The sequence below is a fragment of the Streptosporangium sp. OZ121 genome, assembly GCF_051918885.1.
GTDB lineage: Bacteria > Actinomycetota > Actinomycetes > Streptosporangiales > Streptosporangiaceae > Streptosporangium.
On record NZ_JBPXMC010000027.1, the window covers coordinates 55,042 to 111,542 of the forward strand.

Genomic DNA, 56,501 nt, shown 5'->3' on the forward strand with positions numbered 1-56,501 from the left:
ATGGGCATGATGGGGCAGGCACTGGCCCGGCGGCTGCTGGTGCGCGGCTTCCCGGTCACGGTGTGGAACCGCACACCGGGGCGGGCGGAGGAGCTGGTCGGCCTCGGCGCCGTCGAGGCGGCCTCGCCCGCCGAGGCCGTGCGGGGAGCCGAAGGGGTGCTGCTGTCGCTCGCCGACGACCAGGCGGTTCGCGAGGTGATGTCCCAGCTGACCGGGATCGGCGCCGACGGGCCCGTGGTGGCCGACACGAGCACCGTCGCCCCGGGCACGGCCCGCGCGCTGCGGGACATGGCGCCCGGGGGCCGGTTCGTGGCCGCGCCCGTCATCGGCTGGCCGCCGGCCGTCGCCGAGGGGCGGGCCTCGGTCCTGATGGGTGGCGAGCGTGACGTCGCCGACATGCTGAAGCCGGTGTGGTCTGAGGTGTTCGCCTCCTACTCCTACTGCGGCCGGGATCCCGGCGCGGCGCTCGCCTTCAAGCTGCTGAACAACTACCTGCTGATGACCGGGATCGCCGCGCTCTCCGAGGCGGCCGCCACGGGTCTGGCGGCGGATCTCGACGAGACGCTGCTGCACGACTTCCTCCTCACCTGGCCCACCGTCGCGCCGGCCCTGCACAACCGGGTCGACGACATCCTGAGCGGTGACCACCAGGGGTGGTTCACGACCAGGCTCGCCGCCAAGGACGTGCGGCTCGCCATCGACATGGCGGAGTCGGGCGGCCTCGACCTGCCGATCGCCCGGCTGGTCGAGCGGCGCTACGAGGAGGCGGCCGGGCGCGGCTGGGGCGACGCGGACATCGGCGCCGTCGTCGAGTTGCTGCGCGGGAAACCGCGCTAGCGCCGCCCGCCGCCCGTCACCGCGCCTGTCACGCCGCCCGTCAGTGCGCCCGTCAGCGCCCGTCAGCGCCCGTCAGCGCCCGTCAGCGGGTTCTCGCCACCTCGGCGGCCATGGCGCGGAACGCGGTCAGCGCCTCGCGCTGGTCGTTGGCCGACGCGGAGAGGGACGACTTGACGATCACCACCCCCTGCTCGGGGGAGACGTAGATGTACTGCCCGCCGAATCCGGCGGCCATGAAGTCACCCCGGTCGCCGTCACCGAGCCACCAGTGCAGCCCGTAGCCGGGATTGAAGGAGGCGGAGGGCGTGGTCGACGCCTTGACCCAGGAACGCGGCACGACCTGGCGCCCTCCCGCCTTCCCCTCACGGAGGTAGAGCAGGCCGAACCGGGCGAAGTCGCGGTCGGTGGCGTGGTAGCAGCAGTAACCGAGGCTGTCGCCGTTGGAGTCCTTGTCGACGCGCACCGTGGACGCCATGCCGGCGGGCTTCCAGATCTTCTTCTCCACGTACCGGTGGTACGGCATGCCCGTGGCGCGGGTGACGAGCTGGGCGAGCACGAAGGAGTTCATGCTCGTGTACTCGAACCTGCTGCCGGGCTCCCAGCCGCGCACCTGCCGCGCCGCCATTTTCCCGACCGGCTGGCCCCGGTTCGCGGCCATCTGCACCTTCGGTATGTCGGAGCGCTCGTCCCAGGCGATTCCCGACGACATTCGCAACAGGTTCCGGATGGACACCCCGTCGTAGCCCGAGCCGCGTAGTTCGGGCAGGTAGCGGGTCACCGGGTCGTCGATCGAGCGGATGCGGCCCTCGTGCAGGGCTATGCCGATCGCGGTCGACGTGAAGGACTTCGCCATCGACCAGGACTGGAACCGGGTGCCGCGATCGGCCTTGACGTAGCGCTCGGCCACGATGCTCCGGCCGTCCAGGACGACGAGGCCGTTGGTCTTCGTTCGCGCGAGGAAGTCGTCGAACGTGCGCTCGTCTCCCTCGTAGGTGTAGGTCACCGAGAGCCGCCTCGGGGCGCTCCGCAGCTCGACCGGATGCGCCGACGGCCGTACGAGGTCGAAGGAGCCCGCCTCGGTGACGTCCGGTGCGGCCTGGGCGAGGGGGATCGGCGCCGCCAGGGGCAGGGCGCGGGCCGGGACCGCCCAGCCGGCCAGCGTGAGCGTGGCGAGCGTCACGACGACGGGTCCTCGCAGGCGATGGGTGATGTCGATCGTTCTCATGTTCTCCCCGTGGGTTCGGCGGCGGGTGGGCCGCTCGCGTACGGCAGGGAGCATGGCGCACTTTCCTGGCAGATCTCTGGCAGATCCACGACGAGGACCGGGGCCCGGCGGGTGCCCGCTACCGGCGGGGCCCGGCCAGCCAGGACCGGACTCCGGAGGGACGCTCGCCGGGCCGCCCCGGGGAGCGGGCGGGGAAAGGAGGGGACGTGGGCAGCCGCACCTCGACGCGCGTCCCGCGGCCCTGCCCCGCGTCGGCCACCGCGACCGTGCCGCCGTGCAGCGCCGCCTGCTGGCGGATGAGGGTGAGACCGAGGCCGGAGCCGGGGCTGCCGGCCCGGCGGTGGAACCTGGTGAAGACGGAGTCGCGTTCGGCGGGCGGTATCCCCGCTCCCGCGTCCTGGACGGCGAGCACGGCGACCTCACCGTCGACGGACAGCGTCACCGTGATCGTGGCACGCCCCCCGTCGTCCGCGTCGTCCGCGCCGTGGACCGCGGCGTTGTCGAGAAGGTTGTCCATGATCATCCGGAGTCCCTCCGCCCACCCTCGCACCACCGGGCCGGCCGCGGCGGAGAAGGCGATCGCGGCCTTCGGGTGGCGGCGTCGTGCCTCCTCGACCGCGACGGCGGTGATCTCGGCCAGGTCGGTGTCGGCGAAGGACTCGGGCCCGACCAGCTCGCCGCGCGCCAGCCGGCGCAGCATCGTGATCAGTCGCTGTGCCCGGCCGTGCTCGGCGCCCAGGTCGGCCACGATCTCGGCGCGCTCCACCGGATCCAGGCCGGGGTGGCCGAGCAGCTCCAGGTTGGTGCCCATGCTGGTCAGCGGGGTCCGCAGCTCGTGCGCCACGGTGGCGGCGAAGGCGCGAGCCGTCTCCAGCGCTTCGCCGGTGCGCGTCACCGCCGCGTCCCGCCGGTCCAGCAGGTCATTGAGCAGAGCGGCCAGCTCGTCGATCTCAGTGACCCCCGAGGTGGTCGCCAGCCGTGTTCCCCGCGCGGAGGACGCGCCGATTCCCCGTGCCTGGCCGCGGAGCACCGCCAGGGGGCGTACCGCGAACCTGCCGAGGGCGAGACCGGCCACGACGCCCACCCCCGCCGAGACCAGGGTGACCAGCGCCAGCCGGTTGCGGAGCACCCCGAGTTGCCGGTCGAGGTGCTCTTCGGCCTCGAACACCCACAGGCGGCCCGCGCTCCCTCGCAGGCCCAGATCGGATGCCACGAATCTCCATCTCCGCGTGCCGTCGGCGAAGGTGGCCGGTCCGTTTCCGGCCGGGACGGCGGGTGTCGCGGCCGGTACCTCTCCCATGTCGAGCGGTTCGGTCCCCGGTATCTCGACGCGCATCCCACCGGGGCTGCCGGCCCCCGCGACGGCGGCCCCGGCGAGTCTCCGGGTGAGGAAGTCCGGCGGGAAGCCGGGTGTCAGGCGGACGCGCCAGGAGTACGAGGCGGCCAGCGGCGCCAGCGCGCGCGCCCGCGTCTCCAACTGCCCGTCCCGCTCGGCACGCAGGTCGTGGGAGACCAGGTTCAGCACGAGCAGGCCGCCCAGCAGCACCAGCAGCGGGACGAGCGCGGCCAGGCAGGCCGCGAACCGGGTGGACAGCCTCACCGCCGCCCGTCCCGCACCACGAACCCGACCCCGCGCACCGTGTGCACCACGCGCGGCTCGCCCCCGGCCTCCAGCTTGCGCCGCAGGTAGCCCACGAAGGTGTCCACGGCGTTGCCGGTCACCTCGAAGTCGTATCCCCAGACCCTCTCCAGCAGCACCGGCCTGGACAGCACGACACCCGCGTTGCGCGCGAGGACCTCCAGCAGGTCGAACTCGCGCCGGGTCAGCTCGACCTCCCTGCCGCTCACGGTGACCCGGCGGGCGGCCGGGTCGACCGTCAGCGGGCCCACCCGGACCGCGTCGCCGGCCGCCCGGCCGGCCCGGCGCAGCAGGGCACGCAGCCGCAGGACCAGCTCACCCAGGTCGAACGGCTTGACGACGTAGTCATCGGCCCCCGCGGCCAGTCCCGCCACCCGGTCGGCGACCTCGTCCATCGCCGACAGCATCAGCACCGGTACCTCCGTTCCGCGTGCTCGCAGGCGGGAGCACACCTCGATCCCCGACAGCCCGGGCATCGACACGTCGAGGACGATCGCGTCGGGCACGGCGCTGCCGGCCAGTTCCAGCGCTCGCTCGCCGGAGTCCGCGGTCTCCACACCGAAGCCCTCCAGTCGCAGGCCGCGGCGTAACGAGCGCAGGATCGCGGGGTCGTCGTCGACGGCGAGAATCCGGTACCCGGTCATCGGAGGGCTCCCGTGCGTGTCGGTGGTCAGGACGCGGGGTCAGGGTCTGCCTCCCCGGGTCGCGCCGAGACGCGCGGGGAAGCGCCAAGTGATCGCGAGGCGGCGACAGACGGCATCCTGGCAGAAGTCCGGACAGGCGGGCAGCCTCGATCATGTCCCCCGGCCACCACCCGCCCGGCCGTCATCCGCCCGGCCGTCACCCGCCCGGCCGTCACCCGCCCGGCCGTGCGCCGGGCACCGCCCACCTGGCCATGTCCCGCTCACCACCCACGTGGGCAGGGTCTCCGCGGTCATGACCCGTTCGGCAGGCCGGTACGCCCGTACACGACGAGGGCCCAGGTGACGCAGCCGAAGGCGGCCACGCACGCCAGCGTGCGGATGAGGTTCCAGCGGACCCACGCCGCCTCGAACCGCTCGCGCACCGCCGCGAGGTCGGCGACGCGGTCGGGGTCCCCGGCGGCGTCGAGCGCGTTGTTGAGCGGCACGTTGATCCCCATCGTGATGGCGAGCATCACCACGTACAGGACGAGCGCGGCCACGATCCAGGGCAGCACGGGCCGCCCGTCCGTCTGGAGGTGGAGTACCGCGGACAGGACGGTCAGCACCAGCGCGCCGCCGAAGCAGAGGGCGAACCAGCCGTTGAGGATCGCCACGTTGATCCGCTGCATCGTGCTGACGAAGGTCCGGTCGTCCGCCCGGGCCAGACCGGGCATGACGGAGCAGGCGTAGGCGTAGAAGAGACCTGCCACGAGTCCCGTGGTGATGGCCGCCGCGACCAGCGCGGCGCCTCGGAACACCAACATCACATTCTCCTTGGCCGTTGGGGGAATCCTGCCGTCAGCCCCAGAGCGCGCGCGGTGAGCCCCTCCACCGCGCGGCGGCCGGTCCTGCCCGTGCCACCGAGGACCGGCGTCGCGTTCTTCTCATGGGCGTTTTCTGTCACAGGACCAGTGAACTGGCCAGAGGTGAGACGGGCCATGGTCGAGAAGCGCAATTCCATATTTCAGCGTCTAAAGTGAAATTCGTGGACGCACTCACCGACTTCCTGGACGGTCCGAGGGCCAGGGGAGCGTTCCTGCTCCGCTCGATCCTGAACCCGCCCTGGTCCCTGCGGATCCAGGACCGGGCGCCGCTCGCCCTGACGGCCATGGTGCGGGGTGAGGCGTGGGTGGTCCTCGACGACGCCGCCCCGGTGCGCCTGGGGCCGGGGGACGTCGCGATCATCCTCGGTCCCGATCCCTACACGGTCGCCGACGATCCGGCCACACCGCCCGACGTGGTGATCCATCCGGGCCAGCACTGCACCACCCTCGACGGGCGAAGCCTGGCCCAGGAGATGGACCTGGGCGTCCGCACCTGGGGCAACGACCCCGACGGGTCGACGATGCTCCTCACCGGCACCTACCAGATGCGCGGGGAGATCAGCCGCCGTCTGCTGGAGGCGCTGCCGCCGCTGCTGGTCCTTTCTGAGGACGCCTGGAACTGCCCCGTCATCCCGCTGCTCGGCGACGAGATCGTCAAGGACGAGCCGGGCCAGGAGGCCGTGCTCGACCGGCTGCTCGACCTGCTGCTCATCGCCGTCCTGCGGGCCTGGTTCTCCCGCCCGGAGGCCGGCGCCCCCGCCTGGTACCGCGCCCACAGCGACCCCGTGGTGGGCAAGGCCCTGCGCATGCTGCACGGCAACCCGGCGCACCCCTGGACGGTGGCCACGCTGGCCGCGGGCTCCGGTGTCTCCCGCGCCGCCCTGGCCCGCCGCTTCACCGAGCTGGTGGGCGAGCCGCCCATGACGTTCCTCACCGGCTGGCGGCTGGCCATGGCCGCCGACCTGCTGCGCGAGACCGACGCCACCGTCGGCGCGGTGGCCACGCAGGTCGGCTACGGCAGCGCGTTCGCGCTCAGCGCCGCCTTCAAACGCGAACGCGGTGTCAGCCCCCAGGAGCACCGCGCCGGGGTCCGGCGTTCCCAGCGTCCCCGGAGTGACCACGCCGCCGGCACGTCCTCGCCATAGGTCCCGGCGGACGCGCCGGTGCGAGCCCCGGCCCACCGGTCGACGCGCCCGGAGGCCCGCCGAGCCGGCGGCGTTCCCCGGAGCCCTCTGAAAGCCCCCAGGGGCCCGCCGGAGTCCACCGGAGGCGCGGGAGCCGCCGGAGCCGCCGAGCCGCGCTCACGGTACGTCCGCGCCGTGACGGTCAGAACAGCCAGTCGAGCAGGCCGCCCCGGCCGCCGCCCGAGTTGCCGTTGCCCGAGTTGCCGTTCGTCCCGGTGTCCTGCGGCGGCGGCGGTGCCGTCGTCGGCTGCTGGCTCGGTGCGGCGTCCTCCGTGGGGGCCTGGCTCGTCGGCGAGGGCGCGGGCTCGGAGGTGATCCGCGAGCTCGGGGCCGGGTCCTGCCGTGAGGTCTCCTCCTGCTCGGCGTCCTCGGAGGACGTCGTCGGACGGGTCTCCTTCGGCGAGGTGCTGCGGGTCGGCGACGGCCGGGTGGAGGGCTCCTGGGTCCGGGGAGCCCTGGTGGGAGCGGTGGTCGGGGGCTCGTCGGCCGTGGACGGCTCGTCGGACGGCTCCGCCGTCTCCTCCTCGGGCCGGGGCGTCGGCGTCTCCGAAGGCGCCTTCGGCAGGTCGGCCACCGAGCACCGTACGCCGGGCGAGCACGTGGTGCCGGTCTTCCCGTCCAGGGAGGCGGAGAGCAGCCAGCCGCCCGCGACCCCGGCGATCACGACGCCCCCCACGACCGCCAGCAGGATCCTGCTCTTGCTCCTGCCCCTGCGGCGGCGCTCCTCGTAGGGATCGGGGTCCTCGCGCCAGCCCGACCCCAGGAAACCGCGCGACGGCGTCGCCTCGTCCTCCTCGCGGTAGAGGGGGCCGTCGGACGTGATGTCGGTGTCCCCTATCTCGCGACGCTCGTCGAGGTAGACCATCTCCCGGGACCCGTCGGCCCGGACGATCTCCCGGGATCCGTCGACGTGGACGATCACCTGGGACCCGTCGCCCGGCGTGAGCTCCGGAAAGTCGATCTCGTTCCAGCCGTCCGACAACACGTCGCCGGCGGGACGTTCGGGTTCGTACTGCGCCGGTCCGAGGGGACCGGTCTGCTCGCGAGGGTCTTCCTCGTACGGTCCTTGGATATCGTCGCGCCCCACGATGACCCTCTCTGATGTGAACCTTGGTCGGGCATCTTGATAGCAGATCCGACAGCTACTTGTCCGAAAAGTTCACGTACAGCTGGGAATAATGTGACTTATGGGGTCAAGTGGCGGATCGATGATGGACCGCGCCATTCTCCGCTGAGCGGCGGGTATCCGGGACGGGGAGCCGAGAAGGGGAGCCGATTCCCGTACCGACGGCGGACGCGGACGGACAGGCAGGTCAAGGGAGTCCGCCAGCACCGTGGCGGAGTACGGTTTCCTCGTGAGAGGAAGAGAGCACGAAGGCGCGTCTGATCAGCGGAAAGACGTGCCTGACCCCGGTAGCCGGGGTAGGAAGGGCGCCTAACGTTCTTCTCCGTTCGAGGGCATCTCCGTTCGAGGGCGGGGGTCTCCACGCTCAAGGAGAGCCGATGACACCGAATTCGACGGCGGATGCGCTGCCCGGCCCCTCCCCCTTCCCGCCCATCGCCGACTACGGCTTCCTGTCCGACTGCGAGGTCACCGCCCTGGTCGCCCCGAGCGGGAACGTCGAGTGGCTCTGCCTGCCGCGAATGGACTCTCCCAGCGTCTTCGCCGCCATCCTCGACCGGGGCGCGGGGGGCTTCCGGCTCGGTCCCGCCGACCTGAGGGTGCCCGCCGCACGCCGCTACCTGCCCGGCACCATGATCCTTGAGACGAGCTGGGGCACCCCCACCGGCTGGATCATCGTGCGCGACCTGCTGCTCATGGGGCCCTGGCACCACCACGACGAGCTCTCCCACACGCACAGGAGGGCGCCGACCGACTACGACGCCTCCCACGTGCTGCTCCGCACGGTGCGCTGCGTCAGCGGGGAGATGCAGATCACGCTCGACTGCGAGCCGATCTTCGACTACGGCCGGAGGCCCGCGCGCTGGTCGTACACCGACAGGGGCTACCACCAGGGCGCCGCGACGGTCGAGGGGGAGCCCCTGGAGCTGCGGCTCACCACCGACATGCGGCTGGGGTTCGAGGCCGGGCGCGCGACGGCGCGCACCCTCCTCAAGGAGGGCGACACGCGCTTCTGCGCGCTGTCGTGGACCCCGCACGAGCCGCCGTACACCTTCCAGGACGCCTACGAGCGGCTCGTGTGGACCGCCCACCACTGGCAGCACTGGCTCGCCAGGGGCGTCTTCCCCGACCACCCCTGGCGGAGGTATCTGGAGCGCAGCGCGCTCACCCTCAAGGGCCTGACCTTCGCCCCCACGGGTGCCCTCATCGCGGCCTCGACCACCTCACTGCCCGAGACCCCGGGCGGCGACCGCAACTGGGACTACCGCTACGCCTGGATCAGGGACTCGACCTTCGCCCTCTGGGGCCTGTACACGCTGGGCTTCGACTGGGAGGCCGACGACTTCTTCTGGTTCATCGCCGACGTGGCGGAGCGGGACGAGGAACTCCAGGTCATGTACGGCATCGACGGCGAGTGTGAGCTGGACGAGCACATCCTCGACCACCTCCACGGGTACGAGGGCGCCAGGCCCGTCAGGGTCGGCAACGCCGCGTACCGGCACCGCCAGAACGACGTCTGGGGATCCGTCCTCGACTCCTTCTACATCCACACCCGGTCGCGGGACCGCCTGGACGAGCGGATCTGGCCCATCCTGAAGCGGCAGGTCGAGTCCGCCATCAGGCACTGGCGGGAACCTGACCGTGGCATATGGGAGGTACGCGGAGAGCCACAGCACTTCACCTCCTCGAAGGTCATGTGCTGGGTGGCGACCGACAGGGGCGCCAGGCTCGCCCGGCTCAGGGAGGAGCCGGAACTGGCCGCGCGCTGGCAGGCGGTCGCCGACGACATCCACGCCGACGTGTGCGCCCACGGCGTCAGCGAGCACGGGGTCTTCAGGCAGCACTACGGCGCCGACGCCCTCGACGCGTCGCTCCTGCTCATCCCGCTGGTGCGTTTCCTGCCGCCCGACGACCCCAGGGTCCGCGCCACCGTGCTGGCCATCGCCGACGAGCTGACCGCCGACGACCTGGTCCTGCGCTACGAGACGAAGAGCACGGACGACGGCCTGACCGGGGAGGAGGGCACCTTCGCGATCTGCTCGTTCTGGCTCGTCTCGGCACTGACGGAGATAGGGGAGCACACCCGCGCCCGCAGGCTCTGCGAGAGGGTCCTCTCCTTCGCCAGCGCCCTCGGTCTCTACGCCGAGGAGATCGATCCGGTGACCGGACGCCACCTCGGCAACTTCCCCCAGGCCTTCACCCACCTGGCGCTCATCAACGCGGTCATCCACATCATCCGCGCCGAGAGCGTGCAGGTCCCCTCGACGGGCTGGCCGTCGTGATCTCGTACTCCCCTCCGGACCCCGGCGTGATCCCCGCGTGGATCCCCGCGTGCGCCGGCGTGCGAGACCACCCGGATGCCTGGCTAGGCTTTCGGGCATGAACCGTCGGGTGATTGCCATAGTGGTGCTCGTCGGCCTGCTCGCGACGAGCGGTCTGTCCGTGGTGCTGGCCTGGGGGCTGAGCGGCTGAGCGCCGCCGCGTGATGTCGCCGGGGACTCGGCGGCCGGTTCCGGGAGTGCGCCGGGATCTGGAGGGTGGACGACCGGAGAGGTGCGCCGGGATCCGGGAGGGCGACCGATCGGCGAGTGCGTCCGGACTCGTGGGGCGACCGGAGAGAGGTGTCCGGATCGAGAGACCCGAGAAGGCGGACGATCGGAGGATCGGGGAGGTGTCCGGATCCGAGAGGGTGGACGACCGGGGAGGTGTCCGGATCCGTGACAGCGGCTGATCGGCGAATATGACCAGATCAGTCAGAGGGGGCGGCCTGCGAGGTCGCGGTGGCGGCGCGCGGTCGTCGAGGAGCCGAGCCGTCGCGTGCGCCCTTGCGACGCCGCGACCGCTCCCCGAGGGAACGCTAGGCGACGACCATCGAGTTCTGGCCCGCGGGCGCGCTCTGCTGCTGGGGGTGCTGCTGGGGGTGGGTGGGCTGCCGGTGCGAGGTGGGCTGCTCCACGGCGGGCTGGGGCTGCTGCTGCCGCTGGGCGGCCTGCTCCACGGGAGCCTGCTCGGCGGGGCAGGTGCAGTAGCCGTTGGTCACGATCAGGCGGCCTCGCTGCGCCGTGTAGGTGCGAGAGTCGGTGGCGAGGAGAACGCCCGTGCATTTATGGCAGACGACGGACTGGCGATCCATGGCCAGCTTCCTTCCTTGAGGGTAGCCGTCGAACGTCTCTCGGTCCGGCCGGCTGGCTGCTCGTGCCCCGACGGGAAGGCTTGAATCTCCCGGCGAGGTTTCCATCTTACTTCGTAGCACATTGTGATCTTTGAGCCACACGAGGTGACAGGTTGAACCTTGGTGGTGTTGCTTCACAACGGTCTCATGTGAAGCGACCCGGCGGGTGGTGAATGTCCCTCTCTCACCCCCGCCGATCCTCGCCCCGGCGATCTTCGCCGCGCCCGGATCCCCGGTGCGGCCGGGGATCGCTACGTGCTCAGAACTTTTTTCTTTTTTTCCTGGATCACCGACCGGAACAGCAGCGCGTTGGCCGCCACCGCGATGCAGACCACGCCGAGCAGGAAGCCCCAGCTCACGTCGCTCAGGTGATGCATGCCGCGATACATGCGCGAGTAGGCGATGCCCAGGGGAACGCCGAGGCCGACCACCCACCACAGCACGTTCAGGATCTTGTAGCGGTGGGTGTGGATGGTCAGCACCAGGGCGATGCCGCAGTAGAAGGCGACCGCGGCGCTGGTGTGCCCCGAGGGGAAGCTGGAGGTGGGCGGGGCGGGGTCGAGGTGCTGGACGGCGGGACGCTTGCGCTCGGCGAAGACGGTCGCCAGCAGGAAGATCGCCGACTGCGAGAAGACCGCCAGCGCCAGGAAGATCGACTCGTTCCAGCGCTTGAAGGCCAGCCGGAAGAGGACGGCCAGCAGCGCGGTGCCGGCGATGATCACCGGGGTGTCGGACATGCTCGACACCACATCGGTGATCGAACTCCAGTAGGCCGTACGGTCTCCGGCCAGCTGCGCGTTGACTCCCTCGTCGTTCGCGATGAGGGTCGTCGTCTGCAGGACCTTGGTGATGAGGAGCCCGACGCCGATCGTCAGCACGGCCATGATGGCCAGTGGCGCCAGGATGAGGCGTGTCACGCCTTTGAAATCCACCGACATTTTCGACATGGCGCGCCAGCTACCCCGAACGACCTCCTCGGAACGCCTCGGGCTCGACGCCTTCCATGTGCGGTTCGGCGGGCGTGCGGCCCTCTCCCCGGCGCCAGGCCTCGAAGCCCGCCGCCGCCCCCACCACGACCGCCACGCCCAGCGCGACCCCCGCGATCACGTCACTGGTCCAGTGCACGCCGAGCGCCACCCGGCTGTACGCGACGAACACCATGATGACCGCCGCGACGGCCCAGACGGTGATCCGCGAGGCCGTGCCGCGCAGGAAGGGCAGCAGGATGAGCGCGAGGATGCACGCGCCCAGCGCCGCTCCCATCGCGTGCCCGGAGGGGAAGGAGGCGCCGGGCGCCCAGGCCACGGGATCCGGCAGTTCGGGCCTGGCGCGGTCGACGATCACCTTGAGGGCGAGGTTCAGCAGGCCGCCGAAGGTGATCGTGGCGACCGCCCAGATCGCCAGGCGCGGCGCGCCCCTGCGCCAGAGCCAGACGGCGGTCAGCACCACCAGCACGCGCCACGTCCAGGGCCCGAACACCTCGGTCCCCACGCTGAGGAAGGTGGTGTAGCCGGGATTCTCCAGCGCGTGGGCGTGCAGGCTCAGGGCGACGCTCTCGTCGAGCTCCGTGAGCGGGGAGAAAGAGGTCCTCACGAGCACGAGCAGGATCACGAACGGCACCGTGAAGACCGCCACCGCCGCCAGCGCCATCGTCAGGCGCACCCCCAGGCGCAGGTCAGCAGCATGATCATCGGAATTTCTGTGAGGTTGGGGTTTACCCTCGGCAAATCTGACCATCGTTCATGGCTACCCGATTCCTCGCGAATATTCCCCGCACGACAGGTGGGGGATCGGGCCGACGGGGTCCCGAGCGCGCGGAATCCAGGGAAATCCAGGGGCGCCGAGGCTGCGAATCGCCCGGATCCCGGGCCGCCGAGGCGGGGACCCCGGGCTCCGGGTCCTCCCATGCCCTGTGTCAGCGTGTCAGGCCGCGTGCCGGGGTTCGCGGCGGGTCGTCCAGCGCAGGACGTCGCAGTGCCGCCGCTCGGCCTCGGCGAGCGCCGCGTCGTCCGCGTAGGCGTCGAGGACGGCCCGCAGCCACGGCATCTGCTCGGTGACGTCGTCCCACGCCTGGGAGGGGTCGTCGAGACCCAGCTCGATCAGCGCGTCCAGGTGCGCGGCGTAGGCCGTCCACCACTGGCGGCTCAGCTCTGCGAGAAACCCGCCCAGCCCGCCGAACTCCCGCTGGATCTCCTCGTCCCACCAGACGGGGACGGTGACGTCACCGGTGTCGGCGAGGTCGCGGAGCACGAGGTTGGCCAGGGTGCGCCGTCGCCGGGCGATGGCCGAACGTGACAGGATGCTCATAACGCCTACCCTGCCAATCATCGTTTGCCGAATGCTCAACGATGTATTGACGGTGATGTCCGGCCTCGGCCGCCCGGCCGAGGCCGGACAGCTTGGCCGGAGTCGCCGGGCAGCACTAGGCTCTGATTCGCAGATCATTCCGCCTTGTGTCCGCGGAGCTACCTCGACATGGAGGAAGCCCGCCCATGACCCAGGTCCTTGAATTCTCCCGGCTCGTCGACCGTACCCTGAGCGCTCTCGCCGATGTCCTCGGTTCCGACGGGGCGGCCCTCATGCTGATAGACGACCACGACCGGTTGCGGGCGATCGGAGGGTCCGACGACCAGGGCCGGCGGCTGGAGTTGATCCAGGAGCAGATCGGGGCCGGGCCGGCCATCGAGGCCATGTCCCGGGGGGAGGACGTCGCGGTCGACGACCTGAGGGCGGCAAGGCCGTTCGGGTTCCCCGGGGTGGCCGCGCGGGTCTCGGAGGTGCGGGCGGTGCTCTCCGTGCCTTTGCGGGCGGAGGAGCGGTTGATCGGCACGCTGAATTTTTACGACCGGACGAGCCATGAATGGCAGCCCGCGAAAGTCCGGACGGGAGAGCGCCTCGGCGAGCTCATGGTGATGGTTCTTCAGACCATGGCTCATAGACCTCCTTTTCCAGGGAAGCCGTAGTGTGCACGTCAAGTAACCAGGTCGACGCTGAAAGGCGCCACACGTATGACTCACATTGATCCGGAAGCGCTGGTCGCGAGCCTGAGAAGGCTTCAGACGACCTCGTCCACCACAGGCATAGTCCATCAGTTGGAGCGTGCCGTGGATGTGGTGAACTCGCTGTTCGGATATGCGGGTGCGGGGCTGATGTTTGCCGAAGAAGGTAAAGATCTCCGCTATTTGGTCGCCACCGATGAGCGGGGACGCAGTCTTGAGGGCGCACAACTCCATCTCGGCCAGGGGCCGTGCGTTTCCGCGTACGAGGAGAATTCCGCGGTGACCTCAAGTGATGTGCGCGTCGATCCGCGCTGGCCGAAGCTCGCCGACCGGCTTCACCCGGAGGTGCGGGCGGTGGCCGGGGTGCCGGTGCGTCTTGGCGGCGAGCCGGTGGGCACCCTGAACGTCTACCAGGCCGTTTTTTACGAGTGGGACGAGTCGGACGTCCAGGCGCTCTACGGCTACGCGGACGTGATCGAGCAGCTTCTCACCGCCGCGATGGCCGCCGAGGAGAAGAGCGCCCTGGCCGACCAGCTCCAGTACGCCCTCGACTACCGCGTGGTCATCGAGCGGGCGATCGGTTACCTGATGGGCAAGCACGACCTGACCGCCACCCAGGCCTTCACCGGCCTGCGCAAGCAGGCCCGCGACACCCGCCGCCGCGTCGCCGACCTGGCGGCCGAAGTGCTTGGTGAGGGGGCGGGCGAAATACGGTGATCCTGCTCACGTCGCCCGAACCCGCCGAGGACAGGGCCGAGATCACCGTTCGCGGTGATCTCGACGCCGTCAAGGGCGCCGAACTGTGGCGCGTCCTCGGTGGGCTCACCGCGGCGACGGTCGAACTCGACCTGGCCCAGGTGGTCTTCATCGACTGCGCCGGTGCGCGGGCCCTGTTGCGGGCCGACGAACACGTGCGCGGCCTGGGCCAAGAGATGATCATCGTGCGGCCGTCAGGGCCGGTGCTCCGGTTGCTGCGGCTGCTGGAATTCGACCGCTACCTCCTGATCAGGCACCCCGGAGGCGCGGTCGGCGCGAGCCGCACCCCACCGGGGCACTAACCTGATCGGTGATGTATCGATTCGTCTTCTCGCAGGTCCTCCGCCGCCTCGACCCCGAGGACGCGCACCACATGGCGGTGCGCGCTCTCCGCGTCCTCTCGGTGACACCCGTGGTCAGGCGGCTGGTTCACCGCCGCCTCGCGCCACGCGACCCCGCGCTGCGCGTGCAGGCCTTCGGCGTGCACTTTCCCGGCCCGTTCGGGCTGGCGGCCGGCTTCGACAAGGACGCCGGCTGTGTCGAGGCCGTGTCCGCGCTCGGCTTCAGCCACGTCGAGGTCGGCACGATCACCGCCCATGCCCAGCCGGGCAACGCCAGACCCCGGATGTTCCGCCTGGTGAGAAACCGGGCGATCATCAACCGGATGGGTTTCAACAACGCGGGCGCGTCCGCCGCGGCCCGGTCGCTGGCCAGGCCACGAGGCGTCCCCGCGATCGTCGGCGTCAACATCGGCAAGACGAAGGTCGTGCCCGAGTCGGGGGCCGTCGCCGACTACGTGGCCAGTGCCAGGGAACTCGCCCCCCTGGCCGACTACCTGGTCGTCAACGTCAGCTCGCCCAACACCCCCGGCCTGCGCGACCTCCAGGCGGTGGAGCTGCTGGGCCCGCTGCTGCGCGCGGTGAAGGAGGTCGCCGACGCCACGCCCAAGCGCACCCCGCTACTGGTCAAGATCGCTCCCGACCTGGCGGACGCCGACGTGGACGCGGTCGCCGACCTGGCCCTGGACCTCGGGCTCGACGGCATCATCGCCACCAACACCACGATCGGCAGGCAGGCGCTGGCCTGTGCGGAGCCCGCGGGCCATGACCACAGCCGCGAGAGCGGCGGCCTGTCGGGGCGTCCGCTGAAGGCCCGGTCCCTGGAGGTCCTGCGCAGGCTGCGCGCCAGGGTGGGCGATCGCCTGGTGCTCGTCTCCGTCGGCGGCGTCGAGGACGTGGACGACGTCTGGGAGCGCCTGCTCGCCGGGGCCACGCTCGTCCAGGGCTACAGCGCGTTGATCTACGAGGGGCCCCTCTGGGCGCACCGCGTGAACCGCGACCTCTCCCGCCGCCTCCGCCGTCACGGCGTGGTCGACCTCCGCCAGATCATCGGCCGTACCGCGAGCCGGAGCCCCACGAGCTGATCCGGTCGCGGCGCGGTCGGAATCGTCGCGGCCCGAACCTTTGCGGCGAGTCCCGATTCTTCACCCCATCGGGCCGGAAGGCGGCTCACGATATACCCTGGGTGGGTAACCTCAGGACATGGAGGCACGATGAGCACGACCACATACACCGTCACCGGTATGACCTGCGGCCACTGCGTGAGTTCGGTCAAGGAGGAGGTCGGTGAGGTCCCGGGCGTCACCGGTGTCGACGTCGACCTCGAGACCGGCAGGGTCGACGTCTCCGGCGACTCCTTCGACGACGCGGCCGTCCGCGCCGCCGTCAAGGAAGCGGGCTACGAGGTTCTCGCCTGACGGGGGAGCGGCGCGGGACACCGCCCTTCTCCACCCTGTCACTCGCGTCGACCCGGCCCCCCGGAGCCCGGGACACCGCTTCTTCCCCGCACCCCCGTCACTCGCGCCGACCCGGCTTCGCGGAGCCCGGGACACCGCCCTTCTCCACCCCGTCATCCGTGCCGGCCCGGCCCCTCAGGGGCCGGGAGACCGGTCACATGCTGGGACGGGTCGAGTCGGCCTCGTGGGTCAGCTTCTCCAGGTGCTTCATGGTCTCGTCCACCTTGACGACTCCCGGGCGGTGGCGCCGGTGACCGGCTCCGCCCCGCTGCCAGGGACGCGGGCCGGTCAGCGGCCGGTACTCGACGCCGAGCGCGTCGAGGCGGCCCAGGTGCGCCTCCAGCCGGGCGTCGAACCCGTTCCCCGCCGAGCCAGACCACGTGACCTCGGCCAGCGCGCATCCCCGGGGCCAGGCGCGGTAGTCCACCGCGCGCCCGTCGGGCAGCCGCTCGCTCCACAGCTGGAACTGCGCCCCGAGCACGCGCTCCCGCTCCCCGGCCGTCCATGACTCCGGCGCCGGGGCGAAGGCCGCGACGTCCGAGACGGTGATCGCGTCGCCGATCGCCACGGGCTCCTCCTCGGAGGAGGCCTCGGCGTAGTCGAAGTACAGCGGGAAGACCGGGGTCTGCACCACGTCGTGCCCGGCGGCGGCGGCGCGCCTGGCCACCCCCGGCCCGCGCCAGGGCATCACGATCGTGTCGGGCCTGAGCATGCCGCTGACGAACGCCTCGTCCCACACCACCGCCCTGCTGCCGCGCCCGGCCAGCTCGTCCGCCAGCCGGCGCAGGAACCAGGCGTGCAGGTCGCTCACGCTCCCCAGTCCCAGCTCCGCCTGGAACGCGACGATCTCGGGGGAGGCGGCCCAGTCGTCGAGCACGCACTCGTCCCCGCCGATGTGGACGTACGGGGTCTCGCCCAGCGCCCCGGTGATCTCCTCGATCACGCCGGTCAGGAAGCCGACCGTCTCCGGCAGCGGGGACAGGATCGCCGGGGAGATGCCCCAGCGCTCCAGCACGGTGAAGGGCTCGGGCCGGCGGCCGCCGGTGGCGCGGGCGTCGAACTCGGGGTAGGCGGCGAGGATCGCCGAGGCGTGTCCCGGTACGTCGATCTCGGGCACGACCGTCACGGCGCGGGCCCGCGCGTAGGCGCCGATCTCGGCGAGGTCCTCCAGCGTGTAGTAGCCGCCGTGCGGCACCTCGTCGAAGGCCGGCTCCTCCCGGTAGTAGCTGGTGATCGTGCGCGGGCGGTGCGCGCCCACCTCGTGCAGCCGCGGGTGCCGGCGGCTCTCGACCCGCCACCCCTGGTCGTCCACCAGGTGCAGGTGGAGGCGGTTCAGCTTGTGGACCGCCATGATGTCGATCATCCTGAACACCTCGCGCTTGGGCATGAAGTGCCGCGCCACGTCCAGGTGCACCCCGCGCCAGGAGAACCGGGGCGCGTCCCGCACCTGGCCCAGGGGGACGCTCCAGCTCGCCCCGGCACCGGCCACCGCGCGGAACGCCGCCGCGGGCAGCAGTTGCCGCAGCGTCTGGCCCGCGTAGAAGGCCCCGGCCCTGTCTCCGGCCGCGATCCGCACGCCCCCGTCCGTCACGTCCAGGACGTACGACTCGGCGCCGAGCGACGCGTCGGGCTCCACCGTGATCGTCCCAGCCTCGCCGGGGCGCGGATCGAGCACGGCGAGCGCGAGGCGTACGGCGTCCACCAGCTCGGCGGGACCGGAGACGACGACCCCGTGGGGAAGGCCGAGGAAACCGCCGGCAGGAGTGAAAGCGGAGGGAAGCGGCAGGAGGTCCATGGTTTGAATCATGCCAAACCGCCGGAGAGATAAGCCCTTTACCCTGGCGACCCCGGACATGGAACCAAGAACCGCCCAAGTACCGCGCGGGAGAGCCGGGGGAGAACCCTCGCGCGGTCATGCTGCTGCTCATGTTCCAAACGCCCAGGCACCCGGCTCGCACCCCGCTGGCGGCCCTGGTGGCGATACCGGCGGCGATCATGCTGGCCGCCGGGTGTTCCGCCACCGTCGAGAGCCCCACCCCGCCCTCGCCCACTCCCTCGGAGTCCTCCTCCGCGGTGCGGAGCGCCGAGGGGGCCGGCACCACCGTGGCGGAGAACGTCAGGGAGGGCGATCCCGGCTGGCGGCTGCGCCGACGTGGCGCCGAGCACGAGATCGAGGGCTTCGCCGACCGGGTGAGCGTGCTGCCCGGAGAGCGTTTCCGGCTGTACGTCTCGACCACCGCCGGCCGCTACACCGCCAGGGCCTTCCGGATGGGCTGGTACGGCGGAGCGGGGGCCAGGCAGGTCTGGCGGGCGGCCGGGCTGCCCGGCACGAGGCAGGCGCCGCCCAGGACGATCGCCGCCACCGGGACGGTGACCGCCGCCCACTGGAAACCCGGTCCCGAGGTGGACACCTCGGGCTGGCCCGAGGGCTCCTACCTGATCCGGCTGGACGCCGCCACCGGGGGACGGCGCTACGTCCCCCTCACCGTCAGGTCCGCCTCCACCAGGGGGCGCCTGGTCGTCGTCAACGCGGTCACCACCTGGCAGGCGTACAACGGCTGGGGCGGCCGCAGCCTCTACGAGGGGCCCGGCGGCTTCGGGGACAGGTCCCGGGCGGTCAGCTTCGACCGCCCGTACGACGCCTCAGGGGCGCGGCTCTTCCTGGACATGGAACGCGAGGCCATCGAGCTCGCCGAACGCCGCGGCGTGCCGCTCGCCTACGTCACGAGCCTGGACCTGGACCGCGACCCGCGCGTTCTCGACGGGGCGAGGGGCCTGGTGTCCCTGGGGCACGACGAGTACTGGTCGCCGGGCATGCGCCGCACCGTCGAGGCCGCCAGGGACCACGGCACCAACCTCGCCTTCCTGGGCGCCAACGCCGTCTACTGGCGGGTCCGCCTCGCCGCGACGCGCCTGGGCCCGCGCCGCCTGGTCGTCTGCCACAAGGACGCCGCCGAGGACCCCGGGACGATCCTGTGGCGGGCCACCGCCAGGCCGGAGAGCTCGCTGACCGGCCCGATGTACGACTGCTTTCCCTCCGAGTCCGCCTACGTGGTCAGGCGGCCCGGCAACTGGATCTTCAGGGGGACCGGGGTGCGGCGCGGCACCACCTTCCCCGGGATGGTGGGTGTGGAGACCGACAGGGTCGGCGCGGGCGTGCCACGCCCGATGGAGGTCCTGTCGGTGTCCCCGGTGAACTGCGGAGGCCGCGCCACGGTCGCGCACAGCGCCTACTACACCGTGCCGAGCGGCGCCGCGGTGTTCAGCTCGGGCACGATGCGCTGGGTGTGCGCCATGCGGGGCGCCCGCTGCGGCCACGGCGTCACGGACCGGGCCGGGGCCTTCGTCCGCAAGGCGACGGGGAACATCCTGCGCGCCTTCGCCGCGGGCCCGGCCGCGCGCCGCCACCCGGCCCGCGACAACCTCGAAGCCCTGGGCCTGGACGGCCCGCCGGGCCGCTGACGCGAGCCGGGCCGAGGCGCTTACCGCCTCAGGTACTGCTGCAGCCCGTTGGCCAGGGAGAGCGCGATCTTCTGCCGGAACGCCGGCTGCTGGAACTTGGCCGCCTCGGCGGGGTTCCTCATGTTGCCGGACTCGATGAAGATCTTGGGAACCGTGGAGAGGTTCAGGCCGCCGAGGTCGTCGCGGTAGTCGAGGGCGTTCTTGCCGATGTAGGTGGAGTACGACAGGCCGGTGCCGCGCCTGAAGGCGTTCCGCACGTCCAGGCCGAGCTTCCTGGAGGCCTCGACCACCGGGTCGACCGGGCCGCCGATCTTCTCCGGCATGATCACGTGGAAGCCGTGGTCGGCGGTGCTCGCCCCGTCGGCGTGGACCGAGATCGCCGCGTCCGCCTTCGCCCTGTTGCCGATCGCGGCCCGCTGGGTGATGCACGGCCCGACGCCGGAGTTGCTGTCGCGGGTCAGCTTCACCGTCGCGCCGCGGCTCTTGAGGATCTTGGCCAGACGCTGGGAGACGTCCCAGGTGAAGGCCGCCTCGCTGTAGCCGTTCGCGGTGGCGGTGCCGGTGGTGTCGCAGGCCTTCCACTGGGTCAGGACGTTGACCTTCTTGTTGATCTCCGCGGGGTGGCGGTAGTTCTGCCCGTTGTGGCCGGGGTCGATGACCACGACCTTGCCGCTGAGCGGCTCGCGGCCCTCGCCGCCGCGCCCGGTGGCGGGACTCGCGGTGGAATCGCCCGCCGCGCCCGCCGCCGCGTCGCCCGCCGGGCCGGTCAGGGTGTCGGCGGTGCCGCCGGCCGCCGGGGCCGCCGGGGCCACGGCCGTTCCGGCCGCGGGAGGGACGGGCCCGCGCTCTCGCGCGAGGTCCGCGCCCGCGGCGGTTCCACCGCAGGCGGCGACGCCGAGCCCGCACAGGACAAGGGTCGCCGCGAGTGCTTTACCGGTCACGCTCATCGCCCCCAAGGAAGTCGTCGACCATCCAACTTACGTGGCCTGAGGGCGTGACACGGCCGTTGTCGCGATATGTGCCCGTCCGTCACGAGGCGTGAGGTGCTTCCCCGTCACCCGCCTGTCACGAGGCGTGAGGTACTTCCCCGTAAGAGGTGCTTTCCCGTCGGAGGTGCTTCCCCGTCAGAGGCGCCTTCCCGCCAGCGTCAAATGTGCTTCCCGTCACGGAAGGCGGCGGCCTGGGCCCGTCACCAGGCGTGCTCGCCGACCTCCAGTTTCTGCAGGAGCGCGGCGAGCTCCCTGGCGTCCTCGGCGTCCAGCCCGAGGACCACGCGAGGCCGTCCCCAGGGGTGGTCGATCGAATGGGCCACGTAGCTGGCCACGGACTCAGCCCCGGCGTCGCCGTTGCGGCCCCGGGCGGCTCGCCAGTGCGCCCACGCCCGCTCGAGTTCGGCGGCGGCCCGCTGGGCGCATGACACCAGTTCCGGATCACGCATTGTTACCCCCCTCGTCTCGGCCAGAGTCAACACCGGCGGCGCGCCGCCGTTCACGATGTTGACCTGGTTTTGGGGAGGTCATGGAGCCTGCCTGGGCGTGCTGTAACGCTCCAGGCAGGCTCTTTAGCGTTCGGCGGAACTCGTGCTGTGCCGTACGACCAGCTGCGGCGCGACCTGGCGCAGGCGCGAGGTCTTGCCGGGGTCGCCGATCCGGTCGTTCAGCAGCGCGGCGGCGGAACGGCCCATGGCGCGGCGCGGCTGGTCCACGGTGGTCAGCGAGATCGGCTGGGTCCCGGCGCGGTGGATGTTGTCGTACCCGACCACGGACAGGTCCTCGGGAACCCGCAGGCCCAGCTCGGCGGCCGCGGACAGCACGCCCATGGCCACCAGGTCGTTGGCGGCGAAGATCGCTGTGGGCCGGGGATCGCGCGTGAGCAGGCTGTGCGCCGCCCTCGCGCCGCCCTCCTCGCTGGACTCGCCCTCCTCGACCATGATGTACGGGGCCAGGGAGTGCCTGCGCATCGCGACCAGGTAGCCCTCGCACCGGAAGCGCCCGGAGGAGATGCCCGAGGCCTCGATGTGGGCGATCCTGCGGTGACCGAGCTCCACGAGGTGGTCGACGGCGAGGCGGGCGCCGAGCTGGTCGTCGTCGACGACGATGTCCACGCCGCCGAGGTCGATGTCGCGCTCGCCCACCACCACGGTCGGCGTGTAGCCGGTGGCCTCGATGAGCGTCCCGCTGGTGGGCGCGATGCCGAGCAGGACGAGCCCGTCGACGCGCAGCTCGAGGAACGCCTCGACCGCCTCGTCCTCGAAGGCGGGGTCCCACTGGCTGTTGCCGATGAGGAGTCTCAGCCCGTCGCCGTGCAGGCTCTCCTGCAGGCCGTCCAGGAACTCCGCGTAGAACGGGTTGTGCAGGTCGGCGACGAGCGCCCCGACCAGGTGGGTGCGGCCCTCGACCAGGCTGCGCGCGACCGCGTTGGGCCGGTAGCCGAGGTCTCTGGCCGCTTGGAGCACGGCCTGCCTGCGATGCTCGCTGACGTGGGGCGATCCGCGCAGGACGAGCGAGACCAGTGATTTGGAGACACCGGCTCGTTCGGCCACGTTGCGGATCGTGGGTCTCGGGCGTGGCCCGCCGCCCCCCTCGGACAGAACGGGTTCGGCGAACCCGCGGGCTCGGGTGACGGTGGTGTTGACCGGCGGTCCTGACATGGCTCTCCCCCGCGATGGTGGATGGGCACCTGTCACTCAAAACGATCGAGTTCCGAATGGGGTACGGCTTGCGCGGAAGGGAACTCCGATCTTGACCCCGGCGCCGGGCGGATCGGCTCCGATAGGCTTCGCGGTGTGGGGTCGACATCCGGAGCCGCCGAACGGGCGAAACCCGCGGCGGGCGGCGCGCGACCGGCGCGGCGCAGGCTCACCGTCGACCGGCGCCGCGAGGAGCTCATGGCGGCGGCCCTGGAGCTGTTCAGCAGGCGTGACGCCGAATACGTGTCGATCGACGACGTGGCCTCCGCGGCCGGCGCGTCGCGGGCCCTGGTCTACCACTACTTCGGCGGCAAGCAGGAGCTCTACGTCGCCGCGCTGAAGAGCGCCGCGGCCCAGCTGGAGGCGAGGCTCAGACCTCAGGGCGGACAACCGCTGGACGAGCTGATCGGGGGCCTCACCCGCTACTTCGACTTCGTCGAGGAACACGCGACGGGCTTCGCCGCGCTGCTCAAGGGCGGCCCCGCCAACAGCAGCGGCGAGATCGGGGAGGTCGTCGACGCGGTCAGGCACCGGCTGCTCAAACTGATCATGAAGCAGATGCGGGTCGAGGAGCCGGGCCCCGTGCTCCGGGTCACGCTGCGCTCGTGGATCGCCTCCGTCGAGACCGCGGGCCTCGACTGGCTGGAGCGCCGCGACATCGAGCGGCCGGCGCTGGAGCGCATGCTGATCGGTCAGATGGTGGCGCTGCTCGGCGTGGCGGCCGAGCACGACTCGCAGGTCGGCGAGTTGCTGGACAACCTGGTCAGAGGTGGATCGAGCCGCCCCGCGGACCGGGAGAGGCCCGGGGCGGGCGGCTGAGAGGAACCCCCTGGAAGGTGCTTCCGAGCCCTTCGGAGCACGCGCTCGGTCGTTCGGAGCACGCGCCGGAGGGCGGGGTACGTGCTGGGGCGGCGCCGGGCGGGCGACGCCGCTCCCCACAAACCCGTGTGGCCTACACGCTCAAAGAGTGAGCGCGCACCAATCCCCCTAGGTCAGTGACGGCCCCCGTCTTACTCTGAGCGCTGCTGCGGAATCCCCGCGAGCAGCGCGCGAACCTCAGTCTCCCGGTACCGGCGGTGTCCCCCCAGGGTGCGGATGGACGTCAATTTGCCCGCCTTCGCCCACCGGGTCACGGTCTTGGGATCGACGCGGAACATGGTTGCGACCTCCGCCGGGGTGAGCAGCGGCTCTGCCTCGGGTGTACGAGCTGACATTTGTGCGGCCTCTCCTCCATGTGGACCGGCGACAGCGATCCTGCGACTTGACGCTTGTCACGGATGTCCGCCTATGGCCCTTGCGTGCGGCTGTTTGGGCCATATGCGGCATCACCCGATGTGACCATACAGCCACGTAGAGCGATTGGCGAGCCTTTGAGCGACTCATCTCTCTTGTGCACGTGTTGTTGTCACGCTCGGTGATTCTAGCGACACGTTTCGTGGTATCGCAGTGAAAACGGCAAACTACTCAGTTCGTAGGTGCATCCCCGGTCATCGACGGACCTACTTACGCAGGTCGAAGGGATGATTTGCGACTCAGTTTGCCGATTCGAGAAGTTGTATTGATCGCCAGCGGAGGATGACGCGCTGGTACATGGCGAACGCCAGTTCTTCCTCGCCTTTTTCCAGACCTGTCAGCGCCGCCGCGAGCTCCGCCACGGATTCGTCGGACTGGAGCGTCTCGTCGTCCATGAGGTTGACGATGCCGCCGTAGTCGAGCTCGACCAGCGAATGCGGGTGGAACTCCTCCAGCCAGCGCGCCACGTCCTCGACCTCGGCGGTGACCGAGACCTCGCCCACCTGCCTCCTGATGATCTGCAGGGCGCGGGCGCTGCGGCGCCTGGCGTGGGCCATGGACGTGACGTAGATCAGGTTGCGCGTGGTGGTCGTGCCTCCCTTGCCCTCGCCGCCGTCGATGACCAGCCAGCGCTCGTTGCCGTCGAAGGGGACGAACCACGAGGTCGGAACGTGCCAGGTGGAGCCGCGGATGTGCGTGCGCAGCGCGGCGGAGTCGGTGCGGCGCTTGAACCGGTCGAAGTCGTCGGCCGTCTGCTCCGCGACGGCGGGTGGCACGAAACGCTCCATCAACTTGGGCGGGGTCGCCCCGCGAAAGCGTGAGAAGGCGAGCCAGGACCTCAACCTGCTCTGCCACGGGCAGACGTACAGGACCTCCTCCACGCGCCTCAGATAGGCGTTGGGGCTCTCCTGGGCGGGTGCCGGAGCCGGTGGCACCCCCAGAAGGCGTCGCATCGCCTCGCCGTGTTCGGCGTGGAGGGCGCTCGCTCGGCGCGGTCGGTCGGCCGCCTCGGCGTAGGCGGCCCACGAGACGCGCTCCGCCGGGGCGAACGCGACCAGCGGTTCGTAGACGCGGAGGTACGCGGCATAGGGCAGCACGACCGCATCGTGTCACGAAGGACCGGCCGTTGTCCGTAGCGGACCGGCTTCCGCGGCTGTCGTCTCGGTCATTGAGATGGGACGTTCTCGCACGTCGTGCCTTTACGGACATGTGGTTACGCTGAGGGTGATCTCCGCCGCAACGGTGCGGCGGTAACGGACGACTGGGAGTCACCACAGTGACCGACGTCTTCGGGCTGTCCCACAAGGACGCGGGCCCGGCAACCGGCGGCCAGGCGAGGCACGAGCAGGTCGTTTTCTGCTCCGACGAGCGCAGCGGCCTTCACGCGATCATCGCCATCCACAACACCGCCCTGGGCCCAGGCCTGGGCGGCACCAGGTTCTATCCCTACGAGAGCGAGCAGGCCGCGCTGGCCGACGTGCTCAACCTCTCGCGGGCGATGGCCTACAAGAACGCCCTGGCGGGGCTCGACCTCGGTGGCGGCAAGGCCGTCATCATCGGCGACCCGGCGACGGACAAGAGCGAGGCGCTGCTGCGCGCCTACGGCAGGTTCGTCCAGTCGCTCGGGGGCCGCTACTACACGGCGTGCGACGTGGGCACCTACAGCGAGGACATGGACATCGTGGCCCGCGAGTGCTCCTACGTGACCGGCCGCACGCTGGCCAACGGCGGGGCCGGCGACTCGTCGATCCTGACCGCCCTCGGCGTGTTCCAGGGCATGCGCGCCGCCGCCGAGCACACGTACGGGACGCCGACACTGCGCGGCAGGCGCGTCGGCGTCGAGGGCGTGGGCAAGGTCGGCCACCGCCTGGTCGGTCATCTGATCGAGGACGGCGCGGAGGTCGTGGTCTGCGACGTGAGCGAGCGGGCCGTGGAACGGCTGCGGCGGATCCACCCCCAGGTCGAGGTCGTCGCCGACCGGCTGGAGCTCACCGCCGCCGACGTCGACGTCTACGCGCCGTGCGCCCTCGGCGGGGCGCTGGACGACGAGACGGTGGCCCGCCTGCGCGCCACGATCGTCTGCGGCGGGGCCAACAACCAGCTGGCCCACCCCGGCGTGGAGAAGCAGCTCGCCGACCGCGGGATCCTCTACGCGCCCGACTACGTGGTCAATTCCGGCGGCGTCATCCAGGTCGCGGACGAGATCAGGGGATTCAACATGGAGCGGGCCCAGGCAAAGGCCACCCAGATCTACGACACGACTCTCAAGATCTTCTCTAGCGCGGCGGAGGATGGCGTCCCTCCGGCCGTCGCAGCCGATAGGCTGGCTGAGCGCAGAATGTCGGAAGTCGGGCGAATTAGGGGCATTTGGCTGGGCCACTAGCCCCACACGCCCATACGACGTACCGAGCCGGGCGTAAAACGGGTACGGTTGTAGGCGAACGAGAGCTGACGCCTAAGTCAGGTGGCGTCAGTGCGTGGTGCGTTAGCGACGAGGGGTCGGGCACGACCCCACACGAGGGGGTCGAGCCAATGGGGCGCGGCCGAGCAAAGGCCAAGCAGGTCAAGGTTGCTCGCCAGCTGAAGTACAACAGCGGTGGCACTGATCTTGAGCGTCTGCGCGACGAGCTCGGAGTCAGAGACGACTCCAACCACAATGACGACTCCAACGACGCCTACGACGAGCTGGCGGATCGGTACGCCGATTACGCCGATGACTTCGGCTCCGGAGATGACCGCGACGACGGGACATCCGGCCGCCGCTAGGCGGATTTCAGGTTGACGGTGAGCGGGACACCCGGTGGTGAGCACAGTCCACCGGGTGTTCTTCTCGCTACGAGTCGACAATATGCGGCGCTCCGGTGATCCGGAGCGCTTTTCGCCGTACCCGCCGGGGATCCGGCGCATCCCTTCGCGGCTCTCCGGACCGGCGACAAGATCCGTTCGGACCGGTGAGCAGGATCCGGCGCACCCCTCCCGGCCGGTGAGACCGGCCGGGAGGGACACGGGAGCGGCGGGGTCGCCTTCGCCGGGAAGGCGGGCGGATCAGCGGAAACGCGCCTGGCCCGAGCCCTCGACGATCTCGCCGAGCACCCAGGCGGGGAGGTCGCGCTCCCCGAGCAGCGCCAGGGCCGGATCCACGGCCTCGGCGGGGACGACCGCGGCCATGCCCACACCCAGGTTGAACGTCCGGTCCATGTCGGCCTGAGCCACTTCGCCGTGCCCGGCGAGCACCTCGAAGACGGCGGGCGGGGTCCACGACGAGCGGTCGAGCAGCGCGTCCAGACCGGGGGGCAGCGAACGGGACAGGTTGCCCGCCAGACCGCCGCCCGTGATGTGGGCGTACGCGTGGACGTCGACCGCGCGGGCCAGCTCCAGGCAGTCGAGGGAGTAGATCCTGGTCGGCTCCAGCAGCTCCTCGCCCAGCGTCCGCCCCAGCTCGGGCAGCTCGGCCTCCAGGGACAGCCCGGCCCGGTCGATGATGTGCCTGACCAGCGAGTAACCGTTGGAGTGCACGCCCGAGGAGGCCAGCGCGAGAACCACGTCGCCCGCGCGGACCCTGTCGCGGCCGAGCATCCTGTCGGCCTCCACCACCCCGGTGGCGGCACCCGCGAGGTCGTACTCGCCGGCCTCCATGGCCCCGGGGTGCTCGGCGGTCTCCCCGCCGACGAGAGCGCAGCCCGCCAGGCGGCAGCCCTCGGCGACACCGCCCACGATCTCGGCGATCCGCTCGGGGACCACCTTGCCGCAGGCGATGTAGTCGGTCATGAACAGCGGTTCGGCGCCACAGACGACCAGGTCGTCGACGACCATGCCGACCAGGTCGATCCCGATCGTGTCGTGCTTGTCGAGCCGCTGGGCCAGCATGACCTTGGTCCCGACGCCGTCGGTCGACGTGGTGAGCAGCGGCCGCCGGTACGACAGCAGGGCCGAGGCGTCGAAGAGGCCGGCGAAACCGCTGGCGTCGTCCACGACCTCGGGCCTGCGCGCCCGCGCGACCTTCGACTTCATCAGCTCGACGGCGCGCTCGCCCGCGTCGATGTCCACTCCGGCGGCCGCGTAGCTGGTCATGAAGCCTCTCTCTGCGCGCCCGGCCCGCTCAACGCTTGGCCTCCAGCACGTACTTGCCCACGTTGTCCTGGTCGATCGGGATGGGGTACTCGCCGTCGAAGCAGGCACGGCAGAGCCGGTCGGCGGGGATCGTGGTGGCCGCGGTCAGGCCCTCCAGCGAGATGTATCCGAGCGAGTCGGCGCCGAGCGAGGCGCGGATCTCCTCCACGCTCAGCGAACCGGCGATCAGCTCGGCCCGGGTGGCGAAGTCGATGCCGTAGAAGCACGGCCAGCTGACCGGCGGGGAGGAGATCCGGACGTGCACCTCCGTGGCGCCCGCCTCGCGCAACATCTTGACGATCGCCCGCTGCGTGTTGCCCCGCACGATCGAGTCGTCCACGACCACCAGGCGCTTGCCCGCGACGACCTCTTTCAGCGGGTTGAGCTTCAGCCTGATGCCCAGCTGGCGGATCGTCTGGGACGGCTGGATGAAGGTCCGGCCCACGTAGGAATTCTTGACCAGACCTTGACCGTAGGGGATCCCGCTCTCCTCGGCGTAGCCGACGGCGGCGGGAGTGCCCGACTCGGGGGTCGGGATGACCAGGTCGGCCTCGACCGGGTGCTCGCGGGCCAGCACGCGGCCGACCTCGACACGCGTGGTCTGCACGCCGCGCCCGGCGATCGTGGTGTCCGGGCGGGCCAGGTAGACGTACTCGAACAGGCAGCCCTTGGGCTCGGCGAGCGCGAACCTGCGCGAGCGCACGCCGCGCTCGTCGATGGTGATCAGCTCGCCCGGCTCGATCTCGCGGACGAACGTGGCGCCCACGATGTCCAGCGCCGCGGTCTCCGAGGCGACCACCCAGCCGCGCTCCAGGCGCCCGAGGACCAGCGGGCGGACGCCCTGCGGGTCGCGGGCCGCGTAGAGAGTCTTCTCGTCCATGAAGACGAGCGAGTAGGCGCCCCTGACCTGAGGAAGCAGCTCGGCCGCCGCGTCGTCGATGGACTGGCTGCGGTCCTGGGCCAGCAGCGTCGTCAGCACCTCGGTGTCGGTGGTCGCCCTGGTGGATCCGGGAGCCAGGCGCCTGGCCAGCTCCGGGGTGTTGATCAGGTTGCCGTTGTGGGCGAGCGCGAGCCCGCCGGACTCGGTCGAGCTCAGCGTCGGCTGCGCGTTCTCCCAGACGCTCGACCCGGTCGTCGAGTAGCGGCAGTGGCCGATCGCCAGGTGGCCGCGGAGGGTCCCGAGCACGGACTCGTCGAAGACCTGGGCCACCAGGCCCATGTCCTTGTAGACGAGGATCCTGCTGCCCTCGCTGACCGCGATGCCCGCGGACTCCTGGCCGCGGTGCTGCAACGCGTACAGCCCGTAGTAGGTGAGTTTGGAGACTTCCTCCCCAGGGGCCCACACCCCGAAGACGCCACATGCGTCCTTCGGAGGCCGGTCGTGAGGATCAAGGTCATGGCTCAGATGGCCGTCGCCCTTCAGCACATGCTTCATTCTAGGTCGGCTTCTTCCCTGCTCGCACCCAGGGTCCGTTCCGCGGCATGTAGCACCCTGACCGAACGATCATCGGTGTTTTGCCGTGTCAGCCTGTTTCGCCGGTGGCTGACAGGGGAGTGTGAGATATCCGGCATGCCCGAGCGTCGGGAGAAGAGACGTGACAACACCTGTGGACCCGAACCAGCCCGACCCACGGCGAGTGCCGCGGGACAGGCGCCCCGAGCAGGAAGGACAGGAAGGGTCCGGCTCGGAGGAGCCACAGGACACCTCCGAGGAGGCGGCCGTCCCCGGCGAGTACGAGCCCGCCGTCCCGGAGACGACCGCCTGGCCCGTCCCTCCCTCGAACGAGCCGCCCACGTGGCGGCGACCCCCCGCCCCGGCGGGCGAGTCCACGGGGTGGGCCGACCCCTCAGGTTCCGCCGAGTCTCCTGGCCAGGCCGGTTCCGCCGAGCCTTCCGGCCGGGCCGAGCCGACCGGGTGGACGGAGATCCCCGGCCGGGCCGAGCCACAGGGCCGGGAGCCCGGCGAGGGTTCCGTGTGGGGGTCGGGGACGCAGACGCCGCCGACTCCGGAACCGTGGGAGGAGCCGGATCCCGAGACACCCGTGCCTGATCCCAATGAGACCCCGACCTGGCCGCCGTCAGCGATTCCCGCCGAACCACAGGTTCCCCCGCATCCGGACACGCCGACCGCGCCGGAGGTGCCGCCGCCCGACCAGGCGGGCGGCCCGTACGCCGCGCCGGGGTACCTGGGGCAGTCCGGAACTCCCGGACCCTCCTGGGCTTCGGAGGACTCCGGGTCTTCGGGGTCTTCGGGGTCTTCGGGGTACGAGGCGCCGGAGTCAGGGGGGCGGGCACAGGGATCAACGGGCGACCCGTCGTCCGAGGGCAGGGCCGAGGGGGCGCGGGAGGACGCGCCCGGGGGCACCCGTGAGGGGGCGGCGCCCGAGGGACAGCCCTACACGGTGCCGGGCACCACGCCGTCCGCCTACCCCGGCTGGGAGAGCGCCTCGGAGACCTCCGGCGAGTCCGACCGGCCCGGGGGGACAGACCACCCAGGGACACCGGCCGCCCCCACCCCGCCGTCGCGCTACGAGCAACCGGCGTCCTCCGGGGAACCCGCGGCCCCGCAGCGGCCCGCCGAGCCCGCCGAGCCCACCGGCGGCTTCCAGGCGGACCGGCCGCCCGTTCCCGGCGCCCCGGGAGCGCCCCAGCCGGGTTATTCACAGCAAACGGGACGGTATGGCCACGGGGAGCAGCCCACGTACGGGGAGGCGCAGCAGGCCGGGCAGCCCTACGGCGGTCCCGGTGCGCAACCGTCACCCGCGACCGGTCCCTCCCAGCCGCTCCAGGGCGGCACACCGTACCCCGCCCCTCCGGGCGCGCCCGGCTATCCGTACGCCACGCCCTACCCGGCCTACCAGGACGAGGGGCGCAAACCCGGCGGCGGGCTGGGCACCGCCGCGCTCGTGCTCGGGATCGTCGCGATCGTGTCGCTCGTCGTCTGCGGCCTCGGCGTGCTGGTGGCGATCGTCGGTCTGATCGTCGGCATCATCGCGCTCGCCAAGAAGTCCAGGCCGGGCCGGGCCTGGGTGGGGATCGCGCTGAGCCTTCTCACCCTGGTGATCGCCGCGGTGTTCCTGAGCTGGCTCTACAGCAAGGTCGGCGACTGCGTCAACCTGCCGCCGGAACTGCAGCGGCGCTGCATCGAGGACAGGTTCGGCGTCCAGGTGCCGGCCGCCCCGTAACGGCGGACGGGGGATCGACGGGGATCACGGCCTGCCCGGGGCGGCTACCGGAGAGGAAGGTGGCCGGACAGGTCGGCGCGGGCCCCGCTCGCCGCGATCTTTCCGGCGGCCATCGCCTCGGACCAGGTCAGGCCGCCGGTGGCGAGCTCCAGCCAGGTGCGCGCGTCGGTCTCCACCACGTTGGGCGGGGTGCCCCGGGTGTGGCGGGGACCCTCGACGCACTGCACCGCCGCGTAGGGCGGGACCCGGACCTCGACGGTCCGGCCCGGCGCGGCCGTCGCCAGCTCGTCCAGCAGGTGCCGTACGGCGAAGCGAGTGATCTCCCGCTCCGGGCGGACCCCCCGCTCGAAGGCTCTCATCACCACGCTCACGCAGGCGCCCAGCAGCGCCGCGAGCCCTCCGGGTCCGTCGTAGGGCGGCTCGTCGAGAGCGCTCAGCTGGGTGTCGAGGGCGGCGCGGACCTTGGCCGCGTCGGGCTTGTGAGGTGGCACGTGATCCATGATGCCCGCCGGAGCCGCGTCCCGGGACAGCGCCCCGGACGGCTCGTTCCGGCAAACGGTTCATCGTCCCGGTCGACGTCGTTCACCTCGGGTTCGACCGGCCCGCGTAGCCTCCGGGCCGAAAGACCTCGCCCCTTTTTGGAGGACCCTGTGGCGAACATGTCGCCGCGCCGACTGCTCCCCCTGCTCACGAGCCCGCACAAGGGTGGACGCAGCGCGCTCACCTGCCGGTTCCGCTGCGGTGACCAGTGCGCCCACGATGTGACGAACACCAGCGACAACAGCTACTTCGGCGACGTGGTCGCCGAGGTGATGACCCGTCGCGGCGTGCTGCGGGCCGGTGCCCTGGGCGCCGTCGTCGCCGGGGTCGGGATCGGTACGACGCTCCCCGCCCTCGCCGACCCGGACGTGGACGCGAGCACCTTCGGCGGGGGCCACGGTCACGACCACGGCCAGAAGGGCGGTCTCCGCTTCACCGCCGTCGCGCCGAACACCGACGACAAGGTCACGGTCCCCTCGGGCTACCTGTCGGCGGCCGTGGTGCGCTGGGGCGACCCGGTTCTGCCCGGCGCCCCCGCGTTCGACTTCGAGAACCAGACGGCCGCCGCGCAGGCCAAGCAGTTCGGCTACAACTGCGACTACGTCACCCTCTTCCCGATGGGGCAGCACCGGGGCCTGCTCTGGGTCAACCACGAGTACAGCGACGAGACCCTGATGTTCCGCGGTTACACGGACGGCACCTCCGCGACGGAGGAGCAGATCAGGATCGGGATGGCCGCGCACGGCGGCTCGGTGGTCGAGATCGAGCGGGTGGGCGGGTCCGGCCAGTGGAAGCTGGTCACCCGGGGCTCCCGCCGCTACAACCGCCGCGTCACCGTGCACACCCCCATGAAGTTCACCGGCCCCGCGGCCGGCAGCGCCCTGCTGAGGACCGCCGCCGACCCCAAGGGCACCACGCCGATCGGCATGCTGAACAACTGCGCGGGCGGCACCACGCCGTGGGGCACGGTGCTCAGCGGCGAGGAGAACTTCAACCAGTACTTCGTCAACGGCAACGGCGTGCCCGAGGCGCAGAAGCCGTACCTCGCCCGGTACGGGGTGAACACCACGACGGGCATCCCGAGCGGCAACCGCAGGTTCGACAGGGTCGAGGAGCGTTTCGACCTGGCCAAGCACCCGAACGAGGTCAACCGCGCCGGCTGGATCGTGGAGATCGACCCGTTCGACCCCGACTCCACCCCGATCAAGCGCACCGCCCTGGGCAGGATGGCCCACGAGGGAGCCACCACCTCCCTGGCCGCCGACGGCCGGGTGGTGGCCTACATGGGCGACGACTCCCGGTTCGAGTACGTCTACAAGTTCGTCTCCCGGGAGCGCTACATCCGGGGCTTCGACCGGCACAACCGGACCCTGCTGGACGACGGCACGCTGTACGTGGCGAAGTTCACCGGCGACAGCCCGGCCACCGAGATCGACGGCACCGGCAAGCTCCCCGCAGACGGGCGGTTCGACGGCTCGGGCGAGTGGATCCCGCTGGTCACCGGCAAGGTCTCGCACGTCCCCGGGATGACGGCCGCGGAGGTGCTCGTCTACACCCGTATGGCGGCCGACAAGGTCGGCGCGACCAAGATGGACCGTCCCGAGGACGTGGAGCGCAACCCCGTCACCGGCGGCGTCTACGTGGCCCTGACCAACAACGGCAACCGGACCCCGGCCCAGGTGGACGAGGCCAACCCGCGTCCGGCGAACAAGCACGGCCACGTCCTGGAGATCGTCGAGCGGCGCAACGACGCCGGGGCCACGACCTTCGCCTGGTCCCTGCCCCTGGTCTGCGGCGACCCGAACGACCCGGCGACCTACTTCGCCGGGTTCGACAAGACCAAGGTCTCGCCGATCTCCTGCCCGGACAACGTCGCCTTCGACGCCGACGGCAACCTCTGGATCTCCACCGACGGCAACCAGCTCGGCGCCAACGACGGCCTGTTCGCCATGCCGGTCCGCGGTCCCGAGCGCGGTCACCTGAAGCAGTTCCTGAGCGTGCCGGTCGGCGCGGAGACCTGCGGCCCGCTGGTCAGCGCGGACCAGCGCAGCGTCTTCGTGGCCGTGCAGCACCCCGGCGAGACCGACGGCGCCACCCCCGAGACCCCCAGCAGCCACTGGCCCGACGGCGGCACCTCCCAACCCCGCCCGTCCGTCGTGGTCGCCTGGCACGCGAAGGGCGGCAAGATCGGCTCCTGATCCGGCCGCCGGCTCGCACCCGCGTCCGCCCGCGGTTCGCGTCCCGGCACCGGCCCCGTCCGGACACCGGCCCGCGCCCGCTCGGGGGGACGTGGGCCTGGTCCCGATCCGGCCGCCGGCTCGCACCGCTTCCGGCACCGGCTCGCGTCCCACCCCGGGGACGCGAGCCGGTGCCCTTCCGCGTTCCGGGAACCTAACCCACCGGTACGGCGGGACGTTCCTCGGTGACCACCGGCGGGCCTGCGGGCCGGGAGGCCCGCAGCGACAGCAGGCTCACCGGCACGCCCACCAGCACGATGGCCGCGGCGACGACCAGCGTGTACCGGTAGGCGTCCAAAAAGGCGGTCAGCTGCCCGGCGCCCTCCGCCAGGAACGGCTACAAGGCATACCGGGCCGGAGTGCCCTGTATTGAAGTTGATCCGGCATATACCTCCCAGACATGCTCGAACCGCTGGTGCGGGCATGTAAGTCGGACTAATCGCCCTGACCGCAATACCTTCCTGTGTACCTCATGCGGGCTCGCTGGCCCTGCTGACCACATCGCCGCCGTCAACGTCGCCAAGCGTGCGGCGACGGCGTGGGTATTTGTCAACATGCCCAACGGGTCCGGCCTTGAGCAGGTCGGTTCCAGTGCATCCTCGTCCTGTCAGCCAGATAGGGCGAAGAGATGCAAGCCCGGGGCATCAGCCCCAGGTTGTTGACGAACAAGGAGCAGCTGACCGCCGGCATGGCGGGCCACCTGATCGAGGGCTTCGTGATCGAGGGCGGCTACACGGGCCCGTGGCAGGAGGGGCTCCGCGAGCTCGTCGCGGGCCTGGTCAGGGTGCTCCGGCGTCACCCGTGCGCGGCGGACGTGCTGGACGCGGTGGACCACCTGGAGGTGCCCGTCTTCCTGGCGGTCTGGGACACGGCTCTCGGTCTCGCCAAGCGCGGCGGGTTCTCCCGCGACGAGAGCTGCATGATCTCCCAGTACCTGCTCAGCGGCGCGATCGCGCTGGCCGCGGGTCCGAGGCGGCACTGCCCTCCGGGGCTCTCCGAGCAGGAGGCGGCCGAGCGGACGCGCCTCAAGCGGCTCAGGCTCCAGTCGTTGCCGCCGGACGTCTACCCGAACATCGTGGAGATGGCCGTGCCCCTCTCCGAGGGCGGCGCCCCCGACCTCTACGACACCTTCGGCGTCGACCTCCTCATGGCCGGCATCGAGGCGCTGTCCGCCCGCTCAGGAGGGCACTGACTCAGGAGGGCGACCCCGCGCGGCCGGAGCGGCGGGGGCGGGCGAGGGCGGCCGTCAGGGCGCCCGTGAGCGCGACGGCGAACAGGACGGCGTAGGTCCGCTGGAAGCCGGTCATCAGGTGCTCGACGGCGACGGGGGAGACGCGCGACAGCGTGCCCGCGTACACCTGCCCGCGCAGCTCGGCGCTGACCGAGCCGGTCAGGACGCTGAGCGTGAGGGCGACGCTCAGCACGATCCCCACGTTCATGATCATGAGCCGGAATCCGTTCACCACGCCCAGGCTCCCGGCGGGCAGGGCGGACATGACCTGGGTCGTGTTGCCGGTCAGGAAGGTGCCGCTGCCGCAGCCGCACAGGAACAGGCCCACCGCGATGATCCAGTACGGCGTGACGGGGTCGGTGTTCAGGAGCAGGACGCCCAGCCCGGTCGCGCTCATCAGGGCGCCGCCCACCGACAGCGCGTACGGCCTGACGCGGCGGCCGAGGGCGCCGGCGGCGGGGGAGGCGAGCGCCATGCCGATCGGGACGGGGAGCACGCCCAGGGCCGCGGTGACGGCGTCGACGCCCCTGGCGGCCTGGAAGTAGAGGGCGACCAGCAGGATCAGTGCCGAGCGCGCCAGCGCGTTGCAGAAGGAGGCGAGGTTGGCGAAGGCCAGCATGCGCTCGCCGAACAGCCGCAGGTCGAGCACGGGATGCGAGGCCCGGCGCTCCACCGCGACCAGTACCGGCACCAGCACCGCCGCGATCGCCGCGCCGACGATCACCACGGGGCTCGACAGGCCGCGCGAGCCCGCCTCGGACAGCGCGATCAGGGCGGCGGAGAGGGCGGCGAACACGATCAGGTTGCCGAGTGCGTCCACCGGCCGGCGCTCTCCCCGCGGGACGCGGCGCAGCGTGAACGCTCCCCAGGTGAGGGCGATCAACCCGGCGGGCACGTTCATCCAGAAGATCCACTGCCAGCCGGCGGTCTCGGCGACGAGGCCGCCCAGGGTGGGACCGGCGAGCTGGGCGACCGAGAGGGTGCCGATGTAGACGCCCATGCCCTGGCTGAGCCGGTCGGGAGGGAAGGCGTCGGTGATGATCACTGTTCCGTTGGCGAGGATCATCGCGGCGCCGACCGCCTGCACCGCGCGCATCGCGATCAGGAACCAGATGCCCGGCGAGAGCCCGGCCAGCAACGATCCGACGGTGAACAGGACGAACCCCGCCAGGTAGATCTCCCGGCGGCCGAGCAGGTCGGCCACCCGTCCGAAGAACACCAGCGTCGCGGTGTTGACGAGCAGGAAGGCGAGCAGGACCCAGCCCGCGGAGAACGCGTCCGCGTGGAAGTGCCTGACCACGGTGGGAAGCGCCACGTTCAGGGTGCTGCCGGAGATGCCGATCATGACCAGACCGAGGCTGGTGACCGAGCAGACCCGCCACGCGTAGCGGAGTTTTGATAGGTATTCGGGGGATCCGGGCAGGTCTTGGGGAATTGCGACCATGGCTCCCAGTCTGACGTACGTTGTACGTCGACCGTGATCCGGTCTCACCCCGAAGCGCGTCCCGCTCCCGCGTCCACGTGCCGGGTCAGCGGAGGGGCGTGCCCTTCCCCTCGCGGGCGGGCACGCCCCTCCGCTGACCCGTACGGCCGGCCGTACCACGCGGTCGTACGGCCCTTCTAACTACGGCGTGCCCTCAGCGGGCCCGTTTGCGCAGGCCCTCCATGTCATGGATGATCACGCGACGCCGGCCCGTCTCGATCAGCCCGCGATCGCGCAGGGAGCGCAGCGCCTTGCTGACCGCCTCGCGGGAGGCCCCGGTCCAGCCGGCCAGCTCGTCCTGGGAGAGGGGCAGCGCCACCCGCACCCCGCCGTTGTCCGGCTCGCCGTACCGCTCGGCCAGCTCGACCAGCCGGGTGGCCACGCGGCCGGTGGTGTCGAACGCGCCGTACTCGATGCGCTTGCGGTCGGAGTCGCGCATCTTGCCGATCACCATCTGCATTAACAGGACGGCGACTCTCCCATGAGCGTGCAGGTAGGAGGAGAAGTCGCGGACCGTGATCCCCTCCACGGGTTCGAGGGCGGTGACCGTGGCGGACCTGGGCAGACCGTCGATCGCCGCGAACTCGCCGAGCAGCGCCCCTGGCCCCCGCACCGCGAGGACCACCTCACCGCCGGCCGCGGTGTGCGAGGACACCTTGACGCGGCCGGAGGTCAGGATGAGCACCCAGTCGCTCACGTCGCCCTCGGTGCATATCGTCGCGCCCCTGTCCCAGCGCCGAGGTCGCCCGGCGGCGTACAGGGCCTTTACCTCATCTTCTGTGAGCAATGTAATGAATTCGCCCGGTTCGGGGGAAGAAGTCATAACCACCTCCTGGCGATCTCGATTGTGTTCGTACGGCTCCCGCGGCGAAAGGTACTTTTACGAGAGCCCAGACAGCACGTAGGCATGGACGGGTTGTTCCCTACCCTTGAGGTTGAGCCAGCCCAGGGACTGGGTCTTGGCCTGGGGACCGATCAGGTCGAGGGTGGTCTGGCCGATCACGACGCTGCCGGGCTCCGCGATCCCTTCGAGCCGGGCGGCCACGTTGACGCAGTCGCCCATCGCGTTGAACCCGCGCAACTCGGGGCTGCCGATGTTTCCGACGAGCGCCTCACCGGTGTTGATGCCGATCCTGAACCGAGGATATCCGGGCGTTCCCGCCGCGATCTCCTCGGCCGCCTCCTGCATCGCCAGGCCCGCCCGCACCGCGGCGAGGGCGTGGTCCTCCTGCCGGGAGGGGGCGTTGAACAGCGCGAGCAGCGCGTCGCCCACGAACTGCACGATCGTGCCGCCGTTGCCGAGCACGATGGGCACGGCCGCGGTGTGGTACCGGTTCAGCATCTCGACGATCTCGCCGGGCGCCACCCGCTCGGAGAAGCTCGTGAAGCCCTTCAGGTCGGCGAAGAGCGCGGTCAGCTCCACCAGCTCGCCGCCGAGCGCCGCCGTCTGCGGGTCGGCGAGCAGCGACTGGGCCACGTCCGGCGACATGTACTGCCGGAACAGGGTCTCCAGCTCGCTGTAGAGCCGGGCGTTCTCCAGGGAGATGGACATCTGGCCGGCCAGCGTGGCGGCGAGCGCCTCGTCCTGCGGGGTCCTGCCGATCGGCACCTCCAGCGCCCCGGCGAGCCTGCCCTTCACCGTCAGCGGGTGCAGGACCTTCCCCTCCAGCCGGATCGGCTGGTCCTCGGGGAAGTCCCGCTGGCCGTACTCCTTGGAGTTCACGGTGACCCGGCCGTTGTCGACCAGCTTGATCCGGACGTCCCCGTACGCCTGCCGCACGCGGTCGAGGCCCTGGGCCAGCATCTCCTTCTCAGGCAGGCCCACGCGGGCCTGCCTGCCGATGTCGGCCAGCGCCGCGAGCCGGTCGCTCAGCTCCCGCTCGTTGGCCAGCGCCTCTCCCGCCCGGTCGAGCACCGCCACCTGCGAGTCGGTGAGCCCGAACTTGCCCGCCAGCCTGTTCGCGATCGGGACCCTGCTCTCCTCCCTGCGCCGCAGGTGGCCGACGAGCTCCTCCAGGGCGGCCTCGTAGTCGGCCCTGATCCTGGTGACCGTCGCCGACAGCGCCACCGAGTCGAACAGCCCCACGCTCGTGCCCTCCCGCCGGAACTGCAGGTAGGCGCTGTAGGCGACGAAGACGAACGCCGTGGTCAGCAGCGCGTGCCACAGCCACCACGACAGGTGCCAGTTGCGGTGGGACAATCCCGCGACCAGCGCCTCGGCGAGCAGCGCGTACGCGGTGACCAGGCTGATCAGCACGACCGCCGGGCGCCTGCGGTGCAACTGGAACATCATCGCCGCCGCCGCCGCGAACAGGGCCACCCCGATCCACTCCAGGCCGCCGAGGCCGATCCCCTCGGGAGGTGAGCCGCTGAGCGGGGTCAGACGCGGCACCAGGCAGGCCACCCCCCACAGGGTGATCAGGGCGGCGAGACCGGCGCGCAGCCACATCTGGTTCCTCAGCACGGCCGCGGCCGCCCGCTCGCCCAGGGGCAGTGCCGACGCGAACGCGAACACCGAGGCCACGAGGAGACCGACCGGGTGCGAGAGGTCGAAGCCGTAGCTTGTTTTGTCCAGGATGACCCCCGGCGTGGTCAGCCCGTGCACCAGGAACGATCCCGCGCCGCTCAGGAAGACGAGCGAGACCAGCAGCAGCCGGGCGTCCGCCCGCCGGGCCGACGCCTCGCCGACCATGAGACCCAGGACCAGGTTGATCCCGGCCACGGTGATGATCAGCCAGAAATGGCTGGGGTTGTCCTGCAGCACGATGTTCAGGTCTGGCTCGGCGAGCAGCAGCCAGAGCCCGAGCATCGGCAGCGCCAGATGCAGCGCCCACACCACGGTGCGGATCGGCTGGGTCGCCGGTGGTAGGTACGGTTCCCGTCGGGCCCGGTCTTCCATGACCGCGTCTGTCGGGTTGATGGTCGGCACGGTGGCCTCCGCGTCTGGAGAACCCTGCGGGTTCCCTGTCTTGTTCGTCCACGCCCAGCGGGCGGGTTCCCCCGAACGGTCCGATTATCCCGTACGGGGCAGGTGCCGGCAGGCGAGTTAACCGCCGGGCTTCCGACACCGAAGTGTGATGTTTCATGTGCCAACCGTTGGAACGGTCGAAACGTGTACTACGCGTACCTCTCCCATCACACCATGCTCTGGTGTCGCAGAAAGGAAGCCCAGTGGCTATCACGTTGCCGGGCGGACGCACGCTCGCCGTAGTGACCGTTGGCGTGCTCGTTGGAACGTTGTTCACCGCGAGCGGCAGCGCCGTCGCCTCGTCGGCGGCGGCGGAGATTCACGCGTGCGTCCACAAGCAGACGCGCTACACCCGGATCGTCAACGCGACGGCCAGGTGCAGGCCGACCGAGGTCCGGATCAAGTGGGGGCAGACGACCCAGGGCCAGCAGGGTCTCGCCACCGCCGGGCCGCAGGGCCCGCGAGGCGCCCAGGGTCCCAAGGGCGACGCCGGACCGCAGGGACCGCAGGGGCAGCAGGGCTTCAGGGGCCTCAAGGGCGCCGTCGGCCCGCAGGGGCCCAAGGGTGAGGCCGGTCCGCAGGGTCTCAAGGGTGAGACCGGTCCGCAAGGTCTCAAGGGTGAGACCGGTCCGCAGGGTCCCAAGGGGGATGACGGCAAGCAGGGGCCGCAGGGCCTCAAGGGCGACGACGGCAGGAACGGCATTCAGGGCGAGAGGGGCCCGGCGGGCCCGGCGGGTCCGGCCGGTCCCAAGGGTGCCGACGGCAAGCCCGGCAGGGACGGCGACGACGGCCGGAACGGCAGGGACGGCGACGACGGTAAGAGCGCCTACGAGGTCTGGCTCGAACTGCCGGGTAACAGGGGCAAGTCCAAGGCGGAGTTCATCGCGTCGCTGAAGGGCCCCAAGGGCGACCCCGGCACGCCGGGATCGGGTGGCGGCGGCGGAACCCCCACCGTCACCACCGTCAGCACGCAGTTCAACTTCGGTGGCCACGGCGGCAGCCAGAGCGTGAGCTGCGGTTCGGGCAAGGTCGCCACGGGCGGCGGCTTCAGCAGCAGCAGCGGTAGCGCTTCCGGCCAGATCTACACGAGCGCGCCCACCGGCTCCACGCCCACCGGCTGGACCGTGAGCGGCAAGAACACCAGCGGCACCGTCTACGCGATCTGCATGTAGTCCTGACCCCGGATCGGGCGCGGAACGCCGGACACGAGATCGAGAGAAGGCGTTCCCGCCGGTCACGGGGGCAACGGCAAGACCCAGGGCGTCGTGTACGTGATCCGCGCGGCCGCCTGATCGTCCGACCCGTTCGCGGGAACGCGACGGGCGGGCGGTGCGGCGGGGACCCCTCGTCCCCGGCGCGCCGCCTCCCGGCGCCGACCGTGTGATCCATATAAACGGGCCAGGCCTCTCACCGTCACATGACGGTGAGGGGCCTGGCCCACGAAAGTGCCTCATCCGGGAGACGATCAGCCGAAGATGCCCGGCAGGGTGGACGTGTGGGTCTCCCTCAATTCGGTGACCGGGATGTCCAGGACGCCCGCCACGTTCAGGGAGTCGCCGCCGGTGGTGCCCAGGCCGTAGCAGGGCACCTCGCGGGCCGCGCACAGCTCCGCGAAGGCGTCGAACGACTCCGGCGCGACGGTCACCAGCGCGCGGGCCGACGACTCGCTGAACAGGTCGACGAACGCGTCGTCGCCCGTCAGGGAGACCTCGCAGCCCACGCCCTGGGCGATGCAGGCCTCGGCGAGGGCGATGGCCAGCCCGCCGTCCGACAGGTCGTGGGAACCGGTCAGCAGCCCCCGCGAGGCGGCCTCGGCCAGCACGAGGGCCAGGTCGCGCTCCGACTCCAGCCGCGCCACGGGCGGCAGGCCGCCGAGGTGGCCGTGGGCCACGTGCGCCCACTCCGAGCCGCCGAACTCCTCCTCGGTCTCGCCGAGCAGGACGATCCTGTCGCCGTCGCCGGTGAAACCGCTCCGCACGCGCGTGGCCACATCGTCGATGACGCCCAGCACGCCGACGACCGGCGTCGGGTGGATCGGGACGGATCCCGTCTGGTTGTAGAACGAGACGTTGCCGCCGGTCACCGGGACGCCGAGGGTCTTGCAGGCGTCGGCGAGACCGCGCACGGCCTCGGAGAACTGCCACATGACCTCGGGGTCCTCGGGGGAGCCGAAGTTGAGGCAGTTGGTCACCGCCAGCGGCGTCGCGCCGGTCACGGCCACGTTCCGGTACGCCTCGGCGAGGGCGAGCTGGGCCCCGGCGTACGGGTCGAGGCGGGCGTAGCGGCCGTTGCCGTCGGTGGCCAGCGCGATTCCCCTGGTCGTCTCCTCGGCGCCGGGCATGGCCTCGCTGACGCGCAGCACGCCCGCGTCGGCGGGCTGGGCCAGCACGGTGTTGCCACGGACGTACCGGTCGTACTGGGAGGTCACCCACTCCTTGGACGCCAGGTTCGGCGAGCCGAGGAGCCCCAGCAGCGCCGCGCGCAGGTCGGCGGGGCGGTCGAGGCGGCCGGGGTCGTCGCCGTTCAGCGCGGCCTGGCCGGCGGGCTCGTGGAACGGCCGCTCGTAGACCGGGCCCTCGTCGGCCGCGGTGCCCGGCGGGATGTCGACGATGGTCTCGCCGTGCCAGGTCATCACGAGGCGGTCGGAGTCGGTGACCTCGCCGATCACGGTCGCGGGGATGTCCCACTTCGCGCAGATCGCCATGAAGGCGTCGATGTCGCCGGGGGCGACGACCGCCATCATGCGCTCCTGCGACTCGCTCATCAGGATCTCCTCGGGCCGCAGCGACGGATCGCGCAGCGGGACGAGGTCGAGCCTGACGTCCATGCCGCCGGTGCCCTTGGCCGCCAGCTCGGTGGTCGCGCAGGAGACTCCGGCGGCGCCGAGGTCCTGGATGCCGACGACCACGTCCGCCTGGTACAGCTCCAGGCAGCACTCGATCAGCAGCTTCTCCATGAAGGGGTCGCCGACCTGGACGCTGGGGCGCTTGGCCTGCGACTCGTCCTCGAACGTGGCCGAGGCGAGCACGGAGGCGCCGCCGATGCCGTCGGGGCCGGTGAGCGCGCCGAACAGGACGACCTTGTTGCCCGGTCCCGGGGCCACCGCGAGCTTGATCTGGTCCTTGCGCAGCAGGCCCACGCACAGGGCGTTGACCAGCGGGTTGCCGATGTAGCAGGGGTCGAAGACGACCTCGCCGCCGATGTTCGGCAGCCCCAGGCAGTTGCCGTAGTGGCTGATGCCCTCGACCACGCCGGGCAGCACCCGCCGGGTGTCGGGGGCGTCGGCCGCGCCGAAGCGGAGGGCGTCCATCACCGCGATCGGCCGGGCGCCCATCGACATGATGTCGCGGACGATGCCGCCGACGCCGGTCGCCGCGCCCTGGTGGGGCTCGACGTAGGACGGGTGGTTGTGCGACTCGATCTTGAAGGTGGCGGCCCAGCCGTCGCCGATGTCCACGACCCCGGCGTTCTCCCCCATGCCGACGAGCAGCGCCGCCGACTCGGGGGCCTTGGTGCCGAACTGGCGCAGGTGCACCTTGGACGACTTGTAGGAGCAGTGCTCGCTCCACATGACGCTGTAGATGGCCAGCTCGGAGCCGGTGGGCCGGCGGCCGAGGATCTGGCGGACCCGCTCGTACTCGTCGAGCTTCATGCCCAGCTCGGCGTACGGCTGGCGCTCGTCGGGGGTGTCCTCGGCCCGCTTGACGGTGTCGAGACTCATGCGTTCACCAGCTTCTTCAGGATCGAGGAGAAGAAGGCGCGCCCGTCCGTGCTCGGGGCGCCGGTGAGGTCCTCGACGGCGTGCTCGGGGTGCGGCATGAGGCCGACGACGTTGCCGGCCTCGTTGCGGATGCCCGCGATGTCGTTCAGGGAGCCGTTGGGGTTGCCGCCCGTGTACCGGAAGACGACCTGGCCGCCCGCCTCCAGAGCGCCCAGGGTCGCCTCGTCGGCGACGTAGCGGCCCTCGCCGTGCTTGACCGGCAGCACGATCTCCTGGCCCTCGGCGAAGTCCGTGGTCCAGGGGGTGGCGGTGTTCTCGACCCGGATGCCCTGGTCGCGGCAGATGTAGTGCAGCCCGGCGTTGCGCATCAGCGCCCCGGGCAGCAGGTGGGCCTCACAGAGGATCTGGAAGCCGTTGCAGGTGCCGAGCACCGGCAGCCCGGCTCCGGCGGCGGGGATCAGCTCCTCCATCAGCGGCGCGAACCTGGAGATGGCCCCGCAGCGCAGGTAATCTCCGTAGGAGAACCCGCCCGGCAGGAAGACCGCGTCCACCCCCTTGAGATCGGGGTCCGCGTGCCACAGCGGGACGGCTTCGCCACCCGCGTGGCGCACGGCGCGAGCCGCGTCCTGATCGTCAAGAGTTCCGGGAAAAGTGACCACGCCCACGCGGGCAGCACTCATCGTCTTCCTTTCAGCGTGGAGACCCTCGCCTTTGGGCTTGGGAAGGAGACGCGGCAAGGCGCCGCACGGGCTACCATGTTCGGACGGTGGCGATAACCAAACCGCCGTACGCATGACCCGCACCACCCTCGCCGCTGGGCTGGCGGAGAGAAAAAACGCCTGTGGAGCCGGTGTAAGACCTCAAAGGGGAGAGTTTTTCTCCTGGTGGGCAACCGGCGGTGAAGCAGGAAAACCGACCCGTGAGGGTTGGAATCCCCTGGCTTCAGCCGTGGGGAAGAAGTCAAGACAGCGTTCCCCTCCACAAACGAGCACCACGCCGGCGTCTCACACACTCGGACGTCGGTCTGCGGCGGTGCTCCCAGGTTATCCGTTCCCGGCGGGCGCTCAGTCTCGGAGTGTCCGATCGCACAGCTCAGCGGAGGGTGGCCGGGTCCGTACGGTCTTATACGGCCCTATACGGCGGCGAGCACCCGGCCGCGGGGGTAGGTGGCGTCGTCGTCCCAGTCGAGGTGCTTGCGCAGGTGCACGACGGTGCCCCGGCCGGGGGTGATGTCGAAGGAGATCTCGTCCACCACGGCCTGCATGATGAGCAGGCCCCTGCCGTTCTCGGCGTCGGTCGGCGGGTAGTGCTCCGGCACCCGGACGAGGCCCTGGCCCCGGTCGATGATGCGGACGTCGCAGCGGCCGTGGCCGACGGCGGTGTCGACCTCGTAGCGGTTGGCCGGACCCCCGTGCCGTACGGCGTTGGCGCACGCCTCGGTCACCGCCAGCAGGATGTCGGCGATGCAGTCTTCCGTGACTCCGAGCGAGCGCAGGGAGTCACCGAGCGCTCTGCGGACCATCGGAATACCGACGGCCTGTCGCGGCAGAGCCAGCGAGAACTCCATGTCCACCGGTTTCCTCCCGGGGTCAGACGTCACCTCGAGAAGGCTTCCCTGCAGAATCCGGGCTAACCGCAAAATAACCGTAATGTTATTGACTGGTGGTCAAGCCGTGGGATTGCTCCGCCCATAAAGCCGGATATAGCCGGATCTGGGCGGTTGATCTGCGGGGAGTGACGGCCTAGGACTCGACGGTGACGGTGTAGTCCTCGATCACCGTGTTGGCGAGCAGGGTCTCGGCCATTTTTCGGACGTCCGCAAGTGCCGCCTCGTCGGCGGGCCCTTCGAGCTCCACCTCGAACCGCTTGCCCTGCCGTACCGCTGAGACACCGGAGAAGCCGAGCCGCGGCAGTGCGCGGGCGATCGCCTGCCCCTGCGCGTCGAGAATCTCGGGCTTCAGCATGACGTCGACGATGACGCGCGCCACGGTGTTCCTCCTGGTTGTGACGGGGACGGTCCGGCGCCTCAAGAGTAACGGGCTCCGGCCGCGCTCCGGCGCGGGGGCCGATCCGGATCCGGAATCCCGCGCGAGGAACCCCGGGCCGTACGCGCGAAGATGACGGGAGCCGGACCCGCGTCGTACGCGCGAAGATGACGGGAACCCGAGGCCCGGGTCGTACGCGCGAGAGGGCCGGGGCGGCTCCGCGCCACGCGGACGAAACGGGCGGGTGAAAGGGAACGCGCGGGGAACGGGGAGCATATGGACGCCGAGGCAGGTCTTGCGCACATGTATGTGACCTCTGCCACGATGGCCACAAGCGCGGGCGAACCACCACCAGACGGGTCGAACGCGTCGCGAATCGGCCGGACCATGGTGGAGAACCCATCCAGACGGCCCCGAGCACACAGGAGTGGCACGTGACAGCCGACGCCTCTCGTGGTGCGGAAGCACCTCCGGAGCTCATCCAACTGCTGACCCCCGAAGGAGAACGGGTCGAGCACCCCGACTACGACATAGACCTGACGCCCGAGGAGATCCGCGGGCTCTACCGGGACCTGGTCATGGTCCGCCGCGTCGACCTGGAGGCCGTGGCCCTGCAACGCCAGGGCGAGCTTGGTCTGTGGGCCTCGCTGCTCGGGCAGGAGGCCGCGCAGATCGGCTCCGGCCGGGCGCTGACCGAGGCCGACATGGCGTTCCCGACCTACCGCGAGCACGGCGTGGCCTGGTGCAGGGGGGTCGACCCGGTCAACCTCCTCGGCCTGTTCCGCGGCGTCAACCACGGAGGCTGGGACCCCGCCGAGCACAACTTCCACCTCTACACCATCGTGATCGGCAGCCAGACCCTGCACGCGGTCGGCTACGCCATGGGCATCCAGCGCGACGGCGCCGAGGCCGCGAGCATCGTCTACTTCGGCGACGGCGCCACCTCCCAGGGCGACGTGAACGAGTCGTTCATCTGGGCGTCGGTGTTCAACGCGCCGGTGGTGTTCTTCTGCCAGAACAACCAGTGGGCCATCTCCGAGCCGCTGGAGAAGCAGTCGCGCATCCCCCTGTACCGCAGGGCCAGCGGGTTCGGGTTCCCCGGCGTCCGGGTCGACGGCAACGACGTCTTCGCCTGCCTGGCCGTCACCCGAAAGGCGCTGGCCGACGCCAGGTCCGGGCAGGGGCCCATGCTGATCGAGGCCTTCACCTACCGGATGGGCGCCCACACCACCTCCGACGACCCGACCCGCTACCGGGTGGCCGCCGAGCTGGAGGCGTGGAAGCTCAAGGACCCGATCGAGCGGGTCAGGGCCTACATGTTCAAGAACCAGATCGCCGACCAGGAGTTCTTCGACGCGGTCGACGCCGAGGCCGACGAGCTGGGACGGGACGTCCGCAAGCGCTGCCTCGAACTGCCCGACCCCGAGCCGCTGGCCATCTTCGACAACGTCTACGCCGAGCGGCACTCCCTGATCGACGCCGAGCGTGCCGAGTTCGCCACCTACCTGGAGGGGTTCGAGGCATGAGCATTCTCACGATGGCCAAGGCGCTCAACGAGGGCATGCGCAAGGCCATGGAGGACGACCCCAAGGTCCTCGTCATGGGTGAGGACGTCGGCAAGCTCGGCGGGGTGTTTCGGGTGACGGACGGCCTGCAGAAGGACTTCGGCGAGCAGCGGGTCATCGACACCCCGCTCGCCGAGTCGGGCATCGTCGGGACGGCCATCGGCCTGGCGCTGCGCGGCTACCGGCCGGTCTGCGAGATCCAGTTCGACGGGTTCGTCTTCCCCGCGGCCGACCAGATCATCACGCAGCTCGCCAAGATGCCGCTGCGCTCGCTGGGCAAGCTGAGACTGCCGGTCGTCGTACGGATCCCGTGCGGCGGCGGCATCGGCGCGGTGGAGCACCACAGCGAGTCGCCCGAGGCCTACTTCACCCACACGGCGGGTCTGCGCGTCGTGGCCTGCTCCAACCCGGCCGACGCCTACACCATGATCCAGCAGGCGATCCGCTGCGACGACCCGGTGATCTTCTTCGAGCCCAAGCGGCGTTACTGGGAGAAGGCCGAGGTGGACGTCGACCCCTCCGGCTGGACCCCCTTCGACGAGGCCAAGGTGGTGCGGCCGGGGACGGACCTCACCCTGCTCGCGTACGGGCCGATGGTGAAGACCTGCCTGGAGGCCGCGAAGGCGGCCGAGGAGGACGGCCGCTCCCTGGAGGTCGTGGACCTGCGCTCGCTCAACCCGCTCGACACCGCGAGGGTCGTGGAGTCGGTGCGCAGGACCGGGCGATGCGTCGTGGTGCACGAGGCGCCGGTCTTCAACGGCTTCGGCGCCGAGGTCGCCGCCCGCGTCACCGAGGAGTGCTTCTACCACCTGGAGGCCCCGGTCCTGAGGGCCGGAGGACCCTCGACCCCCTACCCGCCCTCGCGGCTCGAGGACTACTACCTGCCCGACCTGGACCGGGTCCTGCACGCAGTCGACCGCGCGTTCGCGTTCTGAGGAGGGGCTGGAGATGAAGGAGTTCAAGCTCCCCGACGTGGGAGAGGGCCTGACCGAGGCGGAGATCGTCCGCTGGCACGTGAAGGCAGGGGACCCGGTCAAGGTCAACCAGATCATCGTGGAGATCGAGACCGCCAAGGCGGTCGTCGAGCTTCCCTGCCCGTTCGAGGGCGTGGTGGCCGCGCTGATGGCGGACGAGGGCGAGGTCGTGGACGTCGGCAGGCCGATCATCTCGGTGGACGACGGCACGGGTCCCCCTCCGGCCCCCGCCGCCGGGAGAGCGGGGGAGGGGACGGCCGACCGGGCGGAAGCCCTGGCCGACGACATGGTGCCGACCCCGCCGGCCGAGGTGCGGCAGCCGGTGCTGGTGGGCTACGGCGTCAAGCCGGGCGCGGCCAAGCGCCGCCCCCGCAAACCGTCATCCCCCGACGGCGCGTCCGGCACATCTGCTGCGGCCGGTCCGTCTACGTCCGGTACGTCCGGGTCCGGTACGCCTTCCGGGGCGACGCGGCCCGTTGAGGCGACGCCCGGCGCGCCCGCCGGAACGGTGTCCGCGGCGCGGGCCCCCGAGGCGGTGCGGTCCGGCGTGAACGGACCCGGCGTGAACGGGCCCGGCGCGGTCACGGCCTCGCCCGCGGCCCCGTCCACGGCCTCTTCCACGGTTTCCTCCCCGGGGACGGGGAGGAGCGCGGTCCTGGCGAAGCCCCCGGTGCGGAAGCTCGCCAAGGACCTGGGGGTCGACCTGGCCTCCCTCCTGGGGACCGGTCCGCACGGGTCGATCACCAGGGACGACGTCCAGGCGGCGCTCGCCGCCCCCGCCCAGGAGAGCGACGTCCAGGCCGCCCCCGCCCGGCCGCGGGTACCGGCCGTGACGTGGGAGGGCGAGGACGAGGAGCGGGTCCCGGTCAAGGGGGTCAGGAAGGCGACCGCGCAGGCCATGGTGGCGTCCGCGTTCACCGCGCCGCACGTGACGGAGTTCCTCCAGGTGGACGTGACGGCGACCATGGACGCGGTCCAGCGCCTCCGCGGGCTGCCCGACTTCGCCGGGGTCAAGGTCTCCCCGCTGCTCATGGTCGCCAAGGCGGTGCTCGTCGCCGCCCGCCGCTACCCGATGATCAACTCTGTCTGGGACGAGGCCCGCCAGGAGATCGTGGTCAAGCGTCGCGTCAACCTGGGGATCGCCGCGGCCACCCCTCGCGGCCTGCTCGTCCCCAACGTCAAGGACGCCCACCGCCTGTCGCTGCCCGACCTGGCCGGTGCTCTCGGAGCCCTCGCCGAGACCGCGAGGGCGGGCCGCACCCAGCCCGCCGACATGGCGGGGGGCACGATCACGATCACCAACGTGGGCGTCTTCGGGGTGGACGCGGGTACCCCGATCCTCAACCCGGGCGAGTCGGCGATCCTGGCCTTCGGCCAGGTCAGGGACATGCCGTGGGTGGTGGACGGTCAGGTCGTGCCGCGCAGGGTCTGCACGCTCGCCCTCTCGTTCGACCACCGGGTGGTGGACGGGGAGCTGGGCTCGCTGTTCCTCCGCGACGTCGGCGCCATGCTCGAGGACCCGCTCCGCATGCTCGCCTGGGGCTGACCCCACGACACCGACGGGTCCGCCCCCTCCTGGGGCGGACCCGTGGACCGTTCGCAGGAGAGGCCCCTCGGACGGCCTGGAGGGCAGGGGGCGGGTCCTTCCGATATACCCCGAAGTGCCTGCCTGACATTTTCCGGTTTCGCGCGTCAATTCCGCGACGGGAAAACCGCGAGGGCTTCGAACGGTCTCACCCGGCCGCGAAGACGCCGTACCGGCCGCCGGTCGGGCGGTAATGAGAAACCCCTTTTTGGCTCCTGTGGATCAAGCTTTAAGATGCGCATCCCCAGCTCGGGCGAGGCTGCGGGGCAACGCTTGGAACTTGTGTCAGCCTTTACCATCAATACGTTTTATGGCTTCTGTGAATGGCTTGTTAAAACATCTTTAATGCGTGCTGAATTTGGTGATTTGTCAGGGTATGGGTGCTAGTGTCGTGGTTGGTAAGCGCGACAAGCTCAGCACGAAGGGGGAAGCCATGACTTTCAAGCAGCTCTTCCCGACCGGCCGGTTCTTGGAGTGGGGATGCTGCCGACGCCGGCGCCGCTGCGGATGCGGCGGGGGCGGCTGGTGGTGGTAAGCCAGATCCGGTGCTAGCGGAAACAAATGAGAGTCGGCGGGTCAACCGTCGGCTCTCATTCTCAAAGTCGCTCTCGCCTCATGGGGCGAGGGCCGCGGTGCGCCGTCCCCCGCTGGCGCCGACGGTCTCCATTCGCAGGACCTTCCGGGAGTTCTGGCCGTACACCCGCGGCATCCGCCATCTGCTCGTGGCCGGTGGCGCGCTCGCCATCGTCGCGGCCGTCTGCGAGGTCGCCGCGATCGGCCTGTTCGGGCACATCACGGACGAGGTCCTCAGCAAGCAGAACCTGGGGGCCTTCTGGCTTCCCGCCGCCGCCTGGCTGGGCCTCGCGGCGACCGCGGGGCTGGTCTCCTTCGTGGGCTCCTACCTCACCGCCGTCGGGGGTGAGCGCTTCCTGCTGCGGCTGCGCGACAGGGTGTTCGAGCACATCCAGACGCTCACGCCCGACTTCTTCGACAACCGCCGCCTCGGTGACCTGATGGCCAGGCTCACCGACGACATCGAGGCCATCGAGGAACTCATCGGCTCCGGCCTGGTCAAGCTCTTCACCACGCTCGTCAGCATCGTCTTCTTCGCCGGTGCCGCCTTCTACATCAGGTGGGATCTGGCGCTGCTGACGTTCCTGCTGGTCCCGGCCTTCCTGCTGGTCGCCAAGATCTTTGCGAGCAGGTTCAGGACCGTGTCGGCGCGCGAGCGGCTCAGCAACGGGATCATGAACAGCGTCATCGAGGAGGGGCTGTCCAACCAGTCGCTCGTCCAGTCCTACAACCGCCAGGGCGTCGAGGCCGAGCGGCTGCACGGAGAGGGAAGCACCTGGATGCGGGCCAACGTGGCGCAGGCGTGGCTCTCCTCCCTGTACGGGCCCGTCCTGCAGGTCATCGAGACCATCTGCCTGATCACCATTCTCGGGTTCGGCGCCTGGGAGATCTCCTCGGGACGCCTCACCATCGGCGGCCTGCTCGCCTTCGCCGCCTACCTCGCCTACCTCTATCCGGCGGTGCAGAACCTGGGGCAGATCGCCCTCACCGTCTCCGAGGCGGCGGCGGGCTCCGACCGCGTCATCGAGATCCTGACGACCCGGCCGACCGTCACCGACCGCGACGACGCCGTCCATCTGGGACGCGGACGAGGGCACATCGAGTTCCAGGGGGTCGGCTTCACCTATCCGAACAGGAGGAGGCCCACGCTGCGGGACCTGTCCTTCGCCGTCGAGCCGGGCGAACTGGTCGTGTGCACCGGGCCCAGCGGCGTGGGCAAGTCCACGATCGCGAAGCTCCTGCTGCGCTTCTACGACCCCACGGCCGGGCGCGTCCTTCTCGACGGGATGGACATCCGGGAGCTGACACGTGAGTCGCTGCGTGACAACATCACCATCCTGCAGCAGGAGAACCTGCTCTTCTCCGGGACCGTACGCGAGAACATCGCCTACGGAAGTCCCGGCGCGGACCCGGACGCCGTCGTCAGGGCCGCCGTGATGGCGGACGTCCACGACTTCGTCACCACGCTTCCCCTCGGGTACGAGACGCCGATCGGGCAGCGCGGCCGGCTGATGTCGGGCGGGCAGCGCCAGCGGATCGCCATCGCCAGGGCCATCCTGCGTGACGCGCCCGTGCTCGTCCTCGACGAGCCGATGACGGGCCTCGACGCGCCCACCGCGGCACGGATCATGGAACCGCTCAAGCGGTTGATGGCCGGGCGCACCACCATCCTGATCACCCACGACCTCCGGTTCATCCCCGAGGCGGCCCACAAGATCGTGCTTGAAGCCGTGCCGAGACGCTCCGGTCAGATAAGGATCAAGTCGGCCGGACGCCGCGGGTCCGCACTGCGCCCGGCGTGAGAGCGGGTTCCCGTACGAGACCGGCGGATCGGCGCCGTTCCGTACCGCCGGGAAGCCGCCGGGAAGTCGCCGGGAAGTCGCCGGGATACGGCTGGAATCCGGCCGGAATCCGGCTGGGGGCGCCGCCGGGTCGTGGCGCGCCCGGCCGTACGCTTGCCGGGCACTCAGGACACCTGGGGCACCCGAACGAAGGGAAGATCATGTTCCGGCATGTCGTGCTGTTCACCTGGACGGAAGAGGCCACCGAGGAGCAGCGGGCCAGGGTCGCCACGGAGCTCGCCAAGCTGCCCGAGGCCATCACGGAGATCCGCTCCTACACCCTCGGCCCCGACGCGGGCGTGAGCCCGGGCAACCACCAGTTCGCCATCGTCGCGGACTTCGACAGCGCCGGCGACTTCCTCGTCTACCGCGACCACCCGCTGCACCAGGCGGCGATCGCCGAGTACATCAAGCCGATCGTGGCCTCGCGGGCGGCGGCGCAGTTCGAGCTCTAGGGCGGCGCGCTCCGGGGATGCCTAGACCTCCGGCGGGTGGTTCTCGCGGTGCATCAGGCGATCCTCGGACGTGTGCCCGCGCTTGGGAGCCATCACGATGCTCAGCACGACTCCGACCGCACCGACGATCATGAAGATCAGGCCGATCACGTCGATGTGCACGGCCTCGCCGAGCACATCGGGTTCGATGGCGAAGCGGAGGATGGCGCCGAGCGTGAGAAAGAAGATGCTGACCCCGACACCCATGAGTTCCTCCGGGTAAGGCTGTCCGCCAGGTAAAGAGAGAGTCTGGAGTTGGTCATACCCTCTCTGGCGTGATCACACCACCGAGAAGGACCTTGTCCGCGGCGGTCGGCCCCGACGAGCCCAGCCACACCGGCACCCCGAGGGCCTCCGCCACCGCCGCGGGCCAGTCGTCGATCCCGTCGGCGTAGCGCGGCCCGGCCTCTCGCAGCCGTTCCGTCAGCTCGGCCTGCCCGTCGAGGTCGCCCGCCGCGCCCACCGGGAGCTCGCCGATGTCGTACGACACGCACATCCGCGACACCGGCGCGTCCAGGTGGGTGAGCGCGAGGGCGTCGGCCCCGCCGGAGACCGCCAGCGCGTAGCGGTGGGCCACCGCGTCGAAATGGCCGGTGCGGAAGGGCCCCTGCCAGGGGCCGGTCCCGTTGTGGGCCTCGGGCAGCGCGAGCGCCGCGTCCTCGGTGACCAGCGGTCCCGGGCCGTGGCGCGGGGTGTAGGTCCGCAGCACGCCCAGCCGCGTGGCGGGCACCCCGTCGAGCAGCTCCAGCGCGTTGGCGAAGGTCGTCGTACTCCAGGTGGTGTACGGGTGGAAACCGTGCCACTCGTCGAGCAGCACGCCCTGCGCCCCCTCGAAGACCACGGGCCGCCTGCGAAGCAGCGCGGTCATGAACGAGGAGCCGACCAGGATCACCCGCTCGGCGAACGCCCGGTAGGCGTCGACGCAGTCCTCCACGGGCGGCCCGGTCACCCCGAGGGCCTCGCGGAGCGCGCGCAGCTTGCGGGCGAGCCGGACCGGCTCCTCGCAGTCGCCCGCGACCGGCGCGAGGCCGGGGTGCTCCAGCGCGTAGGCCATGGTCTCGCCGACGCCCATCCCGCACGACCCGTGCCGGTCCGCACCGCGCGCCAGCTCCCTGGCCCGCCCCGCCGCCACGTGGTACGGCGTGGCGAGCAGGGCGTCCCGGTCCACGGTGAGCAGGCGGAACGGGTCGGCGACGCCCAGCTCGACCAGGTGGTCGGCCTCCCTGGCCAGCGACAGCGGATCCACGACCATGAACCTGGACAGATGGGTCGGCACGCCCCTGAACGTGCCCGACCCGAACTGCGCGAACGTGTGCTGTCTCCCGTCGGGCAGGACGACGTTGTGACCCGCCTGCCCACCCCCGTTGAACCTGACGACGGCCTGGACGGGCTCGCGGGCGCAGAGCCAGTCGACGACGGTGCCCTTCCCCGCGTCGCCGTACCCGAGGTCGGTCACGATCACGTGCTCACGCATGCGGCCACCCGTTCACCCTCGTCTCCTCCTCTTTCCCTTCTTCTCCGGCGAGCCGGTCCTCTTGTCCCGGCGAGCCGGTCCTCGCCGGCCCCTCCACCGGCGGTCCCCCCCGGCGGGGCGGTGTTCCGGGCCTTTCCACCGGCGGTCCCTCCCCGGCGGGGCGTTGTTCCCGCCGGGGAGGGACCGTCTCCCTTCGTGGTGGCACTCCCCGCCGCTTTCGCGGTGGCCGCCGCACGGCGGGGAGGTCTTCTAAAGCCGCATCACGCCGCTGTCGCCGCCCAGGTCGAGCCCGTCGGCCACCACGAGGGTGCCCCGGTCGAGCTTGGCGAGGGCCTTGCCCACGGCGGTTCCGGCGTTCGAGCCGAGCTCGTCGAGGTCGTCGAGCCCCTCCCGCAGGTCGATGGCGTCCTCGCCGAGGCCGACGGTGAGCGCGATGGTCTCGCAGACCGCGTCCAGGTCGTCCAGCTCCAGCACGTTCTGGCCGAGCAGCTCGCGCCAGGCGGCCAGCACCCGGCCGTCCCCGGCGTGGCTCGCTCCGGCGGGGAGGATGTAGTAGACGTCGTAGATCCTGGTCAGCTCGGCGACCATGTCCTTGGTCGGGATGTCGTTCCTGAGCCGCTCGCCGACGACCTTCTCGACCTCGCGCCGCTTGATCTGCGGGTAGGGAAGCTCGTCGCCGATGATGAACAGGTAGCCCCGGCGGCCCCGCTTCTCGAAACAGTCGATCGAGGTGTGCCTGGCCATGAAGTACATCGCCAGCTCGTACGACTCGGTCATCTGGCCGCCGCCCCCGCCCTCGAGCAGGATCTTGCCCAGGTGCTCGTCCATCCGGTTGTCGGACTCGAACTGGCCGACCTGCAGCGGGGCCCGGTCGCAGGTGGCGTCGCCGATCGCGCCGAAGAGGATCTGCGGGTCGGTGGCGTATCCCTTGCGGAGCAGCAGCCCGAGCAGGTCGGGCAGCTTGGTCTGGAGGGTGCGGGGCACCCCGCCCATCGAGCCGGTCACGTCGAACAGGACGGCCACGGCCAGGGAGTTGGGGTGCTCGGCGGAGTCGCGGCTCTCGCGGAGCGCCACTCCGTGCGGGTCGAGGTCGGGGTGAGCGGAGCGGGCGCCGCTGTCGCTGTAGGCGAAGGCGCTCGAACCCTTGGCCGCGCGGTAGCTCGCGGCGGCGGAGTAGACGTCGGTGGACCAGTTTCCGCTTCCCACGGATGATCTCCTCGGATCAGGGGTGGAACGTTCTATGAAAATCGTGAAGGTCAGGGTCAGAGATGGAGCGGCCGGTATTTCCTCGGCCCGTACAGGTCGTCGAGCAGGTCGTCGAGCTCTCCCAGCAGCCGCCACGCGTCGTCCGGCGGGCTGAGAAGGCTGCCCCGGACGAAGTTCCTGACCGGGGCGGGGACGGGATCGCCCATGAGGGCGGCCACGCAGCGGGTGGCGAGGTGGATGTCGGTGGCCGGGGTGGCGGGCTTCCTGGCCAGGACCGAGGGCGGGTAGTCGTCGCGGTGCCTGGACACGAGGGCGGTGATCGGGGTGCCGAGCGGGACCGACTGGCTCCAGTCGACGAGCACCAGGCCGTGGTCGATCGGGTGGACGAGGACGTGCTGCCCGAACACCGCGCCGTGCACGACCCCCGCCCGGTGGGCCGCGCCGACGGCCACCAGCAGCCGCCGCCAGATCCACGCCGCGTCCCGCACGTCGAGCACCGGCCGCCGCCGCCTGACCTCGTCCAGGCTCAGGAACCCGTCCGGCACCCGGCTGATCACGTTGGCCTGCCGCTCGACCCCTTCCGAGCGGTGCCGGAACGACTCCACCAGGCGAGGTACGTACGGCAGGAGCAGCGGGTCGCCGTCGCGCGCGATCGTCTCCAGCGACTTCGCCTCGCGGCGCATGAGGTCGTTGTCCGCGTGGCTGCGCGGAAGTTTGAGCAGCGTGTCGGGACCGCTCTCGTAGAGCACGGCCGACGCGCCCCGGCGGAAGACGCCGCCGATCCGGTAGGTGCCCCGCCTGGTGGTGATCACCGTCTCCTTGGCCCGCTCCGGTGCCCCTTCGCGGGCCGCCCACAGCCCCGCCAGCCGGGTGAACGCCTCGGCGGCCTCCGCCCCCGGCGCGAGGTCGGGGTGGAGCAGCCTCGCCAGCCTCCGGTACGTCCGGTGCGGGAAGTCCCCGCCGAACAGGTCGCCGGGCGTGCGGGCGGCGGTCACCAGCGCGATCGCCTCGGCCGTGGTGGTCATCTGATCTGCTCCTCCCTGGCCGGCCGCAGCAGGGCGGGGTGCAGGAGCCGGGCGTCGCCGGCCTGGTAGAGCTTGGCGCGCGGACCGCCCCTGGCCCCGCCGCTCTCGGTGGTCTCGCCGGTGCTCTCCACGAAGCCGGGCACCGACAGGATCTTGCGGTGGAAGTTGCCCGCGTGCAGAGGCACGCCCCAGACCGTCTCGTAGACGCCGCGCAACTCGGAGATCGTGAACCTCTCACCGGCGAACGCGGTGGCCAGCGGGGTGTACTCCAGCTTGCCGCGGGCCCGCTCCAGCCCGTGAGCCAGGATGCGGTCGTGGTCGAACGCGAGCTCCGGCAGCTTGTCGACCGGGTGCCAGGAGGCGTCGGCCGCGTCCGAGCCCGCCCGGGGGTCGGGCAGGTCGGGGGCGAACGCCAGGTAGGAGATCGACACGACCCTCATCCGCGGATCGCGCTCGGGCGCCCCGTAACTGGCGAGCTGCTCGATGTGGATCCGGCCCGACGATCCAGACGGCCCTGACAGTCCCGTCTCCTCGGCCAGCTCCCGCGCCGCGGCCTGCGGTAGATCCTCTCCCGGCCGGATGAACCCCCCGGGCAACGCCCACAGCCCCGCATGGGGTTGCTC

Annotated in this window: 52 protein-coding genes and 1 pseudogene (2 of these 53 only partly in view); 22 read left to right on the top strand and 31 right to left on the bottom strand. The window is 71.0% G+C overall.

The window, feature by feature from the left end:
- Window positions 1–837 carry the 3' portion of an NAD(P)-dependent oxidoreductase gene (locus ACTOQ1_RS33875; protein ID WP_440072047.1) on the top strand. The gene continues 21 nt to the left of window position 1, outside the view, so 837 of the gene's 858 nt are visible here — the last part of the coding sequence; the start codon falls outside the window, past its left edge; it ends in the stop codon at window positions 835–837.
- 82 nt (window positions 838–919) lie between these two features.
- Here the strand turns inward: ACTOQ1_RS33875 and ACTOQ1_RS33880 are convergent, their stop codons facing one another.
- From ACTOQ1_RS33880 to ACTOQ1_RS33895, 4 genes are all read right to left on the bottom strand, one after another.
- The gene (locus ACTOQ1_RS33880; protein ID WP_440072048.1) at window positions 920–2,062 is read right to left on the bottom strand and encodes a serine hydrolase domain-containing protein; all 1,143 of its coding nucleotides are present in this window, start codon (window positions 2,060–2,062) and stop codon (window positions 920–922) included.
- A 118-nt stretch (window positions 2,063–2,180) separates the two neighbouring features.
- On the bottom strand, window positions 2,181–3,662 hold the full coding sequence (locus tag ACTOQ1_RS33885) for a sensor histidine kinase (RefSeq protein ID WP_440072049.1): 1,482 nt from the start codon (window positions 3,660–3,662) through the stop codon (window positions 2,181–2,183).
- On the bottom strand, window positions 3,659–4,345 hold the full coding sequence (locus ACTOQ1_RS33890; protein WP_440072050.1) for a response regulator transcription factor: 687 nt from the start codon (window positions 4,343–4,345) through the stop codon (window positions 3,659–3,661). Before ACTOQ1_RS33890 ends, ACTOQ1_RS33885 begins: the two co-directional genes overlap by 4 nt.
- A 290-nt stretch (window positions 4,346–4,635) precedes the next feature.
- Complete coding sequence (locus ACTOQ1_RS33895) at window positions 4,636–5,148, bottom strand: anthrone oxygenase family protein (RefSeq protein ID WP_440072051.1); 513 nt, start codon at window positions 5,146–5,148, stop codon at window positions 4,636–4,638.
- Between the two features lie 221 nt (window positions 5,149–5,369).
- Here ACTOQ1_RS33895 and ACTOQ1_RS33900 point away from each other — a divergent pair, with 221 nt between their 5' ends.
- A complete protein-coding gene (locus tag ACTOQ1_RS33900) occupies window positions 5,370–6,353 on the top strand; it encodes an AraC family transcriptional regulator (protein ID WP_440072052.1) in 984 nt (327 codons plus the stop codon).
- A gap of 181 nt (window positions 6,354–6,534) precedes the next feature.
- On the opposite strand, the gene ACTOQ1_RS33905 is transcribed toward ACTOQ1_RS33900, so the two are convergent.
- Window positions 6,535–7,479: a hypothetical protein gene (locus tag ACTOQ1_RS33905; RefSeq protein WP_440072053.1), complete on the bottom strand. Its 945-nt coding sequence runs from the start codon at window positions 7,477–7,479 to the stop codon at window positions 6,535–6,537.
- A 416-nt stretch (window positions 7,480–7,895) separates the two neighbouring features.
- On the opposite strand from ACTOQ1_RS33905, the gene ACTOQ1_RS33910 reads away from it, so the two are divergent.
- The gene (locus ACTOQ1_RS33910) at window positions 7,896–9,797 is read left to right on the top strand and encodes a glycoside hydrolase family 15 protein (RefSeq protein WP_440072054.1); all 1,902 of its coding nucleotides are present in this window, start codon (window positions 7,896–7,898) and stop codon (window positions 9,795–9,797) included.
- A gap of 575 nt (window positions 9,798–10,372) precedes the next feature.
- On the opposite strand, the gene ACTOQ1_RS33915 is transcribed toward ACTOQ1_RS33910, so the two are convergent.
- The 4 genes from ACTOQ1_RS33915 to ACTOQ1_RS33930 all read right to left on the bottom strand — a co-directional run bounded on the left by ACTOQ1_RS33915 (window position 10,373) and on the right by ACTOQ1_RS33930 (window position 12,994).
- Window positions 10,373–10,648 (bottom strand): hypothetical protein, encoded by a 276-nt coding sequence (locus tag ACTOQ1_RS33915; RefSeq protein ID WP_440072055.1) that lies wholly within the window; start codon window positions 10,646–10,648, stop codon window positions 10,373–10,375.
- Between the two features lie 290 nt (window positions 10,649–10,938).
- Entirely contained in the window at window positions 10,939–11,604 is a 666-nt protein-coding gene (locus ACTOQ1_RS33920; protein WP_440072056.1) for a phosphatase PAP2 family protein, read from the bottom strand.
- Window positions 11,605–11,644: 40 nt separating this feature from the next.
- Complete coding sequence (locus ACTOQ1_RS33925) at window positions 11,645–12,349, bottom strand: phosphatase PAP2 family protein (protein ID WP_440072057.1); 705 nt, start codon at window positions 12,347–12,349, stop codon at window positions 11,645–11,647.
- A gap of 261 nt (window positions 12,350–12,610) precedes the next feature.
- A complete protein-coding gene (locus ACTOQ1_RS33930) occupies window positions 12,611–12,994 on the bottom strand; it encodes a hypothetical protein (protein ID WP_440072058.1) in 384 nt (127 codons plus the stop codon).
- 185 nt (window positions 12,995–13,179) lie between these two features.
- On the opposite strand from ACTOQ1_RS33930, the gene ACTOQ1_RS33935 reads away from it, so the two are divergent.
- The 5 genes from ACTOQ1_RS33935 (at window position 13,180) to ACTOQ1_RS33955 (ending at window position 16,198) form a co-directional block, all read left to right on the top strand.
- Window positions 13,180–13,650: a GAF domain-containing protein gene (locus ACTOQ1_RS33935; protein ID WP_440072059.1), complete on the top strand. Its 471-nt coding sequence runs from the start codon at window positions 13,180–13,182 to the stop codon at window positions 13,648–13,650.
- A 45-nt stretch (window positions 13,651–13,695) separates the two neighbouring features.
- Window positions 13,696–14,403, top strand: a complete 708-nt coding sequence (locus tag ACTOQ1_RS33940) for a GAF and ANTAR domain-containing protein (protein WP_440072060.1) — start codon at window positions 13,696–13,698, stop codon at window positions 14,401–14,403.
- Window positions 14,400–14,744 (top strand): STAS domain-containing protein, encoded by a 345-nt coding sequence (locus ACTOQ1_RS33945; protein WP_440072061.1) that lies wholly within the window; start codon window positions 14,400–14,402, stop codon window positions 14,742–14,744. The genes ACTOQ1_RS33940 and ACTOQ1_RS33945 overlap by 4 nt, the downstream gene beginning before the upstream one ends.
- Before the next feature lie 11 nt (window positions 14,745–14,755).
- Window positions 14,756–15,865: a quinone-dependent dihydroorotate dehydrogenase gene (locus tag ACTOQ1_RS33950; protein ID WP_440072062.1), complete on the top strand. Its 1,110-nt coding sequence runs from the start codon at window positions 14,756–14,758 to the stop codon at window positions 15,863–15,865.
- 129 nt (window positions 15,866–15,994) lie between these two features.
- On the top strand, window positions 15,995–16,198 hold the full coding sequence (locus ACTOQ1_RS33955; protein WP_440072063.1) for a heavy-metal-associated domain-containing protein: 204 nt from the start codon (window positions 15,995–15,997) through the stop codon (window positions 16,196–16,198).
- A gap of 193 nt (window positions 16,199–16,391) precedes the next feature.
- Here the strand turns inward: ACTOQ1_RS33955 and ACTOQ1_RS33960 are convergent, their stop codons facing one another.
- Window positions 16,392–18,032: a beta-N-acetylhexosaminidase gene (locus tag ACTOQ1_RS33960; RefSeq protein WP_440072064.1), complete on the bottom strand. Its 1,641-nt coding sequence runs from the start codon at window positions 18,030–18,032 to the stop codon at window positions 16,392–16,394.
- 131 nt (window positions 18,033–18,163) lie between these two features.
- Between ACTOQ1_RS33960 and ACTOQ1_RS33965 the strand changes: the two genes are divergently transcribed.
- Window positions 18,164–19,699 (top strand): N,N-dimethylformamidase beta subunit family domain-containing protein, encoded by a 1,536-nt coding sequence (locus ACTOQ1_RS33965; protein ID WP_440072065.1) that lies wholly within the window; start codon window positions 18,164–18,166, stop codon window positions 19,697–19,699.
- 20 nt (window positions 19,700–19,719) lie between these two features.
- Here the strand turns inward: ACTOQ1_RS33965 and ACTOQ1_RS33970 are convergent, their stop codons facing one another.
- From ACTOQ1_RS33970 to ACTOQ1_RS33980, 3 genes are all read right to left on the bottom strand, one after another.
- Window positions 19,720–20,646: an N-acetylmuramoyl-L-alanine amidase gene (locus ACTOQ1_RS33970; protein WP_440072067.1), complete on the bottom strand. Its 927-nt coding sequence runs from the start codon at window positions 20,644–20,646 to the stop codon at window positions 19,720–19,722.
- A gap of 242 nt (window positions 20,647–20,888) precedes the next feature.
- Window positions 20,889–21,137, bottom strand: a complete 249-nt coding sequence (locus ACTOQ1_RS33975) for a hypothetical protein (protein ID WP_362695682.1) — start codon at window positions 21,135–21,137, stop codon at window positions 20,889–20,891.
- Between the two features lie 123 nt (window positions 21,138–21,260).
- Window positions 21,261–22,349 carry a LacI family DNA-binding transcriptional regulator gene (locus ACTOQ1_RS33980; RefSeq protein ID WP_362844412.1) on the bottom strand — a complete coding sequence of 363 codons (1,089 nt, stop codon included), beginning with the start codon at window positions 22,347–22,349 and terminating at the stop codon, window positions 21,261–21,263.
- A 135-nt stretch (window positions 22,350–22,484) separates the two neighbouring features.
- Between ACTOQ1_RS33980 and ACTOQ1_RS33985 the strand changes: the two genes are divergently transcribed.
- Window positions 22,485–23,207: a TetR/AcrR family transcriptional regulator gene (locus ACTOQ1_RS33985; protein WP_440072068.1), complete on the top strand. Its 723-nt coding sequence runs from the start codon at window positions 22,485–22,487 to the stop codon at window positions 23,205–23,207.
- A gap of 191 nt (window positions 23,208–23,398) precedes the next feature.
- Here ACTOQ1_RS33985 and bldC read toward each other — a convergent pair whose 3' ends face one another.
- Window positions 23,399–23,602 carry a developmental transcriptional regulator BldC gene (gene bldC, locus ACTOQ1_RS33990; protein WP_013133571.1) on the bottom strand — a complete coding sequence of 68 codons (204 nt, stop codon included), beginning with the start codon at window positions 23,600–23,602 and terminating at the stop codon, window positions 23,399–23,401.
- A gap of 318 nt (window positions 23,603–23,920) precedes the next feature.
- Window positions 23,921–24,778, bottom strand: coding sequence for a hypothetical protein (locus ACTOQ1_RS33995; RefSeq protein ID WP_362844417.1), 858 nt, complete (start codon window positions 24,776–24,778; stop codon window positions 23,921–23,923).
- Window positions 24,779–24,957: 179 nt separating this feature from the next.
- On the opposite strand from ACTOQ1_RS33995, the gene ACTOQ1_RS34000 reads away from it, so the two are divergent.
- A complete protein-coding gene (locus ACTOQ1_RS34000; RefSeq protein ID WP_440072069.1) occupies window positions 24,958–26,064 on the top strand; it encodes a Leu/Phe/Val dehydrogenase in 1,107 nt (368 codons plus the stop codon).
- A gap of 149 nt (window positions 26,065–26,213) precedes the next feature.
- A complete protein-coding gene (locus tag ACTOQ1_RS34005; protein WP_344747622.1) occupies window positions 26,214–26,447 on the top strand; it encodes a DUF3073 domain-containing protein in 234 nt (77 codons plus the stop codon).
- A gap of 279 nt (window positions 26,448–26,726) precedes the next feature.
- Here ACTOQ1_RS34005 and purM read toward each other — a convergent pair whose 3' ends face one another.
- Both purM and purF read right to left on the bottom strand, forming a co-directional pair.
- The gene (purM, locus tag ACTOQ1_RS34010; protein ID WP_440072070.1) at window positions 26,727–27,752 is read right to left on the bottom strand and encodes a phosphoribosylformylglycinamidine cyclo-ligase; all 1,026 of its coding nucleotides are present in this window, start codon (window positions 27,750–27,752) and stop codon (window positions 26,727–26,729) included.
- Window positions 27,753–27,780: 28 nt separating this feature from the next.
- A complete protein-coding gene (gene purF, locus ACTOQ1_RS34015; protein WP_362844424.1) occupies window positions 27,781–29,226 on the bottom strand; it encodes an amidophosphoribosyltransferase in 1,446 nt (481 codons plus the stop codon).
- Window positions 29,227–29,386: 160 nt separating this feature from the next.
- On the opposite strand from purF, the gene ACTOQ1_RS34020 reads away from it, so the two are divergent.
- A complete protein-coding gene (locus ACTOQ1_RS34020) occupies window positions 29,387–30,976 on the top strand; it encodes a hypothetical protein (RefSeq protein WP_440072071.1) in 1,590 nt (529 codons plus the stop codon).
- A gap of 44 nt (window positions 30,977–31,020) precedes the next feature.
- Here ACTOQ1_RS34020 and ACTOQ1_RS34025 read toward each other — a convergent pair whose 3' ends face one another.
- Window positions 31,021–31,476, bottom strand: a complete 456-nt coding sequence (locus ACTOQ1_RS34025) for a sterol carrier family protein (protein ID WP_440072072.1) — start codon at window positions 31,474–31,476, stop codon at window positions 31,021–31,023.
- Between the two features lie 159 nt (window positions 31,477–31,635).
- On the opposite strand from ACTOQ1_RS34025, the gene ACTOQ1_RS34030 reads away from it, so the two are divergent.
- Window positions 31,636–33,714, top strand: a complete 2,079-nt coding sequence (locus ACTOQ1_RS34030) for a PhoX family protein (RefSeq protein ID WP_440072106.1) — start codon at window positions 31,636–31,638, stop codon at window positions 33,712–33,714.
- Between the two features lie 193 nt (window positions 33,715–33,907).
- Here ACTOQ1_RS34030 and ACTOQ1_RS34035 read toward each other — a convergent pair whose 3' ends face one another.
- Complete coding sequence (locus ACTOQ1_RS34035) at window positions 33,908–34,051, bottom strand: hypothetical protein (protein ID WP_440072073.1); 144 nt, start codon at window positions 34,049–34,051, stop codon at window positions 33,908–33,910.
- 52 nt (window positions 34,052–34,103) lie between these two features.
- Here ACTOQ1_RS34035 and ACTOQ1_RS34040 point away from each other — a divergent pair.
- Together ACTOQ1_RS34040 and ACTOQ1_RS34045 are read left to right on the top strand one after the other, a co-directional pair.
- Window positions 34,104–34,415, top strand: a pseudogene (locus ACTOQ1_RS34040) (zinc ribbon domain-containing protein); the annotation flags it as partial.
- On the top strand, window positions 34,409–34,945 hold the full coding sequence (locus ACTOQ1_RS34045; RefSeq protein ID WP_440072074.1) for a hypothetical protein: 537 nt from the start codon (window positions 34,409–34,411) through the stop codon (window positions 34,943–34,945). The pseudogene ACTOQ1_RS34040 and the gene ACTOQ1_RS34045, both read left to right, overlap by 7 nt.
- A gap of 1 nt (window position 34,946) precedes the next feature.
- Here ACTOQ1_RS34045 and ACTOQ1_RS34050 read toward each other — a convergent pair whose 3' ends face one another.
- The 3 genes from ACTOQ1_RS34050 to ACTOQ1_RS34060 form a co-directional block, all read right to left on the bottom strand.
- Window positions 34,947–36,428: an MFS transporter gene (locus ACTOQ1_RS34050; protein WP_440072075.1), complete on the bottom strand. Its 1,482-nt coding sequence runs from the start codon at window positions 36,426–36,428 to the stop codon at window positions 34,947–34,949.
- A gap of 193 nt (window positions 36,429–36,621) precedes the next feature.
- A complete protein-coding gene (locus tag ACTOQ1_RS34055; RefSeq protein ID WP_440072076.1) occupies window positions 36,622–37,290 on the bottom strand; it encodes a Crp/Fnr family transcriptional regulator in 669 nt (222 codons plus the stop codon).
- Window positions 37,291–37,347: 57 nt separating this feature from the next.
- On the bottom strand, window positions 37,348–39,396 hold the full coding sequence (locus tag ACTOQ1_RS34060) for an adenylate/guanylate cyclase domain-containing protein (protein WP_440072077.1): 2,049 nt from the start codon (window positions 39,394–39,396) through the stop codon (window positions 37,348–37,350).
- Between the two features lie 242 nt (window positions 39,397–39,638).
- Between ACTOQ1_RS34060 and ACTOQ1_RS34065 the strand changes: the two genes are divergently transcribed.
- Window positions 39,639–40,607: a hypothetical protein gene (locus ACTOQ1_RS34065; protein ID WP_440072078.1), complete on the top strand. Its 969-nt coding sequence runs from the start codon at window positions 39,639–39,641 to the stop codon at window positions 40,605–40,607.
- A gap of 293 nt (window positions 40,608–40,900) precedes the next feature.
- On the opposite strand, the gene purL is transcribed toward ACTOQ1_RS34065, so the two are convergent.
- The 4 genes from purL to purS form a co-directional block, all read right to left on the bottom strand.
- Window positions 40,901–43,156 (bottom strand): phosphoribosylformylglycinamidine synthase subunit PurL, encoded by a 2,256-nt coding sequence (purL, locus tag ACTOQ1_RS34070; RefSeq protein WP_440072079.1) that lies wholly within the window; start codon window positions 43,154–43,156, stop codon window positions 40,901–40,903.
- A complete protein-coding gene (gene purQ, locus ACTOQ1_RS34075) occupies window positions 43,153–43,836 on the bottom strand; it encodes a phosphoribosylformylglycinamidine synthase subunit PurQ (protein WP_440072080.1) in 684 nt (227 codons plus the stop codon). Before purQ ends, purL begins: the two co-directional genes overlap by 4 nt.
- A gap of 452 nt (window positions 43,837–44,288) precedes the next feature.
- Window positions 44,289–44,756 carry an ATP-binding protein gene (locus ACTOQ1_RS34080; RefSeq protein ID WP_440072081.1) on the bottom strand — a complete coding sequence of 156 codons (468 nt, stop codon included), beginning with the start codon at window positions 44,754–44,756 and terminating at the stop codon, window positions 44,289–44,291.
- Between the two features lie 142 nt (window positions 44,757–44,898).
- A complete protein-coding gene (gene purS / locus ACTOQ1_RS34085; RefSeq protein WP_329087025.1) occupies window positions 44,899–45,144 on the bottom strand; it encodes a phosphoribosylformylglycinamidine synthase subunit PurS in 246 nt (81 codons plus the stop codon).
- Between the two features lie 431 nt (window positions 45,145–45,575).
- On the opposite strand from purS, the gene pdhA reads away from it, so the two are divergent.
- From pdhA to ACTOQ1_RS34110, 5 genes are all read left to right on the top strand, one after another.
- Window positions 45,576–46,667 carry a pyruvate dehydrogenase (acetyl-transferring) E1 component subunit alpha gene (pdhA, locus tag ACTOQ1_RS34090; protein WP_344747633.1) on the top strand — a complete coding sequence of 364 codons (1,092 nt, stop codon included), beginning with the start codon at window positions 45,576–45,578 and terminating at the stop codon, window positions 46,665–46,667.
- Window positions 46,664–47,641, top strand: a complete 978-nt coding sequence (locus ACTOQ1_RS34095) for an alpha-ketoacid dehydrogenase subunit beta (RefSeq protein WP_440072082.1) — start codon at window positions 46,664–46,666, stop codon at window positions 47,639–47,641. The genes pdhA and ACTOQ1_RS34095 overlap by 4 nt, the downstream gene beginning before the upstream one ends.
- 13 nt (window positions 47,642–47,654) lie before the next feature.
- On the top strand, window positions 47,655–49,226 hold the full coding sequence (locus tag ACTOQ1_RS34100; protein WP_440072083.1) for a dihydrolipoamide acetyltransferase family protein: 1,572 nt from the start codon (window positions 47,655–47,657) through the stop codon (window positions 49,224–49,226).
- A 671-nt stretch (window positions 49,227–49,897) separates the two neighbouring features.
- The gene (locus tag ACTOQ1_RS34105; protein WP_440072084.1) at window positions 49,898–51,640 is read left to right on the top strand and encodes an ABC transporter ATP-binding protein; all 1,743 of its coding nucleotides are present in this window, start codon (window positions 49,898–49,900) and stop codon (window positions 51,638–51,640) included.
- 200 nt (window positions 51,641–51,840) lie between these two features.
- Complete coding sequence (locus tag ACTOQ1_RS34110) at window positions 51,841–52,134, top strand: Dabb family protein (RefSeq protein WP_440072085.1); 294 nt, start codon at window positions 51,841–51,843, stop codon at window positions 52,132–52,134.
- 21 nt (window positions 52,135–52,155) lie between these two features.
- Here ACTOQ1_RS34110 and ACTOQ1_RS34115 read toward each other — a convergent pair whose 3' ends face one another.
- The 5 genes from ACTOQ1_RS34115 to ACTOQ1_RS34135 form a co-directional block, all read right to left on the bottom strand.
- Window positions 52,156–52,380 carry a DUF6458 family protein gene (locus tag ACTOQ1_RS34115; protein ID WP_440072086.1) on the bottom strand — a complete coding sequence of 75 codons (225 nt, stop codon included), beginning with the start codon at window positions 52,378–52,380 and terminating at the stop codon, window positions 52,156–52,158.
- Window positions 52,381–52,432: 52 nt separating this feature from the next.
- Window positions 52,433–53,647 (bottom strand): adenylosuccinate synthetase, encoded by a 1,215-nt coding sequence (locus ACTOQ1_RS34120; protein ID WP_440072087.1) that lies wholly within the window; start codon window positions 53,645–53,647, stop codon window positions 52,433–52,435.
- Window positions 53,648–53,896: 249 nt separating this feature from the next.
- Window positions 53,897–54,853 (bottom strand): hypothetical protein, encoded by a 957-nt coding sequence (locus ACTOQ1_RS34125; protein WP_440072088.1) that lies wholly within the window; start codon window positions 54,851–54,853, stop codon window positions 53,897–53,899.
- 56 nt (window positions 54,854–54,909) lie between these two features.
- Window positions 54,910–55,878, bottom strand: coding sequence for a lipopolysaccharide kinase InaA family protein (locus tag ACTOQ1_RS34130; protein ID WP_440072089.1), 969 nt, complete (start codon window positions 55,876–55,878; stop codon window positions 54,910–54,912).
- Window positions 55,875–56,501: the 3' portion of an NUDIX domain-containing protein gene (locus ACTOQ1_RS34135; protein ID WP_440072090.1), read on the bottom strand. It continues 126 nt past the right edge of the window; 627 of the gene's 753 nt are visible here — the last part of the coding sequence; its start codon lies off the right edge, out of view; its stop codon occupies window positions 55,875–55,877. The genes ACTOQ1_RS34130 and ACTOQ1_RS34135 overlap by 4 nt, the downstream gene beginning before the upstream one ends.

Coding starts and splice junctions, on each gene's coding strand:
- ACTOQ1_RS33880 (WP_440072048.1), bottom strand. CDS start 2,062: ATGAGAACGATCGACATCACCCATCGCCTGCGAGGACCCGTCGTCGTG.
- ACTOQ1_RS33890 (WP_440072050.1), bottom strand. CDS start 4,345: ATGACCGGGTACCGGATTCTCGCCGTCGACGACGACCCCGCGATCCTG.
- ACTOQ1_RS33895 (WP_440072051.1), bottom strand. CDS start 5,148: ATGTTGGTGTTCCGAGGCGCCGCGCTGGTCGCGGCGGCCATCACCACG.
- ACTOQ1_RS33910 (WP_440072054.1), top strand. CDS start 7,896: ATGACACCGAATTCGACGGCGGATGCGCTGCCCGGCCCCTCCCCCTTC.
- ACTOQ1_RS33915 (WP_440072055.1), bottom strand. CDS start 10,648: ATGGATCGCCAGTCCGTCGTCTGCCATAAATGCACGGGCGTTCTCCTC.
- ACTOQ1_RS33930 (WP_440072058.1), bottom strand. CDS start 12,994: ATGAGCATCCTGTCACGTTCGGCCATCGCCCGGCGACGGCGCACCCTG.
- ACTOQ1_RS33935 (WP_440072059.1), top strand. CDS start 13,180: ATGACCCAGGTCCTTGAATTCTCCCGGCTCGTCGACCGTACCCTGAGC.
- ACTOQ1_RS33940 (WP_440072060.1), top strand. CDS start 13,696: ATGACTCACATTGATCCGGAAGCGCTGGTCGCGAGCCTGAGAAGGCTT.
- ACTOQ1_RS33950 (WP_440072062.1), top strand. CDS start 14,756: ATGTATCGATTCGTCTTCTCGCAGGTCCTCCGCCGCCTCGACCCCGAG.
- ACTOQ1_RS33955 (WP_440072063.1), top strand. CDS start 15,995: ATGAGCACGACCACATACACCGTCACCGGTATGACCTGCGGCCACTGC.
- ACTOQ1_RS33960 (WP_440072064.1), bottom strand. CDS start 18,032: ATGGACCTCCTGCCGCTTCCCTCCGCTTTCACTCCTGCCGGCGGTTTC.
- ACTOQ1_RS33965 (WP_440072065.1), top strand. CDS start 18,164: ATGTTCCAAACGCCCAGGCACCCGGCTCGCACCCCGCTGGCGGCCCTG.
- ACTOQ1_RS33970 (WP_440072067.1), bottom strand. CDS start 20,646: ATGAGCGTGACCGGTAAAGCACTCGCGGCGACCCTTGTCCTGTGCGGG.
- ACTOQ1_RS33975 (WP_362695682.1), bottom strand. CDS start 21,137: ATGCGTGATCCGGAACTGGTGTCATGCGCCCAGCGGGCCGCCGCCGAA.
- ACTOQ1_RS33980 (WP_362844412.1), bottom strand. CDS start 22,349: ATGTCAGGACCGCCGGTCAACACCACCGTCACCCGAGCCCGCGGGTTC.
- bldC (WP_013133571.1), bottom strand. CDS start 23,602: ATGTCAGCTCGTACACCCGAGGCAGAGCCGCTGCTCACCCCGGCGGAG.
- ACTOQ1_RS34005 (WP_344747622.1), top strand. CDS start 26,214: ATGGGGCGCGGCCGAGCAAAGGCCAAGCAGGTCAAGGTTGCTCGCCAG.
- purM (WP_440072070.1), bottom strand. CDS start 27,752: ATGACCAGCTACGCGGCCGCCGGAGTGGACATCGACGCGGGCGAGCGC.
- purF (WP_362844424.1), bottom strand. CDS start 29,226: ATGAAGCATGTGCTGAAGGGCGACGGCCATCTGAGCCATGACCTTGAT.
- ACTOQ1_RS34025 (WP_440072072.1), bottom strand. CDS start 31,476: ATGGATCACGTGCCACCTCACAAGCCCGACGCGGCCAAGGTCCGCGCC.
- ACTOQ1_RS34030 (WP_440072106.1), top strand. CDS start 31,636: ATGTCGCCGCGCCGACTGCTCCCCCTGCTCACGAGCCCGCACAAGGGT.
- ACTOQ1_RS34050 (WP_440072075.1), bottom strand. CDS start 36,428: ATGGTCGCAATTCCCCAAGACCTGCCCGGATCCCCCGAATACCTATCA.
- ACTOQ1_RS34055 (WP_440072076.1), bottom strand. CDS start 37,290: ATGACTTCTTCCCCCGAACCGGGCGAATTCATTACATTGCTCACAGAA.
- purL (WP_440072079.1), bottom strand. CDS start 43,156: ATGAGTCTCGACACCGTCAAGCGGGCCGAGGACACCCCCGACGAGCGC.
- purQ (WP_440072080.1), bottom strand. CDS start 43,836: ATGAGTGCTGCCCGCGTGGGCGTGGTCACTTTTCCCGGAACTCTTGAC.
- ACTOQ1_RS34095 (WP_440072082.1), top strand. CDS start 46,664: ATGAGCATTCTCACGATGGCCAAGGCGCTCAACGAGGGCATGCGCAAG.
- ACTOQ1_RS34100 (WP_440072083.1), top strand. CDS start 47,655: ATGAAGGAGTTCAAGCTCCCCGACGTGGGAGAGGGCCTGACCGAGGCG.
- ACTOQ1_RS34110 (WP_440072085.1), top strand. CDS start 51,841: ATGTTCCGGCATGTCGTGCTGTTCACCTGGACGGAAGAGGCCACCGAG.
- ACTOQ1_RS34115 (WP_440072086.1), bottom strand. CDS start 52,380: ATGGGTGTCGGGGTCAGCATCTTCTTTCTCACGCTCGGCGCCATCCTC.
- ACTOQ1_RS34120 (WP_440072087.1), bottom strand. CDS start 53,647: ATGCGTGAGCACGTGATCGTGACCGACCTCGGGTACGGCGACGCGGGG.
- ACTOQ1_RS34130 (WP_440072089.1), bottom strand. CDS start 55,878: ATGACCACCACGGCCGAGGCGATCGCGCTGGTGACCGCCGCCCGCACG.